This window comes from Limnospira indica PCC 8005, assembly GCF_000973065.1.
Lineage (GTDB): Bacteria > Cyanobacteriota > Cyanobacteriia > Cyanobacteriales > Microcoleaceae > Limnospira > Limnospira fusiformis.
Map to the genome: position 1 here is coordinate 4,350,475 of NZ_FO818640.1, position 57,671 is coordinate 4,408,145.

Sequence of the window (57,671 nt, forward strand, 5' to 3'; positions counted from 1 at the left end):
AATGGACAGGATTACATCCAGGACTAAATTCTAGTCGATGTAGGTCTGCTGGTAGGGACAGGAAAACGGGAGGCTAGGTAAAACCCACCCGCCTCCGTTGGATTCAGAGATTTTGGGGGTCTGATGCTACAGGTCGCCCCCACGAAACGCCAACAATACGATCACCACCGGGCCAGCAATCACAATCAGTGATAGCATTAGTAACTGGGCGATCAGTTCAAAATTGACATTGCTGAACAAGTTGGTAATAAAGTCCATTGTTCCTCCCAAAACTTCCCAAAGCGATGATATAAACCAAGGTCTAATCATATCAGGCGATCGCCCAATTATTTTAAGGAACGTTACAAAACTCAACAAGCGCGATGGTGAATTTGTGGCAAGCTGTCCCCAAAAGAGTTAAAATATCTGAAAACTGCTAACCCAAGAGAATCGTTCAGTATACTGCCGTGACCGAAAAAAACGCCTACAAAGACACGGTTAACCTGCCCAAAACCAAGTTTGATATGCGGGCTAATGCCGTCAAACGGGAACCAGAATTACAAAAATTTTGGGCGGATAACCAGATATACGATCGCCTCTGTGAAAACAATCCGGGCGATCGGTTTATAATTCATGATGGCCCGCCTTATGCCAATGGACAGCTACACATAGGCCACGCCCTGAATAAGATTCTCAAAGATATTATTAACCGCTACCAAACCCTACAGGGGCAAAAAGTCCGCTATGTGCCGGGTTGGGACTGTCACGGACTCCCGATTGAATTGAAAGTGCTGCAACAGATGAAGCAGTCAGAAAGGGAACAACTCACCCCGCTAACTTTGCGTGAGAAAGCGCGAGATTTTGCCCTGAAAACCGTTGAAGAACAAAAAACCCAATTTCAACGTTATGGGGTGTGGGGAGACTGGGAAAACCCCTATTTAACCCTAACTCCGGAATACGAAGCGGCTCAAATTGCTGTATTCGGTGTTATGGTTCTCAAGGGATACATTTATCGGGGTCTAAAACCAGTCCATTGGAGTCCGAGTTCCAAAACAGCCCTGGCGGAAGCAGAATTAGAATATCCCGAAGGTCACACTTCCCGCAGTATTTATGCGGCTTTCAGAATTACGAGTTTAGCGGAATCGGTGCGAGAGTTACTGAGTCCATATTTACCGGATTTAGGAGTAGCAATCTGGACGACTACGCCTTGGACGATTCCGGGAAATTTGGCAGTTGCTCTGAATCCAGAATTAACCTATGCGGTGGTAGAAACTCAAGGGGATTCAGAAAGTCCTATTGAGTTTAAGTATCTGTTGGTGGCTGCGGAATTGGTGGAAAGGTTATCAGCTACTTTTAACACTAATTTAACTGTGAAAGCTACGGTGAAAGGCGCACTGCTAGAAAATTGCACCTATAAACATCCTCTATTTGACCGTGAAAGTCCGATTTTAATTGGTGGTGATTATGTGACTACTGAATCGGGGACGGGTTTGGTTCATACAGCACCCGGTCACGGTCAGGAAGATTATATCGTAGGTCAGCGTTATGGTTTACCTATACTTTCGCCAGTAGATGAAAATGGTGATTTTACGGAGGAGGCGGGAGAGTTCGCGGGTTTAAATGTTCTCAAAGATGCTAATGGCGCGATTATTGAAGCGTTACAAGAGGCGGGTTCTTTGATTAAAGAGGAACCCTATCAACATAAATATCCCTATGATTGGCGGACGAAAAAACCGACAATTTTTAGGGCGACAGAACAATGGTTTGCATCGGTGGAAGGTTTCCGTGAACAGGCTTTAGAAGCTATTAAACAGGTGCAGTGGATTCCCTCACAGGGAGAAAATAGGATTACGCCAATGGTAAGCGATCGCAGTGATTGGTGTATTTCTCGTCAGCGCAGTTGGGGGGTTCCCATTCCAGTTTTTTATGAGGAAGAAACGGGGGAACCTCTGCTAAATGAGGAAACGATTAACCATGTAAAAGATATTATTGCTCAACACGGTACTGATGCTTGGTGGAAACTTTCGGTTGAGGAATTACTGCCGGAATCTTACGTTAATAATGGCAAGAAATACCGCAAGGGAACCGATACTATGGATGTCTGGTTTGATTCGGGTTCCTCTTGGGCGGCGGTGGCTAAACAGCGCCCAGAATTGGCTTATCCGGCTGATATTTATTTGGAAGGTTCTGATCAACATCGGGGTTGGTTTCAGTCTAGTTTATTAACCAGTGTGGCTAATCATGGGATTGCACCTTATAAAACTGTGCTAACTCATGGTTTTGTGCTGGATGAAAAGGGATATAAAATGAGTAAATCCCTGGGAAATGTGGTAGACCCGGCTGTGGTTATTAATGGGGGCAAAAATCAACAACAAGACCCCGCTTATGGTGCGGATATCCTGCGTTTGTGGGTGTCTTCGGTGGATTATTCGGCGGATGTACCTTTGGGTAAAAATATCCTGAAACAGATGTCGGATGTTTACCGCAAAATTAGAAATACGGCGCGGTTTTTGTTGGGGAATTTGCATGATTTTGACCCAGCAAAAGATGCGATCGCTTATGAGGATTTACCGGAGTTAGATCGGTATATGTTGCACCGCATGACGGAAGTGTTTGCGGAGGTGACAGACGCTTTTGAAACTTACCAGTTTTTCCGATTCTTTCAGGTGGTGCAAAATTTCTGTGTGGTGGATTTATCCAATTTCTATTTGGATATTGCGAAAGACCGACTATATATTAGCGCGGAAAATGGTTTCCGGCGGCGCAGTTGTCAGACTGTTTTGGCGATCGCCCTAGAAAATTTGGCGAAAGCGATCGCGCCTGTCCTTTGTCATACGGCAGAGGATATCTGGCAAAATCTACCATATTCTACGCCGTATTTATCAGTATTTGAATCTGGTTGGGTTCGGTTAGATGAAACCTGGAAAAAGCCTGAATTAGCAGAGTTTTGGGTGAAATTACGGGAGATTCGCGCCGAGGTTAATCAGGTGATGGAACAGGCGCGCAAAGATAAAATGGTGGGTTCTTCTCTGGATGCTAAAATCTTGCTATATGTGGCAGATGAAAAATTGCGTCAACAGTTAGCGGCAATGAATCCAAATCCGGCGGAATTTAAGCAGAATAACGGCGTTGATGCTTTGCGATATCTGTTGATTTGTTCTCAGGTTGAGTTACTGGAAAATCCAGATAAACTGGCAGATTTGCAGTATAAAAGTGAGTCGGAATTGATGGCGATCGCTGTGGTGAATGCTGAGGGCGAAAAATGCGATCGCTGTTGGAATTACTCTGTCCATGTCGGTGAGTCTTCAGAACATCCCACCATCTGCGAACGTTGTGTTTCGGCTTTAGCCGGAGAGTTTTAACCACAGACACCGGGTTTGTCCCAACCCGGTTTCTTGAGAAGAAATGGAGCGAGCGATCGCCGATTAATTAGCTAAATCAATCAACTCGCTGGATGCAAATAAACAGCCTCTTTTGATGCTAAACTGGGTCAGTTAGAAGGAGTCAAATTGCTATGAAACCCAAATTGACCCAAGCTGAGATAGAGGCGATCGCACTTCTAACTACTCCCGATCCTTTGGTCTATGATTGGAATATCCCACGAACAGCGATCGCGCTTATTACTGCCCAGTCCAGTGAATTTTAACCGCCCAATTATCACCTCAATGAAACAGGAGAGAAGATAACTTCTCTCCGCTATAACTATAAATTGATGTATAAGGTTAATTGGCTTGCTACTTTGTACCTGTCCGACTCATCCTGAAACCATAGACATAAATATCAGCAAATCCATAACGTTGTTCCTTTTCCCGCCATTTCGCTAGCCCAATTTCGCTTAAAAAATTGGCAAATTCATCAAATTGAGAATATATTTCTAGTGCGTTATTCTGCCATATTTGTTCCAGTTGTTCTCGGGAAGGTAAAGCAGGAACACCTTCTAATGAATCAAAAAATTTACATAGATCGGGATATTCCTGTTTAATGGCATCACAACGTTCCTCTGATGCCTTTTCTAAACCAATCTCCAGAGATTTTCCGCGAAGTAAGCGATCGTCAGTTGGAGACTTAACTGATGTTTGCCCTTTATAAGTTAACTCCTGCTCTCTTGCTCCTTGAAGTAAAGCACTTAAACTGCGGGGAAAGGCAGTGCCATTTAAGTCCGATAAACGTTCGTAAACCCATCGATAAACATATTTAGCTTTGTTGCCAGTTCGACGACGAATTCCCCACAATAAATCGAGGGCAAGATTTAAGTTGTCTTCACTAGCATTATCAATATTTTCCACAGGTGCAATGCGATCGACTAAATCTTTAAAATCTCCTGATTGCATAGCTTGACGAAGGGCTAATCGCAAAAAATCTATCCTTGTCCACCGCAGGAATAGATCGCGTCCATTAAAGTGACTTTTATTGTCAAAGTTTAAACGGTTCCATATATCTTCTCGCAGAAAAACTTTAAATCGAATAGACGTTAATCGACGCGCATCGCAAGCCTGAATCAGTTGGAATAAACCAGTTAAAGCGTGTTGTCTAACTCCATCTGTTTCTGGGAAGTCTTCATCTAAATCGTCATATAAAAGCCAAATTGTTTGATTTTTATGCCGTTGCTGTTCATTCAGAATATCCAAGGCATCTGACAAAAGAAGTCTTAAATTTGAATCCGTTGATAATTGAATTAATGCTTGAGTATGTTCAATCTGCCAGTTTTCTTTCGATAGTCTTTTTAAAATTTCGCGTAACGTTTCAAATTTAGATTTTTGATTTCCTTTTTCTGGTAGTCTCAACTTGTTGGATTGAAATAATCGCAGGATTAAGTACGATCGCCATAAAGCTTCCCAATTCCCATTCCTATCGGTTAAATTATTATGAATAATTTGAAATTCATTGCGGGTGGGGCGACTGTTTTCAAATCCACCATGGCCAGATAAAAAACTTACGGCATCTAATCGACCGCGAGCTAACTGTTTAGCCTTTGATTCATGTTTTAATAGAAGTAAGTAAAGTGCTGTTTTTCCAGTTCCTTTGCGACCTCGGATCAGACAAGTTGTTTCATCTAAGAACTTATCAAAATTAGCAGTTCTTTGAAACAGTTCAATCAGGTTAGATTTTGGATCGGCAGCATTTAAGGCAGGAAATTGGAGGCTTTCGATAATTTTCCAGCGTTCAGAAGTATCTTTACCGGGCAATATTTCTCCTAAGCGAAGTTGATTAGTATCTTCATCGATTAAGTTAGCAATTCGGTTGTAGTAATCTAATAATCCGGTTACAGGATAATCCTCAGCCAGAGCAATTGGTGGCAGATAAGGAACTACCAATGGTTCTGCTATTTCCGATTGAGTATCATCTGAGTCATACCCATTTTCACTCAATTCATCTTGAGCGATTTCCTGCTCAATGACTTGACGCAAAATCCCCCAAAGCTTTGTCACTTTAGCCATTCCCATATCGCTGATATCGGGAACGGGTGAGAAGACAAAATTCATTGACAGCTTGCCAAAAGAATTAAGTGATTTGAGGAGAAGATCGATCCCTTGCCGATTTTGCTCATTGGGAAACAAAAATATAATAGCTTCATCAGCCGCTTGTAGTAAAGATAAAGCCCCCCATTCATTGATTCCGGTGCGAGAATCCACTAAGATAACGTCTGGTTTTAGCTGTTCTTGAATTTCACGACTAAACATAGACCAGAGGGTTTCACCATTATCAAGAATCATAGTGGCTCTGAGATCATCAACTTTAGAAATATAATCAAGACTTAAAGATCCCGCCGGAACAATAAAGAGTCTTCCTGTAGCATCAGGTATTGTCACTTCGCCAAATATCTTGGTGATTAAAATATTAGGTTCTAACCCTTCAGGCAAATAAGAACGCTCATAAAAATAATCCACAATACCGAATTGAGGGAGTGGGTTTAAGCTAAAAGCTGTACTTAAACCGGGCGCTTCTAAATCTAAGTCAACAGCTACAACTTTACGACCGCGCATAGCCAAAATCCAAGCCACATGGGTTAATGCAGTTGTTCGACCGACTCCCCCCTTAAAGGAATAAAATGTGACTGTGCGAGGAATGCGGGGTTGAGGTTGAGGATATGGGGATTGATTTTGTGGATTTGCAGCCCACAATGCTAAATCTTGCCAAGTATTTATGGAACTTCCCTTTACAAGTGGTGGGGCTGACAAATTCAGGGATCGTGCTTCTTCTACTGCATATAAAGAAATAAAACCTGGGGATATATTAATCTGAAATTGACTCAGGATGCTCTGCAATTGCTCCTTTCGCTGCGACATCGATAAGCCTGTAAATTTATTACTGACAATCGTCAAATTCAGAAGTCCAGAAGTTGAAATATTAATGTCAGTCCATTCTTGCGAACTTTGCACATAGCTGTCCGTAATCTGCCGTTTCAGTAATAGTTGCCAGGTTTCTTCCATATCTACCTCTTTAAAGTTGAGTCAAAGTTGAGTTGCTTGCTTTTGTAGCCAATTTAGAAGACTCTTATATGAAGACAGCCAATCCTTATAGTCTTTGTCATTAGGCTCATTCCCATAATAACGCATCTCTATAAAATGTTGATTTGGGGTTTCAACTGTAGCCAGCCACCTCATTACCTGGGGAAATTTTTGAATCCGGCTGTACAGCCGATTATGCCGCTTTAATGCGTCGTGTAAACGATGTTGTGGATTAGTAATTGTATGACCAGGATCGTTAGAGTCGGTTTTCCATTCTCGGCTTGCACCTTTGGGTAATGAAGCGAATATCATCGATTTTAGCAGACATTCTATGGTAATGCCACCAAAATGCATTGCGGCTACTTTTCTGTTGAAATTAGATGAACAAAGTATTTCAGTATCCTTATGACGTTCTAAAAAGGCGGCTTGGTAATCTTCCATGTTGGCTGGATGCTTGGTTACAATGGTATATCTAGCATATATCTTGTATGGTTATAGCTTTTCTCATTAAGTAATCTGTCATTTTGGCCTGAGTCTGTAGAATTGGCTAACCTGCGGGAAGGGGTTCACCCTGCGGCAAGCGGCTTTGAGTCTACGGCAGGGGCGAAAGAAAGACGCGGGTAGAGAGGATCTCTCTTAAATTACTGAGGTCTTGCACCAATTGCAACAACAGCCCCGCGATCGCCCCTGTATGGGTCATTAAATATCAAAAGGGAGTCGCCAATTTAACTGTGCTGGCTTATTTGTAAGTTGACATGAGTTTTGGTATAATTAACAATCATGTTTTATTCCCCGACTAAATATGAAAATTGCTACCTGGAATTTGAATTCAATTCGGACTAGACAAGACCAAGTTTTGAGCTGGTTAAAAGGTCAGGATATTGATGTTTTGTGCCTACAGGAAACTAAGGTTATTGATCAAGATTTTCCGCGATCGCCTTTTGAAGAATTGGGCTATCATGTCTATATTTATGGTCAAAAAGCCTATAATGGGGTGGCAATTTTTAGTCGCCTAAATATCGAGTCTGTAATTATGGGATTTACTCCGATTTTGGGTGCTGACCAGGTGGGGGAATTGGACGACCAAAAACGGGTAATTGCTGGGGTGATTGATGATATCTGTATTGTCAATGTTTATATCCCGAATGGGTCGAGTGTGGGAAGTGATAAATATGAGTATAAGTTACAGTGGTTAAACCGATTACGGGATTATCTACAACAGATGTTAATCAAATATCCTCATCTGTGTATTTGTGGTGATTTTAATATTGCGCCTGAAGATCGGGATATTTATAATCCTCAAAACCGGGAAAATCATATTATGGCATCGGCGGCGGAACGTCAAGCCTTAGATGCGATCGCTAATTTGGGTTTAGCAGACGGCTTTCGTAAGTTTACCCAAGACGGCGGACATTTTACCTGGTGGGACTACCGCGCCGCCTCATTTACCCGCAACCGAGGCTGGAGAATTGATCACCATTATCTAAGTCCTGGACTCTATCAAAATGCGATCGCTTGTTACATTGACACTGAACCCAGAACCCAACCAAAACCGAGTGATCATGCACCCGTTATTTTAGAAATCGGAACTTAGTTTTCGGGTAAGTTAAAGTTAACATCTTCGTAAATGGCGGCAATTTGTTCGGTGAAATCCAGGCTAACAATATGAAAAGTAGTGTCGTCTGTATCCTCAGATAAACTATAACTATTAAATAGCCAACTGTCATCCTGGCGGCGAAAAATCTCTAAGCGAGGATGACGGGTATTAATTAATATATATTCCTGTAGGCTATCAAGACTTTGATAGTCCATAAATTTATCACCCCGATCAAATGCTTCTGTGGAGTCGGACAATACCTCAATGATAAGTTGAGGAAATTGTTTATAGGTGGGTGTATCTCTATCACGCTGGTCACAGGTTACGAGAATATCGGGATAGTAAAAACGCTCACTTTTGGCTTTTTGAATACGGACTTTCATATCTGATATATACACCCGACAACTAGAGCCTCTGAGATGATTACGAAGTGCGATCGCCATATTTAAAGCGATCGTAACATGGGTATCAGTTGCACCCGCCATAGCGTAGACTTCTCCATCAATATATTCATGCTTGACAGAACTTTGGGCTTCTAGTTCTAGGTAATCATCTGGGGATAAATTGACAAAATTGGGTGTAGCAATCATATTTCTCTTTATTGATTATTAAAGTTAACATCTTCGTAAATGGCGGCAATTTGTTCGGTGAAATCCAGGCTAACAATCTGAAAAGTAGTGTCGTCTGTATCCTCAGATAAACTATAACTATTAAATAGCCAACTGTCATCCTGACGGCGAAAAATCTCTAAGCGAGGATGACGGGTATTAATTAATATATATTCCTGTAGGCTATCAAGACTTTGATAGTCCATAAATTTATCACCCCTATCAAAGGCTTCTGTGGAGTCGGACAATACCTCAATGATAAGTTGAGGAAATTGTTTATAGGTGGGTGTATCTCTATCACGCTGGTCACAGGTTACGAGAATATCGGGATAGTAAAAACGCTCACTTTTGGCTTTTTGAATACGGACTTTCATATCTGATATATACACCCGACAACTAGAACCTCTGACCTGGGCGCGAAGTAGGGCAAATATATTTCCAGCAATAGTAACATGGGTATCAGTTGCACCCGCCATAGCGTAGACTTCCCCATCAATATATTCATGCTTGACAGAACTTTGCTCCTCTAGTTTTAGGTAATCATCTGGGGATACATTGGCAAAATTGGGTGTGGCAATCATTTGCTAACTCTCCAATAGTAATTAAGATTATATCATATTTTGAATGCAGACAAACATTGAGATTAATAAAAGTTTACGATTGTCTAAATTTTACCTAATAGCCAATAGGTGGTCATATTGCCTTTCCCCTTAACATTAATTGTGCCTCTGGGTTTAAATTTATAACGATATTTTAGGCGTTCATAGGTGATATCTGTAACTTGAATAGAGCCAGGTTTTCCTGATGATTCCATGCGGGAAGCAATGTTAACGGCATTTCCCCATAAATCATAGGAGAATTTTTTAATGCCAATTACTCCGGCTACTACGGATCCAGTATTAATACCAATCCTAATTTGAAAATGTTCGCAACCTGAAATATTACCCAAGATTTTACAAGTCTTAAAGTCATCCATAATTTGCTGCATTTCTAAAGCCATATCAGCGATCGCTTCTGCATGGTCATCCCGGGGAATTGGTAAGCCTCCCACTACCATATAAGCGTCACCAATAGTCTTGATTTTTTCTAAACTATACTTGTCGGCTAATTCATCAAATCGGGAAAACATCTGATTTAGCAATTCCACCAACTGAATGGGAGGAATGCGAGCAGATAAAGGAGTGAAGCCGACAATATCTGCAAATAAAATGGTCACATTTTCCATAGAGCAAGCAATGGTTTTTTGTTCATTCTTGAGTTGATCAGCAATAGCTTTTGGCAAGATATTTAATAATAGTTTTTCGGATTTATCTTTTTCATATCGGAGTTCAAACGTCCGCTCCTCTACCCGTTTTTCTAAGGCGGAAAAAGCATCTTGAACCTGTTGAGTCATCATGTTAAAAGACTTGGCTAAAATCCTGAGTTCTTTGATACCATTAGCATGAACTTTTTGCTGTAATTTGCCTTGAGCGATCGCCTGACTTGCGTCACTCAAATTGGAGATAGGAAGACTAATCCATCTAGCTATCATAATGCTAAAAATTGTAGGAAAGATTAAAGCCAAAATACACAGTAAAATTGTAGTGCGTTTGCTGGCATTAATAGTAGCCATAAAATCATCTTCGGGAACTACTAACACAATTAACCAGTCGAAGCCATGACCATTACTAAATGGTAAGATTTGCACGAATTGCCGTTCGCGTTTGATTTTAAAATCGAATTGTTTGGGTTGATTGATTGTGTGCAAGTTTAAATTTTTATTGATTAAATATTTGGCGGTTTCTCGGACTAATATATTTTCACTTTCTGTGGCTTGAATAATTTGGATCTGATCGCCAATTTTCCGGGTCATACTATCATCAGTAGAACTGGAAACTAATAAACCAGAACGCTCGATAATAAAGGCTTCTCCGGTTTTACCAATTCCTAAATTTTGCAAAAATCTCCGGAGTTCTTCAGATAATAAAATATCAGTTCCGCACACGCCAATAAAACGATTTCCCCAACCATCATAAGTAGATAAACTGGCGGTAATGGTGGGTAATTGTGTGGTAAAATCTAAATAAATATCACTCCATACGGACTTTCCTGTGGCTTGTGCGGCTCGATACCAGGGACGTTGACGAGGCTCATAGGGTCCAGCATCCCTAAGAAAATAAAGGCGATCGCCACGGACATCAATACCGTATAAGTGCATATTTCCATTGGTTTGATTATTCCTAATCATTAACTCAAAAAATGACCCGTCATCACTCCAACTCACACCGATAAAATTTCCGGTTTCTTCTTCGGCACAATAAACGGCATTAAGATAAGGTGAGTTTTTAATGTGCTGCAAAAAAACATTAATTCTTTCCCCACTATAAAAATCAATTTGACCCTGGGAAAAGCTATCGGTATTTAACTTATTGATTTGATGAGGTATTCTAATATATGCTTGTAATTGCTGGTCAATGCGAGCAGTTAATTCCTGGCGCAGTTGAAATGCTAAATCTCGCACGGCTGCTTCGCCATTGCGAAAAGAAAAATAACCGACCAAACCGACAGTTAATGCTACTTGTAGCAAAAACGGTACTACTAAAATAGTGCGGAGTGAAATGTTACTGAATATCCGCTTGAGTTGTCTCTGAAAACGGCGAAGATAGAAAGCCAACATGGAATTAACTACCTGACAACTTTTAGTTTCAACTGTCGTCAGTATACCTTGAAAACTGCGGTAACTGCTAAAATGGCTTTTGGATAGGGTCTGGTCATCGGGTAATTATGCTATCGTAAACTTGTTGGTATCAATACCCAGAATCATATAAGATTAATTTAGTGACCATTGGGATGTATTCCTACGACTTTAGTTAGAAGTTGTATAACCCCATGGTATTATGGTTTTTGGCTAGACATTAGCCAACTCTCGTGACCAGTTTACTATCAACCATAAAAATCAATCATTAGGAGATTAATAAAATGCGAATTTTAATCATGGGTGGCACTAGGTTTATCGGGGTTTATCTGACCAAAATTTTAGTCAGCCAGGGTCATGAAGTGGTATTATTTAATCGGGGAAATAAACCCAGTCCGGTAGACGGAATTAAACAAATTCATGGCGATCGCACTGATGCTAACCAATTAAAAGAAAAGCTATCCGGTGAAACCTTTGATGTCATTTTTGATAATAATGGTCGCCAATTAAGTGATACCCAACCCCTAGCCGATTTATTTAATGGTCAGGTGAAACATTTTGTTTATATGAGTTCAGCCGGAGTCTATCTCAAGTCTGATCAAATGCCTCATATTGAGGGAGATCCCACCGACCCCAAAAGTCGCCATTTAGGGAAATATGAAACGGAAACCTACTTGCAAAAAGTGGGTATTCCTTGGACATCAATCCGACCAACTTACATCTACGGACCACAAAATTATAACCCTTTAGAGTCCTGGTTTTTCGATCGCATTGTTGCTAAACGTCCCATTCCTATTCCTGGTAATGGAATGCACATCACCCAATTAGGTCATGTGGAAGACTTAGCTAATGCCATGGTAGCAGTATTAGGAAATCAAACGGCTATTGGTCAAGTGTATAATATCTCAGGCGATCGCTTTGTCACCTTTGATGGGTTAGCCAAAGCCTGTGCGATCGCTGCGGGTGAGTCCCCAGATGACCTGCAATTAATTCATTATGACCCCAAAAACTTTGATTTCGGGAAACGCAAAGCATTTCCCCTGCGAGTTCAGCATTTCTTCGCCGATGTTCACAAAGCCATAAATCAACTAAATTGGCAACCCAAATATGATCTAATTTCCGGATTAAAAGATTCCTGCCAAAACGATTATCTAGCTAATAGTAATCAAGGAGAGGTAGACTTTTCTACCGACGATGAAATCATCAAAGCCGCCGGGTAAATCCCATCAAAAAGGGGTAGTTATTAATTAATTACCCCCCAATTGTTTAATTATACCATTACATCGAATAATCGAACATGACCAACTTAGCAGGTAAAGTCGCCTTAGTTACAGGTGCATCCAGAGGATTAGGTAAAGGAATTGCCATTGGTTTAGGAGAAGCTGGCGCTACTGTTTATATCACAGGTCGCAGCCTATCGCAAGCCAATGATGCTGTAGGAGGCAGTTTAGAAGAGACTCGGTTAGAGGTGGAAAAAGCCGGGGGTAAATGTATCGCGATTGCGGTTGATCACGGTGATGATCAACAAGTGGAATTACTTTTTAATCACATTGATCAGGAACAACAGGGACAACTTGATTTATTGGTAAATAACGCATATAAGGGAGTGCGAACTTTAACAGAAATGCAGGGTAAACCCTTTTGGGAAAGCGAACCGCAAGTTTGGGATGAAGTTAATAATGTAGGCTTACGCAGTCATTATGTGGCGGCTGTTTTAGCAGCTAGAATGATGGTTAAACGTCGTCAAGGTTTAATCTGTACTATTTCATCTTGGGGGGGATTTTCCTATCTTTTTAGTGCCGTTTATGGGATTGGAAAATCTGCCTGCGATCGCTTGGCGGCGGATTTTGCGACTGAACTCCAACCCTATAATGTCGCTTCCGTTGCTGTTTGGCCAGGAATTGTTAACACAGAACATATGTCTAGGGTCGCCACGGAAATAGAAGCCTCCAATGTCGCCACAGATGATCCAGCAATCCGATCGCTTGTTGACCGCTATAATTGGGAAACACCCCTCTTGACCGGGAGAGTTATTGCAGCCTTAGCAGCCGATCCGAATATTATGCGTCGCAGTGGTCGCCTGCAAATTGTCGCCGAACGCGCTCAAGAGTATAATCTAGTAGATGAAAATGGTAATCGTCCAGTTTCTCTGCGATCGCTGCGTTTTTTACTACCCATGAAATGGCCGCAACTCCAAAAATCCGCATCACTAATTCCTAATGTAAATATTCCCTGGTCTGTGCTATTATCAACTATGCTCAAATCTCCGAAAATTTAACCATGACTCAACTAGAAAATGCCACAGTGGTTTTAACGGGTGCTACTGGCGGATTTGGTCAACAACTCACCCGCCAATTATTAGCAGCAGGTAGCCGTTTAATTTTAAGCGATCGCCATCAACCCACTCTCCACCAACAAGCACAACTAATTCAACAGGAGATTAAAAGCGGAGAAATCCTCGCCTGTTTCGAGGCTGATTTATCTAACCGTGAGGGATGCGAAATCTTATTTAATCAAGTCAAAAGCCTGGAAGTTCCCATCGATATTTTAATCAATAACGCCGGATTAGCCGTTTATGGTCGTCTGGACGAAACACCCCCGGAAAAATGGGAAACCCTCATGGAAGTAAACCTACTTGCACCCATGCGTTTAAGCAGTCTATTTGTAGGGGATATGATTAGCCGTCGCCAAGGTCATATCGTCAATATTTCCTCCGTGGCTGGTTGGAGTGGGAAAGCTGGTTTAACCCACTATTGCGCCAGTAAATTTGGCTTACGAGGCTTTAGTGAGGGACTCTTGGATGAGGTAAAATCCTACAATGTCAAAGTCACCGCCGTCTACCCATTTTTTAGTCGCACCCCCATTTTAGACGCTGAAAAATATGGAACCCTAGCCACTAACTATCAAGGTTTACCAGAGGCTTGGTTAACCGACCCTAAGCAGGTCATGAAAGCGACTTTGCGAGGCATTCAATCCAATCAACTCCATGTATTCCCAGACTCCCCGGCAAATTTAATTCATTTACTCAAACGCTATACTCCTTTTTTGTTAGATAAAATTTCGTTTTTGGCTGCTAAAAAACTTGTAAAAAATCCTAAAGTATGACTGCTCAAATCTTAGGAAATAACCCCAAAACTGCCGACAAATATCTAATCATCGGAGCCGGATTTGTCGGATTAGGTATTGCTGAAGGTTTAAAAACCGCGAAAATTCCCTATGATCAAGTAGATGCCAGTGATGATATTGGTGGTAATTGGTATCATGGTGTCTATGAAACTGCCCATATTATTTCCTCGAAGAAAATCACCCAATTCACTCATTTTCCGATGCCGAATGATTATCCTGATTTTCCTAGTGCCAAACAAATGTGGGACTACTTAAACCATTTTGCTGATGCTTTTAATCTGCGCCCCAACATTGAACTAAAACGCACCGTTACCCTAGTTAATCCTATCGCCAAAAATCTCTGGTTAGTCAGCTTTGATAATGGAGAAAAGCGAATTTATAAAGGGGTGATTATATGTAATGGTCATCATTGGTGCAAACGATTTCCCGAATTTCCCGGAACTTTTAACGGTGAAATGATACATTCTAAAGACTACAAAACACCCGACCAACTTAGAGGTAAACGAGTCTTAATAATTGGTGGTGGTAACTCCGCCTGTGACCTAGCCGCCGAAGCAGCTAGAGTCGGTCAAAAATCGGTGTTAAGCCTGCGGGAGTCTGTGTGGTTTATTCCCAAAACCTTTGCTGGTGTTCCTCTATCGGATTTAATTCGTTGGTGGATGCCTGAAGCCTTGCAAAGATTAATGTGTTATGGTATAATCAAGCTAAGTTTTGGCAGCCATGAAAACTATGGTTTGCCCAAACCAAAATATCGAATTTTCGATAAACATCCCACCCTAAATAATGAAGTACCCTACTATATCAAGCATGGAAAAATCACCCCCAAACCCGCCGTCAATAAATTAGACGGTTGGGATGTAGAATTTAGCGATCGCACCAGGGAAACCTTTGATTTAATAGTGTGTGGCACAGGCTATCATGTTTCCTATCCCTTTCTACCTCCCGAATTACAAAGAGTCAAGGGGGCGACTGTGCAGTGTTATGGGGGGGCATTTTTAGATGATTATCAAGGGCTATATTATATCGGATGGGGTCAAGCGCGAGGCGGTGTAGGTTCGTTGATTTCTGCTTATGCGCCCTTATTTACCCGATGTTTAAAACTACAAGAGGAAATCAAGATTCCCTTGGGTTTAGTCTTGAAGGAAATCGGACAGACTTTGCCGACCACTCACCTATCTGATCCACAGAAAGTTTTGAGGCAAATTCAACTATTTAACCTCTTGTTTAATTGGTTCACAAAAAAAGCCCACCAAATTGATCAACGTTATCCTAATTTTGAAAATCCCTTTCAAGCCTAGAAGCACCCATCAACGGCTCAGAGACAATTTCTCAACCCCAGGACTTCCTACAAGGCTATAACTGGTCTTATGGATGTAATTAGCCAACTTTCCAACAACCTAGGCTACAATCAAAGTATCTACCTTAGTTTTGAGTTGGATCAACAGATTATGGGTTTATTAGTCTCTATTTTGATGTCAGGTCACAAATAACCAAGCCTTTCCGGGTGGTTGGGTGCTAAGTTTATTTACTCATCCCAGTTGTTTCGTAGAAGCATCATCAACGCAAAACGCCGTCAATAACCCCCCCACAAAGGGATGAGGCTGACCACAGCCACAAACCTAAGTGAGTTTAGTTGACAGACCTGGGTGAAGCCTTCGAGAGACTTTCCGGGTCTACCTTGGGAGTAAGGGTTGAAGTTCTTACCTGGGAATGGGTCGCTAGTTCCTAACTGTCAAACCTTATGGTTAAAGATTTTTTGTCAAGCCAACCAGACTTACTCCAGGGAGTCTTGGGACAACGGAGGGGAATTACCCAGAAAGCAACAGGATTGTATGTTAGTAGGGGAAGTGATGGTTAGTATTACTTTAAACCAGTGGTTGGCGAGGGAGAAACAGCAGAACTGACTTTGCACAATACCCATGGCACTCAAATGGCTTTTGAATGATGCACTTTTGGGGGTCCCGCCCACTCTATATCAATTGCTGTTCCTATCCCTCCCCACCCACAAGGGGATGGGGTTTCTCGGAGGAAGATTATGAAATTGCACAAGAAGACATTGCTCATTATTGGCGCAGCACTAATTAGCCTAATTGTGGTGTTGTATACAACAGCATCCTGTATCCTGATTCAGAATTTCCGTAATCTGGAGATTGAGTCGGTGCATCAGGATGTAGTCCGGGTAATTAAAGCCTTAGAGGATGACCTGGCTAATTTAGATACGATCGCTCAAGATCAAGCCAAATGGGATGATACCTATGCCTTTATCAATCAACAAAATAGCCGATATGTGCGATCTAACCTAGCTAACACTATGTTTATGGATCTGAGGCTAAATCTCTTCATTCTGATAGATAGCCAAGGTCAAATCGTCTTCAGCAAAGGTTTCGACATCAACAGCCAAACAGAAACCCCTATTCCCGCCAGTCTCTCGCCTCACCTAAAATCGGTCAGTCTGTCATTTTCCAACCCCTCCCGGTCTTGTTTTGAGAAAGAAGAGGAAATCCCCTGTCCCACAATAGGGATCGTCATGTTACCAGAAGGCCCATTGCTGCTATCGGCCCGTCCCATCCTTACCAGTATTGCCCATGGACCAAGCCGGGGAACCCTAGTAGTGGGTCGCTATCTTGATCATAACGAAATAGATCGCCTGACTCAAATTACCCAACTTGCGGTGGAAATCAACCCTTGGACTCCCCTCAACCCCCAACAAACCCAACAAATCATCAATGCGGAAGACCCCATCAGAGTTCAACCCCTAGATACTTCGACTATCCTGGGGTCTATTCCCCTCCTAGACATTTATAATCGACCGATTCTCAACCTGGAAATCCAAAGCGATCGCCCCATTTTCCGCCAAGGTCGCACCAGCCTAATTTATCTCACATTTTCCCTATTTCTGATCGGCATAATTTTAAGTGCAATTACCATACTGGTATTTGAGAAACTGATTTTAGCCAGACTGTTAGACCTCACCCACAAAATTAATCAAATCGGCAAAAGTCGCGACCCATCCCTACGGCTGACAGTACCCCCAGGGGAAGATGAACTCACCGGGTTAGGACAAACCATTAATCAAATGTTAGAAGCCTTAGAACAAGCCAATATTCAAAGCCAGGATAGTGAAGAAAGATATCGGCTAATGGCGGAATATTCCACCGATTTAATTACTCATCACTCTCGCCGAGGTTTGATCCGCTACGCCTCCCCCGCCTGTTCGTTGCTATTAGGATATGAGCCGGAAAGTTTAATTGGTCAACACCCCAGTAAATTTTTTCACCCAGATGACCTTAACACACTCAGCAAGACATTAGAAATTGTTTTAAGTCAAAAAGTATCCTATACTCTAACCTATCGTATACGCCACAAAAACGGCGAATATATTTGGTTTGAAACCACCAGTCGCGCTATTTATCATCCCGAGACCGGGAGAGTGCAAGAAATTCTGGGTGTCTCCAGAGATATTAGCGATCGCAAACAGCGGGAACAGGAACTACAAGACAGCGAAGCCTCAATTAGGAGTCTTTATCAAATCACCTCATCTCGTCATTTAGACTGGCAAGAACAACTCCAGCAAATCCTCAAGTTGGGCTGTGATAAATTCCACTTAGAAGTCGGTATAATTAACCAGATATTGAACCTAGACACCCCCCAGCCTTCCGCCCAAATTATGGCAGGAATTGACCCTAATAATAGCTGGTCATTTGGGGATAATTTTGATTTAAATAATCCGTTGATTTTGGCGACATTAAAGGCTGAAAACCCCCTGATTTTTGAATCAGTGTTAGTCTCCGGATTCCCCTCTTATGCCGATGAAAATTGCTGGCAAATTGAGGCATATATGGCTATTCCTATTAAAGTCTATGGTCAGGTTTATGGAACTCTTTGTTTTTGGAGTCAAAACCCTTTAAATGAGCCATTTAGAGCCGTTGACCAAGAACTATTAAAACTCATGGCGCAGTGGATAGGTAGTGAAATAGAACGACAGCAAACCGCCCAAGAATTGAGTCAAGCCAGGGATGAGGCTCTCGCAGCCACTCGTGCCAAAAGTGAATTTTTAGCCACTATGAGCCATGAAATTAGGACTCCCATGAATGCAGTAATTGGGATGACCGGATTGTTATTAGATACTCCTTTAAGTCTAGTTCAACAGGATTTTGTCGAAACCATTCGCAGCAGTAGTGATGCCCTACTTTCTTTAATTAATGATATCCTAGATTTCTCCAAAATAGAATCAGGAAAATTAGACCTAGAAGCCTTCCCCTTTAGTTTACGCACTTGTCTTGAAGAATCCCTGGACTTATTGGCGACCAAAGCCGCGAGTAAATCCCTAGAATTGGGATATTTCATTGATGCTTATACCCCCAATGAAGTGGTGGGAGATATGGCAAGAGTTAGGCAAATTTTAGTGAATTTACTCAGCAACGCCGTTAAGTTTACCGCCCGGGGTGAAGTGTTGGTATCAGTGTCAGCAAAACCACTGTTTTCGGATTTAGAATTGACTGCCAAATCTATGTATTCTACCCACTATCAAATTGAGGTAGCAGTGTCGGATACAGGTATTGGTATTCCGGTCGATCGCATGAATCGTTTATTTAAGTCCTTTAGTCAGGTTGATGCTTCCACGAATCGACAATATGGCGGGACAGGATTAGGTCTAGCTATTAGTCAGCGACTGGCCGAAATGATGGGGGGTAAAATGTGGGTAGTCAGTGGTGATGCGATCGGTGGTCATCCCCCAGAAAATTGGCAGATAAATAAAGATACTCCCACACAGGGATCTACATTCTATTTTTCCATAGTAGTTCAGAGTAGCCAGAATTTATTACCACAGTGGAATCATGCTGATGAATTAGCCGGAAAACGACTATTAATTATTGACTCTCACCCCACCAATCGCCAAATTTTGACCAAGCAAGTTCAATGCTGGGGTTTAGTGGTAGAAGATACCGACAGCCCCACAGAAGCGATCGCCTGGTTAAAACAAGGTAAAACCTTTGATATCGCCATTGTGGAAATGGAAATCGCCAATTTGGACGGGTTCAATTTTGCCACCCAAGTCCGACAGACTTCAGCCGGGGTTGACCTCCCCTTAGTCATGTTAATTTCCGTCGCTCAACAAAATTTTAACCCCACCGATCATCGAGATTTTGTCGCCTTTCTGAATAAACCCATTAAACAATCACCCCTATACAATATTCTGATTAACGTCCTGTGTGGGGAACCTCTACAGATTAAAAATTGGAGTCGCAACCAAATGCGATCGCCCCAAGATATTCCCCTGTTAGCAGAAAAACTCCCCCTGCGGATTTTATTAGCCGAGGATCACCTAGTTAACCAAAAAGTCGCCCTACAAATCCTGCAAAGAATGGGATATAGGGCTGATGTCGCCGGGAATGGTTTAGAAGTTCTCGAAGCCCTAGAAAGACAGCCATACGATGTCATTTTAATGGATATGCAGATGCCCATTATGGATGGCTTAGAAGCAGCCCGACAGATTAAAAAACGCTATGATAACCAAGAAAAACCCTACTCCCCACGCCCGCGCATTATCGCCGTTACAGCCAATGCTATGGAAAGCGATCGCGCTGAATGTATAGCAGCCGGAATGGATGACTATATCAGTAAACCTATCCGTATGGAACAATTAGTTAAAGTTCTCCGTAACTGTCGCCCCATCACCTGCGATGCCATTGTACCTTCAACATATTTAAATACCACCACCGATGATAGCAAATCTTCCCCCATTCTTGACCCCACTGTTTTACAAGGACTGCGAGAGATAGAAGCCTTGGAAGAAGTCGCCGAAATGTACATCGAAAGCGCCCCGGAACTTCTGAACACTATTCAAATAGCCCTCCAACAAAATGATCCCACAGCCCTCAAACAGGCCGCCCATTCCCTGAAATCCATCAGTGGGACTTTAGGCGCTTTTGGTTTATCCGAATTATGTCTGCAATTAGAAATCATGGGCCGTCAAGGAGTAGATGCAGGTGTCCCCATTCCTCAACCATCGGCTGAATCAGTTTATACTCAGATTCAAGCCGAGTTAGAAAGAGTCAAGGAAGCCCTGACCAATGAAGCGAGCGCAAATTTGACCATTTAACCGGCTTTTTTGCGACTGCGTTTGTTGATTAAGCCACTCCAGGCGATAGTCAGATAGCAACTAGCCAGCAGTAAACTACCTAAGCCGACCCGGAGATTAGATTTGAAAGTCCCCAGTTGCGATCGCTTTTCTGCCTCTCGCCGACGGTTTTCAATTTCCTGTTTCAGTTCCTGGCCAATGGCATTGCTTTGGACTCCCAACGCTTCCGGGTTTTCCTGAAATTCTTGCAGGCGCGCTAATTGTGCTTCGGTAAGCTGTTGTTCTTGGATATAATCTTCTAAGCGCTGCTGATTGCCTAAGATAGCTAACATTTGGGTTTGTTGTTCTTGCAGGCGTTCTTCTAGCTGCATTTTGGCCGTCGCTGCATCCTGATTAATTTTCTCAATCGTTTCATTACTCGCTGCTATAGTAGTGCCAACGTGCAGGGGAATCAGCACTAAATACATCACCCCCAGAATGCCAGAAATCACATAAACCCAAAATTTGAGACTGTTAAACCCCTGTTTAGGCTTTTCTGGTGATAGACCAGCTACCTCCTGTAACCCGTATGCACAAAACATTAAGGCGATCGCCAACACCGGAATCACCCCTTGTTCTACCATCTGAGTAGTAAAATTCAGTTGCCACCTGAGATCCCCAAAATTCGTTGGCACAAACAGCAAAATATAGTTAATTAGGGCAAAAAAGAATAAAATTACCCCCGCCAGCCTCAAAAATCCAGCAGCCTGGGACGGGATTTGATTTGGAGTTGTTCCTTTCATAACACATCAAGTTCCGTATTTTTACTGAGACTGATACATTTACGCGACATTTATCCGGCTATTGCCTGACAATGCGACGATAGCACTATTACCCGTTAAGGTAACAGAGGCGGTATCCCGCAAAGCTTTTAGAAAGATTCCAAAAGCACCGTTCCAGTCCCTGGGTAGAGTGAACCCACACTCAGGACATCGGAACACTTTTGAGCCACCTAGCTGGGAATGCACATGACCACAGTGAGTACAGGTTTTGCTGGTGTATTCTTCCGTCACATCTATAGCATTAGTCAAGGTGGTTAGGACGCAGCTTTGAGAACGGAATCCATGGCATCATGGAGAGAATCAAACTGCTCAATGCAGTGGCGAATACGGGCTTTCAGCCACGACCAACATTTCTCTATCTTGTTGAGGTCTGGCGAATAAGGTGGTAGATAGAGTAAACGGCATTGAGCTGCCTCCACCAGTTCAGCAATCCGCCCCCCTTTATGAAACGTTGCATTGTCCAATACTAGAGTCTGACCTGGCTTCAATGTTGGAATTAAGATGAACTCCAACCACAACTCAAACACTGTCCGATTACAACAACCCTCAAAGCTAAAGGGAGCTAAGAGTTGTTGATGACACCATGCGGCTATCATACTTTACTTACCCTGCCCTGCCTCTTCCCTGATTTGAGTGCATGGAAGCGTTTTCCTTCCTCGCAGTAACCATAAGGGTAATCCGAGTCCTGACTATTCATGCCGGCTTCATCGAGGTAGACCACTTCTTGTGGCTCCATCTGTTCAATCTGAGCCATAAACTCCTCTCGCTGTTGCTTCCAACGTTCTTGGTAGCCGTAAGTTTTTTTTCTGGTGAAGCCAATTTTCTTCAAGGCTCTGGATATGGTGCGAGGAGAGATGTCGTCATCCCAAAGTTCAGCCATTTGAGCGGAGGTTTTGTGGCCATGCTCTTGGGCAAAAGCCTTGAATTTCTGCCAGTCGGTAATTTTGTGGTTATTGCCAGGTCGGTGATGAGGTTTAGGGTAGGGAGGAAGTCTCCGGTCTGTGCTTTTCTTTGCAGCCAGAGATTAATGGTGTTCCTGCCCTGCTGACATGGAAAACTTGACTGGCTTCTGTTTTGGGCATACCGTCTAGTTCAATGGCATCAATAACTTTTTGTCTGAGGTCGTAACTATAGGGGGCTGGCATTTTTGGTCTTCTTAGTCATCTCGTCCTCTCCATTATACGTCCTAAGTGTTCTGTCTTGTGCTATATATAGAAAACAAGCCCAGCCCTGAATCATTTGCCATAATGTGGTAAAAGTCAGCAATGAGCGGTCGCCTATGACAAACTTCAGAATTCCAGGCAGTTTGGTATTCACAACTGTCCAGACCCAGATGGTTTTTTTTGAACCCACAAAAGTCTGAAGCTCATCAATTTGAGCTATTTCAGGAATTTCATAGTTTTCCTCATCAATGTGGGTTTCTGCAACTCTAACCCAGTTAAGTATTGTGTTGTGAGAAATACCAGTGACTCTCTCAATGGCTCGAAATCCCATGCCATTGAGGGACATTTTCACACAAAGCTCTTTGACATCAGAACCTGAGAGGGTGACAAGAGAGCTAGACTGATTGCTGTACAAGGGATAGAGCATTTAGTCCTTGCCGAAAATTCTGAGCTTTATGAGGCTTGAGGGCCATCAATGCTAACATCTCTTCTTGCCAGAAAACTAGCGACTGGCTCCAAGCATAACCCGATAATCCGAGCCCAAAAATACTGTGATGGGGAAAATTATTAGGAGTTTTTTCGCTTCGACCGAGGTAAGCTACTAAGTGATTAGCTTCCCACTCATGACCTCCTAGTGTCGCCAGCCAATAAGCAAAAGTAATCAACAAAACCAAGGCTAAAAATCGGGTTGAATCCACCCGAGTAGATTCCATATTATAGCCCCCACTTTGACAATCTCTAAACATCATTTCGATACCCCACCGCGCTTGATAAAGTTGCTTAACCAGCTTGGGGTTATCAAGCGTAGTTAGTAAATACCAAGGTTTTTTTACCTTTTTTCCTCGGTGATTTTTTTGCCAATAAACTCCTAGGTTAAATCCATGAATAGGTGCAAATTTTTGCAAGGTTACATTTTTAAAAAAATGGGATTCGCCCGACTTAAATCCTTGAGTTTTTAAAGACTTACCTGGCTGGCATGAGGTAGCTACAAAAGCACTCTTTTTCTGACGAAATACAACATTTACACCCCTTACTCTGAGCCAGTCCGCGAGTTGAGCACTATGAAACTCACGGTCTCCTATCACTACAACCGGATAAGGTTTTAAAAGAGCCAAGCCAACACCGGCCCTAATACCCGTTTCTGTTCCCGGAAAGAGCTACTGCCTAACTTTGGGAGTAGCTCCCAATATATTGGTAAAGCATGATGTCCCCAAATTATCGTGACCATCAGGAGATTTCGGTCTCTCCATTGAGTGCGGTCGAGAGCAACCGCTACATAGTTTTTGGTTTTCAATCTGAATTTTGAGCGCTTTCTCCGTTGCTCTCTATTTAAATGTTTTTCTCTAAATTCAGATTTGAGAGCGGCCTTGATTATTGGGAACCACAGCAACTTAGCCGAAAGTTGGGGGAGTTTCAGAAATCGTTGGATATTTCGGAGGCGACTACTGTATTGAATGGGTTGTGGAAAAACGTTGGCGAGGGTTGATAATCTGACTTGCCGATAACTTTGAAGCATCAACACTAAGAGTTCTAACGTCTGTGCTTGACTCTCGCTCAAATTGATTCGTAATAGTTTTTGGTATAATGTCCTTAGCATTTTTTGTCAGGGTGGCTCCCAAGGCCACCCGCTTTTTGACGATATCTCCATTATCTCAAACAATTGCCCTGTCTGGGTTTGACCTCCGTTGTCACCCTCTCAGCATCAGAACTGTAACCTCCAGGACAGGGATTTTCTCGAAATTGGCGACCACATTCACGGCACAGGTAACTCTGTTTTCCCTGACGATGACCATTTTTGACTACTTTATGGCTTTGGCAATAAGGACAATCCATCTTGATTTATTTGAGAATATCATTTTCTATTATGCAACACCCGTGTGACGGTTAGTGTTGCCACCATCGTTGGCGGCGAGACCAACGGTGAGAAGGACAATGGCGCGACCACTGCCAGACGGTGTCGCGGACCAGTGAGCGGTGCTGGAATCCCAGCCCTGCGGCGTACCGTTTGCATTGTGGTTCTGAGCTGTGCCATTGAAAGCATCCCATATAGCCAGCAGGTCGGTGTAGTGCGGATTTTCACTGGTATCGCCGAGCAAACGGTTGCTGGCGTTGCCTATGGGCGTGCTTTGAGCGAAATACGAGCCAAGACCCCCCAGCATCTTCCTCCGCCGTGGTGACGCCGGGGATGTACACCTGATTATTAGCATCTGCAAACTGAAAATGGTTGTCAACGATTGGGATGCCGACGGTCGGCAATCGCAAGTCAACGCCGTTGAGGGTAAAGCTGCGGCTGTTGACATCCTCGGTCACGTTCGATGGCGCGCCCTTGCCCATAAAGGCCGCAAGGCCGGTGTCGCCAGAGAAAGTGACCGTGTCACCAGTCTCGTGGCTGCCATTGGCGTTGCGGTCCCACACGTAAAAAACCTGCCCGCCGTTGACGATGACCGGGCGAATAAGCTGCCCGGCTGCTTCGCAATTCCAATTATATCACAAGACAGGAAAGTTAGGACGTATAATGGAGAGGACGAGATGACTAAGAAGGCCCAAAATGCCAGCCCCCTATAGTTACGACCTCAGACAAAAAGTTATTGATGCCATTGAACTAGACGGTATGCCCAAAACAGAAGCCAGTCAAGTTTTCCATGTCAGCCGGAACACCATTAATCTCTGGCTGCAAAGAAAAGCACAGACCGGAGACTTCCTCCCTAAACCTAATCACCCACCTGGCAATAACCACAAAATTACCGACTGGCAGAAATTCAAGGCTTTTGCCCAAGAGCATGGCCACAAAACCTCCGCTCAAATGGCTGAACTTTGGGATGACGACATCTCTCCTCGCACCATATCCAGAGCCTTGAAGAAAATTGGCTTCACCAGAAAAAAAACTTACGGCTACCAAGAACGTTGGAAGCAACAGCGAGAGGAGTTTATGGCTCAGATTGAACAGATGGAGCCACAAGAAGTGGTCTACCTCGATGAAGCCGGCATGAATAGTCAGGACTCGGATTACCCTTATGGTTACTGCGAGGAAGGACAACGCTTCCATGCCCTCAAATCCGGGAAGAGGCAGGGCAGGGTGAGCTATATGGCCCCATGGTGTCATCAACAACTCTTAGCCCCCTTTAGCTTTGAGGGTTGTTGTAATCGGACAGTGTTTGAGTTGTGGTTGGAGTTCATCTTAATTCCAACACTGAAGCCAGGTCAGACTCTAGTGCTAGACAATGCAACGTTTCATAAAGGGGGACGGATTCCTGAGCTAGTGGAGGCGGCTCAATGCCGTTTGCTCTATCTACCACCTTATTCGCCAGACCTCAACAAGATAGAGAAATGTTGGTCGTGGTTGAAAGCCCGCATTCGCCATTGTATTGAGCAGTTTGATTCTCTCCATGATGCCATGGATTCCGTTCTCCAAGCTGCGTCCTAACCACCTTAACTAATGCTATAATTGTAAATAGATAAGTCCTAAAGACTGCGGCCAAACCCTGCTTCAAAAGCTTTCTGGCTCTGGCCGGATGAGTGGGACTTAACGGTTGCCCCAATGTGTCAACCACAAAAACGTAATTTTGGTAATTTGGCATTTAAGCTATCTCCCAGATGGGGTAATGTTTGCCTCGGTCATGTTATATCAAGTTCGCTTAATCGGTTATAATATCAGTGACCAATGCCAAACTTGCGTTATGCCCAGACGAATTAGTATAGCTCCCCACTTAAGTACCGAAGAACTTGGCCGGGCTGATCACCAAGCCCAAGAGGGCTTGGAAAGTCGCCAATATTAAATTATTTGGTTGTTGGCTAAGGGGAAGACCACGGAGGAAGTCCAAGAAATTACGGGCTACAGTCGCATCTGGATTTATGAATTGGTAAAGAGATACAGCCTTTACACAAAACACAAAGTACGGTATAATGTATGGCTATTGTATAAGTTATCACAACCAACTACCATGAGCCGTTACTCTTTAGATTTTCGGAAAAAGATAGTAGAAGCCTATGAAAAAGGAGACACTTCTATCCGAAAAGTAGCGAAACGCTTTTTGGTGAGTCCAGACACGGTAAGGCGACTGGTCAAACAGTATCGATTAACGGGAGACTTATCTCCTCGTAAGTGTGGCACTAAAAAGAAAAGCATTTGATCTCAGCATGAGGAAGCCGTGATAGATATTGTAGGAGCCCACCCCGACCTGACCTTATGGCAATATAGTGAGAAGCTCAGAGACAAGCTGGGCATAAATGTCAGTACGACCATGATAGATAGATTTTTAAAGCAGCACGATATAAGTCTCAAAAAAAAACATACAGGAGCGAAAAAGTAGTAACTGAAGAAGTACAGAAAGCGCGAGTAGATTATTGGTAAAGAATTAGAGATGTGGCTCCTGAAAAGCTTGTGTTTATTGATGAAAGTGGGTTATGGGTAGGGATGAGCAGACCGTTAGCCAGAGCGACGAAAGGGAAAAAAGTCTATGAACTGCGGAAATCCTATCGAGGTCAAAAAATGACAATAATTGGTGCAATTAAGCTCTCCGGAGTGGTAGCGACTCAAACATTAGAAGGGTCCATGAAAAAAGAGGATTTTCTCCAATTCATCAAGTTAGATTTATTGCCAAAATTAAAAAAAGGAGATGTAGTGGTAATGGATAACTGAAATTCTCATCATCGAGAAGAAGTCAAAGAAATGATAGAGTCAGTAGGAGCCAGGGTAGAATATCTGCCGGTGTATTCCCCTGAGTTTAACCCGATAGAGATGATGTGGTCACAGCTCAAAAGTTTAGTGTGCAAGTTCAGGACGGAGACCATGGAATTATTAGTGAGATTGGTAGAAGTGGCGGTAAGCCTTGTGGATTTACAGTGTTTGAATAACTGGTTTACCAAGTGTTGTTACTGTGCTTAATGATTAAGATAAAGGCTGTACAACCAATTGGGATTAAAAGGGCTGGGTGCGCGCCGAAAAGGAAATCCCGGACATCCACCGTTAATTGATGATGTGACTCAAGCTCAGTTATGGCAAGCCCTGCAAGGAACAGCGCCGGATGGGGGACTGTGGAACGGTCGCCAGGTGGCAGACTGGTTGACAGGAGTAACTGGACGAAAAATTAGCCGACAAAGGGGATGGGAGATTCTGCGACAAATGACATTTCGGCTTCGTGTACCGAGACCGGCTCACATCGAAAGTGACGAAGACGAGCAGCAAGCCTGGAAAAAAAAACTGGTAACGGAGTTAGAGGGACTTCGCCGGAGATACCCTGATGCACAGGTGCAATTGTGGAGCGAAAATGAACACCGTCTGGGACTCAAACCGGTGATGCGACGTATTTATGTAGCGGAAGATTGTCAACCACTCGCCCATATTAATTGGAAATTCGAGTGGTTATGGCTATATGGTTTTGTGAGACCGGAAACGGGAGAGACTTATTGGTGGATTATACCTTACGTCAATACAACTCTATTTAGTCGAGTGTTATATCAAGTTCGCTTAATCGGTTATAATATCAGTGACCAATGCCAAACTTGCGTTATGCCCAGACGAATTAGTATAGCTCCCCACTTAAGTACCGAAGAACTTGGCCGGGCTGATCACCAAGCCCAAGAGGGCTTGGAAAGTCGCCAATATCAAATTATTTGGTTGTTGGCTAAGGGGAAGACCACGGAGGAAGTCCAAGAAATTACGGGCTACAGTCGCATCTGGATTTATGAATTGGTAAAGAGATACAACCAATTGGGATTAAAAGGGCTGGGTGCGCGCCGAAAAGGAAATCCCGGACATCCACCGTTAATTGATGATGTGACTCAAGCTCAGTTATGGCAAGCCCTGCAAGGAACAGCGCCGGATGGGGGACTGTGGAACGGTCGCCAGGTGGCAGACTGGTTGACAGGAGTAACTGGACGAAAAATTAGCCGACAAAGGGGATGGGAGATTCTGCGACAAATGACATTTCGGCTTCGTGTACCGAGACCGGCTCACATCGAAAGTGACGAAGACGAGCAGCAAGCCTGGAAAAAAAAACTGGTAACGGAGTTAGAGGGACTTCGCCGGAGATACCCTGATGCACAGGTGCAATTGTGGAGCGAAAATGAACACCGTCTGGGACTCAAACCGGTGATGCGACGTATTTATGTAGCGGAAGATTGTCAACCACTCGCCCATATTAATTGGAAATTCGAGTGGTTATGGCTATATGGTTTTGTGAGACCGGAAACGGGAGAGACTTATTGGTGGATTATACCTTACGTCAATACAACTCTATTTAGTCGAGTGTTATATCAAGTTCGCTTAATCGGTTATAATATCAGTGACCAATGCCAAACTTGCGTTATGCCCAGACGAATTAGTATAGCTCCCCACTTAACTTAAGTACCGAAGAACTTGGCCGGGCTGATCACCAAGCCCAAGAGGGCTTGGAAAGTCGCCAATATCAAATTATTTGGTTGTTGGCTAAGGGGAAGACCACGGAGGAAGTCCAAGAAATTACGGGCTACAGTCGCATCTGGATTTATGAATTGGTAAAGAGATACAACCAATTGGGATTAAAAGGGCTGGGTGCGCGCCGAAAAGGAAATCCCGGACATCCACCGTTAATTGATGATGTGACTCAAGCTCAGTTATGGCAAGCCCTGCAAGGAACAGCGCCGGATGGGGGACTGTGGAACGGTCGCCAGGTGGCAGACTGGTTGACAGGAGTAACTGGACGAAAAATTAGCCGACAAAGGGGATGGGAGATTCTGCGACAAATGACATTTCGGCTTCGTGTACCGAGACCGGCTCACATCGAAAGTGACGAAGACGAGCAGCAAGCCTGGAAAAAAAAACTGGTAACGGAGTTAGAGGGACTTCGCCGGAGATACCCTGATGCACAGGTGCAATTGTGGAGCGAAGATGAACACCGTCTGGGACTCAAACCGGTGATGCGACGTATTTATGTAGCGGAAGATTGTCAACCACTCGCCCATATTAATTGGAAATTCGAGTGGTTATGGCTATATGGTTTTGTGAGACCGGAAACGGGAGAGACTTATTGGTGGATTATACCTTACGTCAATACAACTCTATTTAGTCGAGTGTTACAGGAGTTTGCTGCCGAATTTAAATTATAGCATTAGTCAAGGTTGTTAGGACGCAGCTTTGAGAACGGAATCCATGGCATCATGGAGAGAATCAAACTGCTCACGTGCAGTGGCGAATACGGGCTTTCAGCCACGACCAACATTTCTCTATCTTGTTGAGGTCTGGCGAATAAGGCGGAAGATAGAGTAAACGGCATTGAGCTGCCTCCACCAGTTCAGCAATCCGTCCCCCTTTATGAAACGTTGCATTGTCCAATACTAGAGTCTGACCTGGCTTCAATGTTGGAATTAAGATGAACTCCAACCACAACTCAAACACTGTCCGATTACAACAACCCTCAAAGCTAAAGGGAGCTAAGAGTTGTTGATGACACCATGCGGCTATCATACTTACCCTGCCCTGCCTCTTCCCTGATTTGAGTGCATGGAAGCGTTTTCCTTCCTCGCAGTAACCATAAGGGTAATCCGAGTCCTGACTATTCATGCCGGCTTCATCGAGGTAGACCACTTCTTCCGGCTTCATCTGTTCAATCTGAGCCATAACATAAACTCCTCTCGCTGTTGCTCATCACGTTCTTGGTAGCCGTAAGTTTTTTTTTCTGGTGAAGCCAATTTTCTTCAAGGCTCTGGATATGGTGCGAGGAGAGATGTCGTCATCCCAAAGTTCAGCCATTTGAGCTGCTGTTTTGTCGCCATGCTCTTGGGCAAAAGCCTTGAATTTTTGCCAGTCGGTAATTTTGTGGTTATTGCCAGGTCGGTGATGAGGTTTAGGGAGGAAGTCTCCGGTCTGTGCTTTTCTTTGCAGCCAGAGATTAATGGTGTTCCTGCTGACATGGAAAACTTGACTGGCTTCTGTTTTGGGCATACCGTCTAGTTCAATGGCATCAATAACTTTTTGTCTGAGGTCGTAACTATAGGGGGCTGGCATTTTTGGTCTTCTTAGTCATCTCGTCCTCTCCATTATACGTCCTAAGTGTTCTGTCTTGTGCTATAGGTCCAAATCAACACATTATGTTAGTGGTTGATCAAGCCGGATGGCATATCAGTAAGAATCTGAAAGTACCCGAAGGACTGCATTTAATGTTTCTACCGTCCCATTCCCCGGAACTACAACCAGCAGAAAGACTGTGGCCTCTGGTAGATGAACCCATTGCCAATCGTTCATTTGAGAATCTTGATCAGCTAGAGGAACTCTTGTGTGCTCGCTGCCGAAGTTTGTGGAAACAGCGCGAATTAATTCGAGGCTTGACCAGTTTTCATTGGTGGCCTCAAACCGAGACTTTACTATAATTGATTATCCGGACTTGATATTACAGGAGTTTGCTGCCGAATTTAAATTAGGTCCAAATCAACACATTATGTTAGTGGTTGATCAAGCCGGATGGCATATCAGTAAGAATCTGAAAGTACCCGAAGGACTGCATTTAATGTTTCTACCGTCCCATTCCCCGGAACTACAACCAGCAGAAAGACTGTGGCCTCTGGTAGATGAACCCATTGCCAATCGTTCATTTGAGAATCTTGATCAGCTAGAGGAACTCTTGTGTGCTCGCTGCCGAAGTTTGTGGAAACAGCGCGAATTAATTCGAGGCTTGACCAGTTTTCATTGGTGGCCTCAAACCGAGACTTTACTATAATTGATTATCCGGACTTGATATTAAAGGGGCTTTTTACGTCTAGCTCACTCGAGATTGCCAATCCACTCATCTCGTTCCTTAAAGATAGACGACAGAGCCACAGGCTGGCGTTCACCTGTGGGTGTCATCACCCCCTTAACGTAGGTCTAATCCTGGACCTGCATCTTACATCTCCTTTGAGGAGTAATTTCCGGCTCCTGCCAGAAATTACCGGATTTTATGCAAGAGACACTTCTACACCACCAGCAATTCTCATTATGGAAATTTTGCCCCAGCTTATTGAGAATCATCTCAAGAGCTATTCTTGAAAGCCCCATTCTTTCGTTCAAGATTGGGCATCATCGGGCATTTTGGACAGGATGCGGGTCAAAATGAGAATTGCTGTCTACACCACCCCAGACATTGATTTTCCGTCAAATATGCTGTAAAATCTAGCAGGCTATGTGTTGAGCTTCTGCCTCTAACAAACTCAACAATCTTTGGTCGCCTCGTTCCCGGGCTGCTTTCTGTCTCCGTTCCAGAAGACGGCACAAATTAGCCGAATGTACTTTAGCTAATTCTTCAGGAGCGATCGCACAGGTATCCCCACTCGTCGCCGGGGGTGGCTCAGGTTTAGCATCACTTGTCGCTACAGCCACCATCATAGTGTTTTGGTCTCTAGGTTCACCCACAGAGTAGGAAACAGCCCTATATTTCAGGTTTCCGTGGGGTTGGGGGACAGGAATATGGCGAGGGTAATGGAAATGGCAATCTTGGCCCCTATATTTTCCACAAACCTCTGATTCTACCACATCCATTGGTTGAAATTCATGGTTATAGTTAACGCCACGATAGGCTAGTTTCATATCTGTTTCTCCGAAAGGGTAATTTTTAAAGTCTACTTGGTTATTCTGTATTGTATTCATTGTTACATTTTTTCCGGGTGATCCCCAATATTTTACAAAACTTTACATCTTTCCCATAACAGTCCCAGCAACCATTCTACCTAGGCCACTCACTGAACCTTCCCCCCGGCTACCCCACACAACCTGATTCCGCCCCGATTATGTAAATTTTTGTTACAAAAGTTAAGAAATATTACAAAAAATTTTTTGAGGGGGTGGGTTGCATTAGGGGTTCACCCGTGCTATTATTTTGTTATGGTCGAAAGGGAAGTCGCCTTCCCCAACTCCAATTCAAAACCGTGCTTGATACTTTCACATCACACGGCTCCTGATGTGGACACCCTATTGTCAATAGGAACAGGGTTACAACCCCCTGCTTTGTGACTTCAACTTTGGGAGCTATATACAACACGTAGTCTCATGGATTGGATTTCTCCATTACTCTCGCTTTCGTCATAACACTCCTACTTATCGCAGTCTCTATATCCACACCGTGACTAGTGGGCATATCCCAACCATTACAGTTAGGCATTGGCTTTCAGTCACATCCTTTCCCCTTAAAGGGTTAGGGGTCGAGAGTGAAGTCACCTTCACCCTCTCCCATTCAGAACCGTGCTTGATAGTTTCCCATCACACGGCTCCTGGTGTGGATACCCTATTTGTCAAAGGAGCAGAATCAAGAGACCTGCTTTCTACTTCGATGTTCAGAGCTATATGCACCACGTAGTCTTTAAACTCGTCCTCGCCATTATACTCTTACTGACCGCAGTATCTATATCCACACCGTGACCTGTGGGCATATCCCAACCATGACAATTGGGCTTTAGCTTCTGGTCACATCCTTCACCCTCTAAGCATGCGCTTACATTTTTCACTACTGCCTTGTGAATAGCATTACTCACTGGTTTATAGGCAGAGCATTAGAGGGGTTACAACGTTCCGATTATATGGGCATTCCATCGTTAGATTTGTCCTCTCCGCCGGGGTACTTTTAAAGGTCTGTATAGGTAGTCGGACGAACCCCCTACTTTTCCCCTTGCCCTTTTGAGCGCAGCGTGTCAACCTATTTCGCTGCTAGTGTATTACGATGGTTCAAGTCGGACATTCGGTCTTCCTAATCATAGATGGTTGGCAGTGGTCGCGTCTTGGTAGTAGGTTCTACCTCACGCCTTCCGTTCCCCGCTTCAATCCTGGAGTTATGATTTCCAAAACTGGGGGTGGCTATCGCCGTTACTCTCTACTCCCTGATTTCTCAGTTCGTTTATGACCTTGAGTTCCCTGCCTTGCTTAGTTCCCTAAGCGTCGGGACATATAACCAGTTATGAGGATGGTCAGGAGAGGTCTCCTTATATCCAGATTCGGAGCTGGAATCCTCACCGGGTAGTTATTTCGGGCATTTCAGCCCTATTTCATACCCGAACGTCTCGCACCATACGCTTACACTTTTCACTACTCAATAGACACAACACTACTGAGAGCCTAACAGGGGTTTAAACGTTCCGTTTATATGGGCATTCCATCTTTAGATTTGTTCTATCCACCGGGGTACTTAAAAAGGTCTGTGTAGGTAGTAAATACAAACTCCTACTTTTCCCCTTACCCTTTTGGGCGCAGCGTATCAAACCTATTTCGCTGCTTATTTATAACGATGGTTCAAGCCGAACATTCGGTTTCCCTAATCATGGATGGTTGGCAGTGGTCGCATCTGGTAGTAGGTTCTACTTCACGCCTTCCGTTCCCCGCTTCAATCCTGGGTTTGTGATTCCCAAAACTGGGGGTGGCTATCGCCTTTACTCTTTCCCATAATCGCCCCAAGTGGATTTTACTCCTCCTAAGTTCACCTGGACGGTAAATTTGGCGATTTCTTAAAATGGGATTGACCTTGAGTTTCCTGCCTTGCTCGTTTTCAGCCCGAGCGTTGGAACATATAAACAGTTAAGGGGTAACTGGGTTGAATCAGTTTATTCCCCTCTAGGAGGTTATTTCGAGCATTGCAGCCCTATTTCACTCCTAAACGTCTCGCACATATAATTGAAATATTTGCTATTATTTAAAAATTAGATAAACTTTAATTATAAAACTGTTAAATTAAACGATACCATTAATTCTTGGCAGTTGTCAACCCCCGGCGGCAATTTGGCCGAACATTTTTGTAAAATTGACGAAAACATCAACTGTGTCCCCAAACATAAAGCTATAATGGTGGTAGACGGGTCAAAATGGGTCTGGGAATGTCAAAGTACCGTACCATCGAGATTAATCTTAGACCCCCATAAAAGGCGACAATCAAACCCTATAGAAACGAGATATAACTAAAGCTCATTTCCAAGGAAAGTCGAATTATGAATAACCACAGTATCAATGGTAAATCCCATTTTCCTAGTTTAGTGCAGACTAGACTATACCTATTACAGTAGGTTTAGTTTACTGGTGGTAAGTGCCGCATTCTATCCCCAAGGGTTGGCTACAGCACAAGAACAACCAGGCTGTTTTGCTCGGACAAGATCAGGTCGGTCGGTTGATTAATCTGAATCAAATTTGTAATTTTCCCGAAGTTGTGACCCCCCCCAGTGGTACTGCTGTCCTTCCCGGTGCAGCCGCCGGAGTTTACCAAGCACCCATTATTCGGCGACACCAAGGCATCCCAGTCGTATTGGCTACTTTTAATGATAGCCAACCGTTTCCAATGATGATTGATACGGGGGCCAGTGGAACTGTCATCACGCCGCTGATGGCGGAGGTATTGGGTGTGGTTCGGACGGGGCGAGGTTTGGCGAATACCCCCAGCGAGCAAAATGTTGAATTTGACCTGGGTGAAATTATCTCTATTGAAGTTGGCGGCGCAATGGCTAGTAATTTGACAGTGGCGATCGCACCTGCTTTAGAAGTAGGATTGTTAGGGCAGGACTTTTTTGGTCAGTATGATGTGACTATTAGAGAAGATGTGATCGAGTTTCGGACGAGGGGATAATCCCTAAGCTGCCATTCCCACCCCCCCACCTACACCTACAGATTTTTTAGTGGGTAATAAAGAGCGATCGCACGATTTAAACCTAGTTGAACACATCGACTATCTTTAGATGCGGTTCATGTCCTGGCTGTTACATCCGGGAAATCTCGCTAAACATTACCCTCACCCTAAATCAGAATCCCTGGGGGGGAGAGACCAGCGACAGGTAAGCCATGATTACTGCAAGGACGGCTATACCGAAATGACTCAAAAAATCCCTGAGCAAGTCGGCGATAAAATGACCGCAGAAATTCCTTTCCGGCGTTTTGGTGAACCATTAGATATCGCCGGGACTGTGGCTTTTTGAATGTCTCCTTTTCCTAGTCGTTATGTCAACACAAAGGTATTGCGCCGTCGTGGGATTTATATCAAGTCCGGATAATCAATTATAGTAAAGTCTCGGTTTGAGGCCACCAATGAAAACTGGTCAAGCCTCGAATTAATTCGCGCTGTTTCCACAAACTTCGGCAGCGAGCACACAAGAGTTCCTCTAGCTGATCAAGATTCTCAAATGAACGATTGGCAATGGGTTCATCTACCAGAGGCCACAGTCTTTCTGCTGGTTGTAGTTCCGGGGAATGGGACGGTAGAAACATTAAATGCAGTCCTTCGGGTACTTTCAGATTCTTACTGATATGCCATGCCATCCGGCTTGATCAACCACTAACATAATGTGTTGATTTGGACCTAATTTAAATTCGGCAGCAAACTCCTGTAACACTCGACTAAATAGAGTTGTATTGACGTAAGGTATAATCCACCAATAAGTCTCTCCCGTTTCCGGTCTCACAAAACCATATAGCCATAACCACTCGAATTTCCAATTAATATGGGCGAGTGGTTGACAATCTTCCGCTACATAAATACGTCGCATCACCGGTTTGAGTCCCAGACGGTGTTCATCTTCGCTCCACAATTGCACCTGTGCATCAGGGTATCTCCGGCGAAGTCCCTCTAACTCCGTTACCAGTTTTTTTTTCCAGGCTTGCTGCTCGTCTTCGTCACTTTCGATGTGAGCCGGTCTCGGTACACGAAGCCGAAATGTCATTTGTCGCAGAATCTCCCATCCCCTTTGTCGGCTAATTTTTCGTCCAGTTACTCCTGTCAACCAGTCTGCCACCTGGCGACCGTTCCACAGTCCCCCATCCGGCGCTGTTCCTTGCAGGGCTTGCCATAACTGAGCTTGAGTCACATCATCAATTAACGGTGGATGTCCGGGATTTCCTTTTCGGCGCGCACCCAGCCCTTTTAATCCCAATTGGTTGTATCTCTTTACCAATTCATAAATCCAGATGCGACTGTAGCCCGTAATTTCTTGGACTTCCTCCGTGGTCTTCCCCTTAGCCAACAACCAAATAATTTGATATTGGCGACTTTCCAAGCCCTCTTGGGCTTGGTGATCAGCCCGGCCAAGTTCTTCGGTACTTAAGTGGGGAGCTATACTAATTCGTCTGGGCATAACGCAAGTTTGGCATTGGTCACTGATATTATAACCGATTAAGCGAACTTGATATTACTGGTTATTTCATTCCTTACCTACTGCTAAATTAGGGCGTGTTTATTAGTAAGATTTCCGTTTTTAACCTACATTCCGCAGGTTGACAGGGAATAAAAGATATGGTGCTAGTCTAGGCTAGAAAGGGTTCCTTCGAGCGGTAGGCTCTGGCGATGCAGATTAAAAATTTAGACCATCTGGGTTTAGTGGCTGGAGTGATTGACGAACTTGGCCTGGTCGAGTTGACGGATAAGCGGATTGAACCTCATAGCTTGGAGCATGTGAGTGCCGGACAAGTGGTTAAAGCCATGATTTTGAACGCCCTAGGCTTTCTCAGTGCACCGTTGTATTTATTCAGCGAGTTTTTTGAGAGTAAAGCGGTGTCTCATCTGCTCGGGGAAGGGGTAGAGGCTCGTCACTTGAATGACGACCGCTTAGGTCGAGTGTTGGATGAACTCTACGCAGAAGGGACGACATCATTTTTTCTCCAGGTGGCGCTCCAGGCTGTGGAACGATTTGGAATTGATATTCAACAGCGTCATCTCGATGCCACCTCGATCTCAGTAGAAGGGAAGTATCAGCGGTGCTCGAAGGGGAAATCCGAGGTAGGACTTGAGTCAGCTCCCCCCGGTGAGACATCAGCAGAACCCAGCCCAATTCGGCTGTGTCGAGGCTATTCCCGAGACCATCGTCCAGATTTGAAACAGTTTTTGATGACTCTAGTCTGTGCCGCCGACGGTGGCGTGCCGCTATGGTTGCAGTTGGCCAGTGGCAATGAACAGGACACTCAGCAGTTTGCAGAGGTGCTCAAGGCGTTTGGTGACCAATGGACTAGCGACGGTATCGTTGTGATGGATGCCGCCTTTTACACAGCAGCCAATCTGCAGCAGATGGAGACCACGGGGTGGCTATCACGGGTGCCGCTGACCCTAAAAGCGGCTCAAGAGCTGGTGCACAGCGATGTCACCCGACTGACTGAAGTCCCCTGCAACTCCAAGGATTACCGGATGTGGGAGATTGAGCAGACCTATGCCGGAGTGCGCCAGCGCTGGCGCCTCGTCGAAAGCCAAACCCGCAAAGCCAATGCCGACCTCTGGCAACCCGAATTAGAGAAGCTCGAACACCGCCTCAACCGCCAATTGAAAAAGCTGACCCAGCGGGTCTTTGCTTGCAAACCCGATGCCCTCGAGGCCTTGATGCAGTTTCAAGATGGACTCGAGGTGCATCAGCTCACTCAGGTCTCCCTGGAGACGGTGCGGGCCAAGCGACCCCCCGGTCGTCCCGCCAAATCCGCCGAACCCACCCCAGTTCAGGGCTATCGGCTCCAGGCCACGTTACAGCAGACCGCCACGGCGGAAGACCGCTTTAGCCGTCAGCGTAGTCGCTTTATTCTAGCCACCAATCAACTGGAGCAATCCCTCTGGCCGGCTCAGACCTGCTTGAGCGAATATAAAGGGCAACAGACCGTCGAGAGAGGCTTTCGCTTCCTCAAAGACCCCCTCTTCTTTGCCAGTAGCGTCTTTGTCAAAAAGCCGCAGCGGGTCGAGGCCTTAGCTCTCATCATGGCCCTAACCCTTATGGTGTATACCCTCGCCGAACGCCAACTGCGACAGGCGCTAGATACTCAGAAGCAAACGGTGCGCGACCAACGCCAACAACCCACCGCTAAACCGACCTTTCGCTGGATTATGCAGAAGTTTCAAGGAATCCACTGGGTTAATCTCGATGGGCAAAGGCAGATTAGCAATCTCAATGATGAACGGCGATTGATTATTCACCTCTTCGGTCCACCCGTTGAGCGCTATTACTACGCATCCGGTTAATTACCTATCAACCTGCGGAATGTAGGTTTTTAAAAACCTCCACTATCACCCCCCTTACATTACGGAAAATAGTTAAGTTTTACTAATCATTCCGTGGAAATGGTTTTAATTTTCCCAAGTATGTTAAGAATTCATACATTTTTATTGATAATTTCTCGTAAACACTTGACGAGATTATAGGGGTTCTGCTTTCATCATATAAATCGCACCCAAGGGCTTGCTATGTCTACACGCAAAAAAGTTGGCTGTAACCCCTATTTTATGGCAGTTAAAAATATTCTCTGGTCAAGTTTTTAATCTCACGAATCACGAGTTTTTCGCCTTTGGCCACTGCTCGAACTTGCCACCCCTTGACAAAATAACTTTTTTATGCTGACGGGGTGATTAAGTCTTTCCACCCCTCAGAGGAGTTAAAAGAGTTGTGGGGGGAGTCCGGGGAGGGTCAAGAAAAATGGGGTTATTGACCGCGACGTTCCTTTTCTCGGCGGCGGCGATCGCGCCAATCAGCAAAAGTCAAATAGGCGACACCACCGGTTACCAGAAGCAACAGAGCGATCGCCATGAGAAACAGAATATTAACCGTAGTAAACTCCATGAGTGCTGTATCTTCCCCTAAATGGCTGGCAGTTCATCCAAAATGGTAAACTAAACCGAACATGGTTAATCGCCAAATTCCCTAGAGAGACTTTTTCCTTATCGACAGGAAGCCCCTGGTTAGTCAGGCGTTGAAACTTCAGCCCCTTACCTATTTCTATATGATACCAAGCCAAGCCCATAAAAAACCGTAAAGGATAAGGTCCACTACCACCAGTATCATCAGGGTTAGACTCCATAGGAACCCAGCCAAAGCCAGGAATATAGAACTCCAGCCAAACATGATTATACTCTGGTTCTAGGGGAACGCCCCGGCGATCAGCAAAAGCCGGACATTTGTAGCGTCCCACCGTCCGACAGGGTATTTCATTTAGCCGTCCCAAAGCCAGCAATACCCCCACATACTCACCGCAGGACCCTATCCCCCGGTCTAGTACCACGTCTGGGGTTTCAATTTTAGCGGTAAGGCTGTAGTCAAGGCGATCGTAAACATAATTCCGAACACTTAATAATTTCCGCAGAATATTAGTTTCTGTCCCCACGGCTTCTTCAGCGGCTTGACGGACTATGGATGATTCCATAGCGAGGTTATCATTATCTACTAGATATTTATCCTTAAATTCCTGAGTTAATGGCTGGATTTTTTCCACATCTAAAGGATGGATTTGATATTTAATTCCTCGGACTTCTAATAATGCTTTCCAGCCAAAGATACGTCTTTCGGCGGAGTTGAGGGGTTTAAACTTAAAAACGGCTACCCTTTCTCCGGCTTCTATTTCCTCGGTGAAGGGAGTCCCAATATAGGAAATTTCCCGAACTTTTTGGCGATCAGTCTCGGAGGGTAGGGCGATACGCCATTCTACATCTTCTAGGTAAATCTCTTCTAAAGGTTCGATTTCCTCTACATAGGACATCTCAATCAGATATCCGTTAGATGTGGCATATCTTTGGGACTCATTGTAGTGAAAATAGAGGGGATGAATAAAAGTGCGATCGCGTTTAGCTAGTTGATATTGTTCATAGGAGTTAGGGTCATCTCGGATAAATAATTCATCTCCCGCATAGGCGACATATAGCACTTCTTCTCCGGTTTCCGGGTCAGTATAGAACCCCAAACCCGTGGGATACTCAAAGGGAGTTAACACATTAAACTTAGTTTCCCCGGTACCACGTTCGAGACAATAAACGGTTTGTTCGAGGCGATCGCATACCCACAATTCCTCATCTCGCACCGTCAAATTTTCGACCCCAATTCCGGGAGCATAAAACCGGGTAATTTCCCGACCGCTAATGAGACTATAAACAAAAATGCACCCCCCCTGTTGAGAACTAATATAAAGGGTAGAGTTCCAAACGGCAATCCCATCAAGATTATAGGGGAGAGTTACCAAAGGTTCCGGTTTCAGACTAGCGATATTCTCACCGACCAAAGCCTCTCGACAAACATAAACCGTATTGTAGCGAGTAAACCATAAATCATTAGACCACACCGCCAAACCCGTTACATCAGCAAACTCAGAAGTCTGATAAGGATTCACCACCGTAGCATTATCAGTTTCCGGGTCTATCCTCAACAAGAACCCCCGCAAGGAATCGATCGCCAAACAATTTTTGCCAACAAAAGTGATAGCATAGAGCGAGGAAACCCCCATGGGTCTGATAGTTCTGTGCCGATAATTGCTAGTTGTTCCAACATTCGTTAAATTGAGATTCATGCTAACTTTGACACTCCCACTTTCCAAATACAACAATTTTTGACAGTCAATTACGGAAACATTGGATACAATTTAGCTATCTTGATAACCTGTATGTTAACGAGTTTTTGAGTTGAATCCTATGGTTAAGACAACCCCTACTATTTTGTGGACAACTCTGTTGGGTGCGCTGTGTACCCAAACCATTGTCTGGGGTAGCCTAGTGCGACCAGCGATCGCCTACCCATCCAACGGAGATGTAATCATTCAAAATCAACCATCTCCATGGTTAATAGCCTTCGACCCACCCCAGCGGGGAGTTCCCGGAAGACGGTACGGGGGAGGAACCAGAGGGGAGGTATGTGCTGACTATGCAAGCCTCATCAGTCTAATTCCCGTTTCCACGATGGGTTTGACCGCCCATGAGAAACCCCAATTGTTCTTTTATCTCCCGGTAGCTAGTCGGGATACCCTCATTAAGTTACTTGTGACTAAGTTACCAGATTCAGAGTCTCCCGAAACAGAAGAAATAGTGATTTATAGGACCGAATTTCAACTGGATATGGAAAATCCTGGCATTGTGGGCATAGATCTGGCGGATCTCGATGGCTTTCCGGGTTTGGAAGTGAACCAATATTATCACTGGTACCTGACAATTTTATGTGATCCGGACAATGAATCGGTGAACCAAATTGTGGATGGTTGGATCAAAAGGATCGACTTAGACTCTGATCAGATTCTGACATTAGAAGGACTCAATGGGAGCGATCGCCTAAAATTTTATACAGAAAAGACCCTTTGGTATGATATGGTCGCCGCCTTTTCGGAATTACTTTCAGATAATCGAAGAGATACTCAAGTCCAGCAGGCTTGGCTAGAATTGTTAAGATCGGAGAATCTCGAGCAAGCAGGTCGTAACCAGGTGCGTCTGTATGAACAACCTTTTATTCCGGGTAGTGGCGGGTTACGCAATCAACTCCGTTCTGACTAAGTATCCCCACCAACCCCCCCGTCAATCAAGTAAGCGAGAAATTAACCTGCTGGTAGTGCCACTAGCTGGGGCTACACTTGAAGCCCCCCCATAACCCCTATGAGTTTACATATTCGATTGATAGGTTGTCAAATGACTACCGTTGGGTTGATTCTGTTTTCCCCCCTCGTTTCAGCCCAGGCTTTATTTTCCCCTAACTGTAATTCCGCAGAGTGTTTAGGACTTTCTCAAAGTTTCCCCCTACCACCCCAAAGCGACCCTAACCGCGATCGCTTTTTACAACCCCTCCCGTCACCCCCCCAAATACCACCCAACGGGGAACCGGAAATAGAAACACCACCCCCCTCGTCCCCGCCAATTCCCGGTGATGATACTCCCTTCCCCATTAGTGAAATTCAAATAATTGGCAGTAGTATTCTATCGACTGAGGAAATTAATGCGATCGCCTCTACCGTATCAAACCAGACCATCACCCTCAACCAACTGCAAAATATAGCCGATCAGATTACAGAAATCTATCTGAGACGGGGTTATATGACTTCCCGGGCTGTGGTTCCCCAACAGACTATCACAGATGGGGTCGTGGAAATTCTGGTCATAGAGGGAAGTTTAGAAAAAATCGAGGTCGAAGGAACCCGCCGCCTTAATCCTAACTACATTATCAGTCGGGTGAATTTGGGCGCAAAAACTCCCCTAAATACCCTACAACTGGAAAATCAACTGCGACTATTGCGACTTAATCCCCTATTTGACTCTGTAGAGGCTAGTCTGCGTCCAGGAGGTGGCGAGGGACAGAGTATTTTAGTGGTCCGAGTCACAGAAGCTAATCCCATACAGCTTAGTTTTAGCTTAGATAACTATTCCCCCCCCAGTATTGGTAGCCAACGTTTGGGGGTTAATTTTAGTCACCTGAACCTCACGGGAAGGGGTGATTTCCTCTTGGTTTCCTATAAAACTACTCGCCTAATTACTGGGGGGGAGTCGGATATCTTAGATTTTATCTACTCTATCCCGGTTAATGCCATGGATGGTACGATTCAACTGCGGATTCCTCCTTATCGCAATCGGGTGATTACCGAAGAGTTTGCAGACCTCAATATTCAGGGGAACTCTCAGCTTTACGAAATTAGCTATCGTCAGCCTTTGGTGAGGACTCCCTGGGAGGAGTTCGCTTTATCTGCGGGGTTGAGTTATCAGGAAAGTCAAACTTTGGTGGATAATCAGGGGTTGCGCTTTGGCTTTGGTCCAGATGATGATGGTGTGACCCGTCTGGTGGTTCTCAAGTTGGGACAAGACTATATCCGACGCGATCGCCTGGGAGTTTGGGCTTTGCGATCGCAGTTTAGTTTAGGCTTGGGGATATTAAATGCTACTAATACCAAATTTCTGCCCAATAGCGATTTTGTCAGTTGGCTAGGACAGATACAACGGCTACAGCGTATCGGTGACAATCACCTTTTGATTCTTCAGGGAGATCTACAGTTAGCCGCTAACCCCCTATTTCCCTCTCAACAGTTTGTTATCGGTGGCGCGCAGTCTTTGCGTGGCTACCGTCAGAATGTCCGCGCCGGGGATAATGGCTTTCGATTCTCTATTGAGGACAGAATTACCCTTAAACGCGATCGCTTGAATTTACCTACTTTACAGTTAGCACCTTTTCTCGATATGGGCCAGGTTTGGAATCATCCCAACAACCCTAATAGTTTACCCAGTCAGACCTTTTTGGTGGGAGGGGGTCTGGGGTTACTATGGGAACCTATCCCTCATCTGAATATCCGTTTAGATTATGGTTTCCCCCTCATACAACTTCGCGATCGTGGCGACAATCTTCAGGATCATGGCATCTACTTCAATCTAGTTTATACCCTTAACTAGGTAATCCTTACCTATGTCCCCTCAACCCTGATTATTCTACCCCTCTGACCCAACCGAAAAAATTAATAACTTTTTACAAATGCTACCCGCTGATTTATGTCTACCCTCACTCAACCATCATCATTGCCGGGTAATGGTGGGTCAGAAGTCAATTATCCCGTTTTCCCATCATCATTGCCGGGTCATGGTGGGTCAGAAATCAATCCTCCTGTTTCCCATCATCATTGCCGGGTAATGGTGGGTCAGAAGTCAATTATCCCGTTTCCCATCATAACTATCCCTATCTGACGCACCCTACTAATTTGTTTATTGTAACTCTTTTTATATAAAAAAGGCATAAATTTTGATAAAAGTTCATAAATCAACTTGAGCTTTGATGAGAGACCATAAAAAATTGATATATAACTCATAGACTGCCATACTCTGTTTTTCGAGCATAAATGAATTTATAGCCTCTTTCCATTTGGGGAAAATTCATCAATAATGGCAATCAAGAGGGACAGCGATGCTATGGGGTGAGACAAAAACCGTACTACCCGAAATAGCGATCGCCACCCCGACAAAACCAAAGATAAAAAACTTGGGATGCTGAGTTAGTCCCAACTACTCAGCCCCATTATGGAAAAACCACGCCGCAGGAGAAAAAATCGTGAAACTCGCAGTATATGGGAAAGGTGGAATTGGCAAATCAACAACCAGTTGCAATATTTCCGTGGCCCTAGCCAAACGGGGTAAAAAAGTCCTGCAAATTGGCTGCGATCCCAAACACGACAGCACATTTACCCTCACCGGGTTCCTAATTCCTACCATTATTGATACCTTGCAGGAAAAAGACTATCACTATGAGGATATATGGCCCGAAGATGTCATCTATAAAGGCTATGGCGGCGTTGATTGTGTAGAAGCAGGTGGTCCCCCGGCTGGTGCTGGCTGTGGTGGCTATGTAGTGGGAGAAACCGTTAAACTTCTCAAAGAACTAAATGCCTTTGATGAATACGATGTCATCCTGTTTGATGTTCTTGGGGACGTGGTTTGTGGTGGTTTCGCCGCCCCCCTAAATTATGCTGACTATTGCATGATTGTCACCGACAATGGCTTTGATGCCTTATTTGCGGCTAATCGCATCTCCGCTTCTGTGCGGGAAAAATCTCGGACTCACCCCCTGCGGTTAGCGGGTTTAATCGGGAACCGGACTTCTAAGCGGGATCTGATTGATAAATATGTTGAGTCGGTCCCTATGCCAGTTTTGGAGGTATTGCCGCTAATTGAAGATATCCGAGTATCTCGGGTCAAAGGAAAAACCCTGTTTGAGATGGCGGAAACTGACCCATCTCTAAGTTATGTCTGCGATTACTATCTTAATATTGCTGATCAAATCCTGTCTCAGCCGGAGGGTGTAGTTCCCAAAGATGCGCCAGATCGGGAATTGTTCTCTCTTCTGTCTGATTTTTACCTCAATCCAACCAAGCCTTCTGTTCAAACTCAGGAGGATGAGCTAGACCTGATGATGGTTTAATAAGTCTAGCTACTCAGGATAAGGAATAAGAGGTTATGGCTTTCTTCCAGGAGTTTACTACTGCCCTGAAACAAAAATGGTTAGACTACTATCAGGCTAATCGTGAATGGTTGGTTTTACAAATGGACATTAGTTCCATTCCCACCCCGGATGGAGGTAGAAGGCCATCCTCAGCCCTAATCTTGGGGACTATCAACGCCTTGGACCCAGAAGCGGCTCTGTTGATGTTCCCCTTTTCCAAACTTAATCCTGATCCAGAAAAGTTGATTGAGGTTCTGGGTTTACATTTTGACCCAGATCATGAGCTGGCTGGGATTTCTGGTTCTTCACCTGATCAGCCTCCGGTTCCTCAAGAACCTGTAAAGGCCGCGCCCGGATACCATCCTCCCCAATCTATAATACTTGAACCAGAGCAAGAGGAAGAATTAGTTAGCGATGACTTAGATGATGCTAAGGGAGAATTAGACCTCCTTGATGGTGCTGGAGACGACTTAGCTACCGATGGTTTAGACCTCGATGATACTGGGGATGATTTAGCTACCGATGACATGGATTTAGGTCTCGGTGATGATGCTACCGATGACTTAGCTACCGATGACATGGATTTAGGTCTCGGTGATGATGCTACCGATGACTTAGCTACCGATGACATGGATTTAGGTCTCGGTGATGATGCTACCGATGACTTAGCTACCGATGACATGGATTTAGGTCTCGGTGATGATGCTACCGATGACTTAGCTACCGATGACATGGATTTAGGTCTCGGTGATGCTGGGGATGACTTAGCCACCGATGACATGGATTTAGGTCTCGGTGATGCTGGGGATGACTTAGCCACCGATGACATGGATTTAGGTCTCGGTGATGCTGGGGATGACTTAGCCACCGATGACATGGATTTAGGTCTCGGTGATGCTGGGGATGACTTAGCCACCGATGACATGGATTTAGGTCTCGGTGATGCTGGGGATGACTTAGCCACCGATGACATGGATTTAGGTTTAGACCTAGATGATGCTGGGGATGACTTAGCCACCGATGACATGGATTTAGGTTTAGACCTAGATGATGCTGGGGATGACTTAGCCACCGATGACATGGATTTAGGTTTAGACCTAGATGATGCTGGGGATGACTTAGCCACCGATGACATGGATTTAGGTTTAGACCTAGATGATGCTGGGGATGATCTAGCTACGGATGATTTAGATTTAGAGGAAAGTAATCCATTTAAAGATGATTCCTCAGATGATATCGGAGAGCTAGATCTTAGCCTAGATGGAGATGATGATTTAGGAGACTTTGGTAGTTCCTCTGATGATGATTTAGATATAGGAGACTTGAATGATGACGACAGCGATTTAGGCGATTTAGGAGACTTAGGAGACTTAGGAGATTTAGAGGAAATCAGTTTAGAAGAGCTAGGAGAGGTAACGACTGGAGATACAGATAAGTTTGATTTAGATCTGGACAGCCTGACCGAATCAAATGATGATGATATCTCAATATCAGACTTTAAATAAGTCAATCATTCCTTAACATCTAACAGGCTGGTGTACTCATTATGATTTTGGAAGTTAGTAGCCAAAGTCAACAGTTGATTATGTCTAAATTTCTGCCAGGTTGTCATCTCATAAATGGCTGGGTGTCAACAGCTTAAAAAATGACACGAAAACTGGCTTAATTATAAGGAGAAATATATGACTGTTGCTCAACCTGAAGCACTTAACTTTGAATGTGAAACTGGTAATTATCACACCTTTTGTCCGATTAGTTGTGTGGCATGGTTGTACCAGAAAATTGAGGATAGTTTCTTTTTAGTAATTGGTACAAAAACCTGCGGCTATTTCTTGCAAAATGCGATGGGGGTGATGATTTTTGCAGAACCTCGTTATGCAATGGCTGAGTTAGAAGAAGGGGATATTTCGGCTCAACTTAATGATTATGATGAATTAAAGCGACTGTGTTTGCAAATTAAACGCGATCGCAATCCTAGTGTAATTGTATGGATTGGAACCTGTACGACTGAAATCATTAAAATGGATTTGGAGGGGTTGGCTCCGAAATTAGAGGGTGAAATTGGGATTCCTATTGTGGTGGCGAGAGCCAATGGTTTAGATTATGCTTTTACCCAGGGAGAAGATACGGTTCTAGCCGCGATGGCTAATCGCTGTCCGAAAGAACCTGAAAAAGATGCGACTACGGGGACTTCAGGCGATCGCAATGCGATTCAGAAATTACTGAGTTTTGGCAAAAAAAATGAGGATGTGACTAAGGAAGAGTCAGAATATGTAGACCATCCCCCCTTAGTGTTATTTGGTTCTCTCCCCGACCCGGTAGTAACTAATCTCAGTTTGGAGTTGAAAAAACAGGGGATTAAGGTATCTGGATGGCTTCCCGCGAAGCGTTATACGGAACTTCCGGTTTTAGAAGAAGGTTATTATGTATCGGGAGTGAATCCGTTTCTCTCGCGTACCGCAACTACTTTAATGCGTCGTCGTAAGTGTAAATTGATTGGCGCACCGTTCCCCATTGGACCTGATGGAACACGAGCTTGGATTGAAAAAATTTGCTCTGTATTCGGTATTGAACCCCAGGGATTAGATGAACGAGAAGCTCAAATTTGGGCGAATTTAGAGGATTATCTTGAGTTGATCCGGGGTAAGTCGGTGTTCTTTATGGGGGATAATTTGTTAGAAATTTCCCTAGCACGTTTCCTGATTCGCTGTGGGATGACTTGCTCGGAAATTGGCATTCCTTATATGGATAAGCGCTATCAAAAGGCGGAGTTAGACCTACTGGAAAAAACCTGTCAGGAAATGGGGGTTCCGGCTCCGAAAATTATGGAAAAGCCGGATAATTATAATCAGATTCAACGGATTTATGAACTTCAGCCAGATCTGGTAATTACGGGTATGGCTCATGCGAATCCTTTGGAGGCGCGCGGTATTAATACTAAGTGGTCGGTTGAGTTTACTTTTGCTCAAATTCATGGGTTTACTAATGCTCGTGATATTCTGGAGTTGGTGACTCGTCCCCTCCGTCGTAACAATAACCTGAAAGATTTGGGTTGGAGTAATTTGGTTAAGGAAGCTAAGGTCTAATCAATTACTTGTGTGGGAAAGGAGAGCGATCGCTTTTGGTCGCTCTCTTGGCGTGGGATGAGGATTTTTGAGAAATTATCCAGCAGATATTGACTATGAAAACTATTGTTAATTATCATGTGATTGACCCTAAGAATATTGGGGATTTGTTCTCGTCCCCAGTCAATTACTTTGAGTTTCCGGGTTATGAGGTTATTAAGCGAGATATTCGGACTCTGGATAATTCCCCAGCACCAGAAGACCCGGAAAGTTTGTTAAATCATCATGCGATCGTTGGTGGTGGTGGGTTAATGTTTGACCGCTTTTTGCACAATTTCCAACGTTTACAAGCTGGTAAAAATGGTAATAGTTTGATTTTATGGGGAGCCGGACAGCAGGTTTATAAAATTAAAAATTCTGGTGATAATTCCTCATCTTATCATGGTAGTGATTTTGACTATAAGCCTTATTTAAAAGATTTTAATCTCATGGGAATTAGAGACTATAACCAAGGCTATGATTGGGTTCCCTGTGTGAGCTGCATGGATAAAGTTTTTGATAAGGACTACTCGATACAACATGATTTTGTAGTATTTTCGCACAAAAAGTTTCAAATTAAAATTGATTCATTTCCTCGGATGACTAATGAAGATAAGAACTTTGAGGAAATTATTAGTTTTTTGGCTTCAGGGGAAACTATTTTAACCAGTTCTTTCCACGGAGCCTATTGGGGAACACTGCTAGGACGTAAGGTTTTAGCGTTCCCATTTACCAGTAAATTTTTGACCCTAAAACACCCAGTTGCTATGTATCCAGGGATTCATTGGAAGCAACCAAAACGGGAGATTCAAATCTTGGGAAAAACTCTATATCAGCGATTTGATGAAAGTAAATTTTTGTGCGGTACGGATAATTGGCGATCGCATCTTAAAAACTGCCAATCTTATCCCGAAAGTTTGCCAGAATGTCGCGATCGCAATAATTGGTTTGATCAGCAAGTCATGAATCACCTAAGTACAGTATAATCTAAATTCATGCAATTTTGCCCTTTTGCCCAAAGTTATGCACTCCGACTACCTAAAACGAATCCTCACCGCCCGGGTCTACGATGTCGCCCAGGAAACCCCCCTAGAATTAGCCCCCAGACTATCCGAAAGGTTAAATAATCAAGTCCTCCTCAAGCGAGAAGATATGCAGTCTGTGTTCTCATTTAAACTGCGGGGAGCCTATAATAAAATAGCCCAATTAACCCCGGAAAGCCTCGCCCAGGGAGTAATAGCCGCCTCAGCGGGAAATCACGCCCAGGGGGTAGCTTTGGGAGCCAGTCGCCTAGGAAGTAGGGCAATTATTGTGATGCCAACTACTACCCCAGATGTGAAAGTACAGGCGGTTAAAGCTAGAGGCGGGGAGGTAGTTTTATATGGAGAAACCTTTGATGATGCCTATGCTTACGCGCGCCAATTAGAAGTCGAAAAAAACCTAACTTTTATTCATCCCTTCGATGACCCAGACGTGATTGCTGGACAGGGAACTATTGCTATGGAAATATTAAGGCAATATCAACAGCCTATTGATGCTATTTTTGTGGCTATAGGAGGCGGCGGTTTGATTTCTGGTATTGCTGCTTATGTGAAACGACTGCGACCAGAAATTAAAATTATTGGGGTGGAACCTGTTGACGCTGATGCTATGTCTCAATCTTTGAAAGCTGGACATAGGGTGAAATTATCCGAGGTGGGATTATTTGCTGATGGGGTGGCGGTGCGACAGGTGGGAGAAGAAACTTTTCGCCTCTGTCAAACTTATGTAGATGATATTATTTTAGTGGGAACTGATGATATTTGTGCGGCGATTAAGGATGTGTTTGAGGATACTAGATCAATTTTAGAACCCGCTGGTGCATTAGCGATCGCTGGCATGAAAGCCTATGTCGAACGGGAACAGATGCACAATCGTACATTAATTGCTGTAGCCTGTGGCGCAAATATGAACTTTGACCGTCTGCAATTTGTGGCAGAAAGGGCCGAATTGGGAGAACGGCGCGAGGCGATTTTTGCCGTCACAATTCCTGAACAACCGGGAAGTTTACGCAAGTTTTGTAACTGCTTAGGAAAACGTAATCTCACTGAATTTAACTATCGCATTGCCGACGAAAAAGAAGCCCATATTTTTGTCGGTGTTCAAATTAAAAACCGGGAAGATGCCCAAAAGTTAACGGAAACCTTTGCAGAACATGATTTAATCGCCATGGATTTAACAGATGATGAATTAACTAAAATGCACTTGCGCCACATGGTAGGCGGTCGTTCTCCTCTGGCTCATGATGAGTTATTATATCGTTTCGAGTTTCCCGAACGTCCAGGCGCATTAATGAAGTTTGTCGAGTCTATGAGTCACACTTGGAATATTAGTTTATTCCACTATCGCAACAATGGTTCAGACTACGGCCGTATTGTGGTCGGAATGCAAGTTCCCCCCCAGGAAATGCAGAAATGGCAAGAGTTTTTAGACACCCTCGGATATCGCTATTGGGATGAAAATCAAAATCCTGCCTATAAGCTATTTTTGGGTTAAGGATAATTGATAATTGTCCATTAACCATTGTCTCTGATTAACTGTTCGGGAATTTCGGCAAATTTAGCAACAGTTTTAGGAATGTTATCCCAATCAAAATCCTCAAGTTGCTGTTTGAGGGTTTCCACATAATCGAGTAAAACTGTAGATTGATGTTCCTCTGCTAACATCTCTAGATTTTGCATAAATTGCTTAATCTCTCTGGCTACTAAAGTTTCTTGTAAATGGGGTAAATTCACTTCTACTTCCTGACGCAATTTAGCGGCTAATTCTGTTAATCTCACGGGTTTTAAGGAGACTTTCTCTGAGGGCTGTTCATCTATTTTGTCGGTTAATTCAGCATGATTTAGGAACTTCTTGAGTTCAGCCACAATCTGTGATTTGGTCACTGGCTTTGATAAAAAACCATCGCACAATTGCCGCAAATCTTGTTCATTACGATGTTGGGGAGATGCGGTTAATAGGACAATGGGAATATGGCTAGTGAGTTCGTTGTGTTTGAGAAACTGGGTGGCTTCTCGTCCATCCATACGAGGCATCCGTAAGTCCATAAAAATAATATCTGGCTGATAAATTTGGGCTAACCTAATGGCTTCTTCTCCATCTTTGGCGCTGAGAATTTTATGATATGTATTGGCGAAATATTCGGCTAGTAAATCCCGATGAGAACGGACATCATCAGCCACTAAAATAGTAGCAGGTTCAAATGGTTGTAAATTCTCATCAAGGGCTATTAGAGGCGATAATATTGTGGTTTCTGTGGCTATTTTGACATCGGGTAAATCAACGGTAAATGTGCTTCCCTGGTCGCGTTCGCTTTCCAGATGAATTGAACCACCTAGGAGATGGACTAACCTTTCTGTAATAGTTAAACCTAAACCTGTCCCTCCGTATTTGCGGTTACTTTGACCTTCGCTTTGGGTAAATGAGTCAAAAATCTTGTGTTGGTCTTCGCGAGAAATACCAATACCTGTGTCAGTAATGGCAATTTTGAGGTCAATAGAATTATAGGGATGATTGGGTTTGAGTTGTGAACAAGATGCTGTGATTCTCACTGACCCAAATTCGGTGAATTTTATGGAATTTCCGACAATATTAAATAGAATTTGTCGCAGCCTGACTTCATCGGTCATAATACTATAGGGTAGTTTGGGGTCTACCTCAACTTCTAGGTTTAGGTTTTTTTCGCTGGCTTTTTGTTCAAAAATATGCTCGATTTCATTAATTACGGTGCGGATATTAACGGGTTCATAGTGTAATTGTAATTTACCAGCTTCGATTTTCGATAGGTCTAAAATGTCATTTATTAATGCTAATAAAGTGCGACCACTAGAGGCGATCGCCTTAATATAAGAAGTGGCTTTAGGGTCGGTAATTGTAGATTGTAATAAATCAGTAAAGCCTAAAACTGCATTCATGGGTGTCCGAATTTCATGGCTCATATTAGCTAAAAATTCGCTTTTAGCACGGTTAGCCGCTTTGGCTTCCTGAGTCATCTTTTTAAGTTTAATGTTTTTATAAGTTAATTCTTGGCGTTGCTCCTTTTCTTGAGAGAGTAGTTGTGCGTGAGCGATCGCAATTCCTAATTGGCGTGCTACAGCTTCTAGTAGTTCTATTTCATCAAGAGTCCAGACTCGGTTATGGTCGCATTGATGCAGGCTAATAATACCATTAGGTTGACCATGATAGAAAGTGGCGATCGCTAACATGGATTTCAGATTGTCTGACTCCTTAAAATATTCCTTGGTCTGCAACAAAGGAGAGGTTAAATGAATTTCTGATAGCTTAATTAAGCAATCACTTTTATGGGATGAAATCGCCCTCTCTTGCTCAACCAAGTATTCAATATAAGGGTCATTATCAAAGGTTACTGATTCCTTTAAATCCCCAAGTAAATTACATGGATGCTGAGAATATTTGGCTACCAAATTCCCATGGGGAAAAGGATATTTTTGGTAAGTATGAATTAGACAACAGTTGACTTTAAAGGCTTTGCCAATTTCTGCGACGGCGGTTGTAAAAATTTCTTGAACATCTAAACTCTGACGAATATTGTCGGTAATTTTCTGGATAATTAGGGTTTTTAGTAGTTGGTTATGCAGAGTATTTTCAATTCTTTTACGATGGGTAATATCTTCCGCAATACCAGTATATCGATAAATATTGCCCTGGCTGTCTCGCACCGGAAAAGCATGACAATTAATCCAACGAATTGAGCCATTTGGTCTCACAATTCGGTAAGTTTGATTAAAAGGAATACCTAGACTAATTTGCTTATTTAAAGCCTCAGCCATACCGTCACGGTCTTCTGGGTGAACAGACATTAACCAGGAACTAGGATTTTTATATAAACTATCTCGACTTTGTTGCCAAATTTCCTCATAGGCTGGAGACACATAAATCATTTCTCCGGTAGCGCTATTAATAAAGAAGACTTGATGGATATTTTCTGCTAACTGACGAAACTTTTCTTCACTCTCTTTTAAAGCTAGTTCGTTTTTTTTGCGATCGCTAATATCCGTTTTAGTCCCGATCACCCGCAGCGGTTTTCCGTCGAGGCTGCGATACATCACCCGACCCCGATCAAGAATCCATTTATAATGACCATCTTTGCACTTAATACGATGTTCACTAATATATTGCTCCGTTTCACCATTTAGGTGCTTATGTAATATATCGAAAACTTGCAGTTTATCATCAGGATGTATTAGTTTTTCCCACTCCTCAAGATTGTCGCTAATTTCCTCAGCCCTAAAACCTAGAATTTCTTTCCAACGTCGAGAGAAATAAACCTGATTGGTTTCTACATTCCAATCCCAAACGCCATCACCATTTCCCTCTAAAGCAAATTGCCAACGTTGTTCACTTTCTTGTAAGGCAATTTCGGCTTTTTTGCGGTTGGTAATATCCCTCGCTGCTGCATAAATGCGATCGCCTACAGGAGTCGATCGCCACTCTATCCAACGATAAGAACCATCCTTAGCCTGATAGCGATTCACAAAATTAAGCACGGAATTTTGTTGGCATAAATTTGATATGTGGTCGAGGCTAGGTTGAACATCATCAGGATGCACAAATTCTATAAACAATCGACCCTCTAACTCTTCTAGCGGATACCCTAAGCTGATTTCCCACTGTTGATTTAATCGCAAAAATCGTCCTTCTACATCAGCAATACAAAGCAAATCCAGAGCAATAGAAAAAAATCTATCTAATTCTTCGGTTTTCTGGTGTAAAGCCAGTTCGGTATTTTGGCGATCCGTTATGTCAAAAATAGCGCCATCAATACCGATTAAGTTTCCCTGAGTATCAAACTTACCCCTCCCCTTTTCATAAACCCAATGAATACTACCATCCCTATGAATAACCCGGTATTCTACAATAAATGATTCCTGTGCATATAAAGCCGGTAAAATCTTGGCTGTGACAGTTTTTTGGTCATCAGGATGAATGATCTCATTATAGGAGATAACTCGATTGTTGATGATTTCATCAGGTCGATAACCGCAAATATCTTCAATGGCATTGCTGATAAATTTCATCGTCCAAAACTCGTCACAAGCACAGCGATAAATAGCACCCGGAAGATTAGCAAGTAAAGCACGAAATGAGACTTCCGAATATTGAGGATTGAGTGTATTGGAGTTGAAAGTTTGTGCTTTTTCTACCAGGGTGGCTTGTTGAATCGCGATCGCCAAATTTACAGATATCATATTCAGCAGATCTATTTCCTCTGGTAGCCAGTTCCGGCTATGGCTACATTGATGAACAATCAAATATCCCCAAATATCCCCACTCACCCAAATAGGGACTCTCAAACTAGCCCGCACTTGCAGCCGAGCCATAAATTCTATATAATCATCTCCTAGATGGGTCTGATAAATATCAGCTATCGCCATTACTTCGTCGATCAATTCATGATACTTCCAGAATATTTCCGCGATATCTTCCTGACTGATTACAGTGCGAATATCACTAAAAGATGCTGCCCTTATGTGGACGATACCATCAGCTTCTAACGGACAAATCAAAGTGCGATCGCTTTGCAACAACTCAGATAATTCCGTGACTACCGTATCAAAAATCGTGTTTAAATTAGCGAAATTAACCATCTGGTTAGCTATTTTGAAAAGCAAGTTTTCTCTAGGAGTCGCCGTAGTAAGTTCCCGTGAGTGTGCTAAAATCTGTGCATTCATTTGATTGATCCCCTGTCTGAATCATCTTAGGACAAATTAACTCGGAAAATTAACAGTGTAGAGTTATATTCCCGCCCCCGTATCAAATACTGTTGACTGAACCCCTAAAAATTATCAACGCCTATAATTCCATTTTGCCAGATTTGCCAACGAAATATCTACCCCCCAAATAAACTATGGTAAAATCTCCGCCTAGTGGGTTGAACCTGGTCTATGGGGTCTATGGGGACAGGACCACAATTCTGGTACAATTGCTGATCCAGTTCAAAACCCCGCTTTCTATTGTCTAAAATAGAGTTTTAAGTTAAGTTCACAGCAGCAATCATGGATAAGCAGCGAATTCTCTCAGGAGTACAACCAACGGGAAACCTACACCTAGGTAACTATCTGGGCGCGATCCGCAACTGGGTAGAAGGTCAGAAACAGTATGATAACTTTTTCTGTGTGGTAGACCTACACGCGATCACCGTTCCCCACAACCCCGCGACTCTGGCGGCGGATACCTACACGATCGCAGCCCTTTATTTAGCCTGTGGTATCGACCCAGAAGATTCAACTATTTTTGTACAGTCCCATATTTCCGCCCACAGTGAGTTAACCTGGCTTCTCAACTGTCTGACCCCCATTAACTGGCTGCAAGATATGATCCAGTTTAAGGAAAAAGCCGTTAAACAGGGGGAAAATGTCAGTACGGGTTTATTGGATTATCCCGTATTGATGGCTGCCGACATTTTGCTTTATGATGCCGATCGCGTTCCGGTTGGGGAAGACCAAAAACAACATTTGGAACTGACACGGGATATTGCTGGCAGATTTAACCATTTATTCGGTCAACCAGATCAGGAAATTCTCAAAATTCCCCAACCTCTCATTCGCACAGAAGGCGCACGGGTGATGAGTTTAACCGACGGGACTAGGAAAATGTCTAAGTCTGACCCCTCCGAGTTAAGCCGGATTAATTTGTTAGACCCCCCAGATGCGATCGTTAAGAAAATTAAACGCTGCAAAACTGACTCGGTGCGAGGGTTAGCTTTTGATGTTCCAGACCGCCCCGAATGTCATAATCTGCTGAGTCTATATGCTTTGCTCTCTAACCAAACTAAAGCACAAGTGGCGGCTGAATGTGCAGATATGGGGTGGGGACAGTTTAAACCCCTGCTGACGGAAACGGCGATCGCCGCCCTCAAGCCTATTCAGGAACGCTACAAGGAAGTTATGAGCGATCGTGGTTATTTAGAGTCCATATTGCGTACAGGTCGCCAACAAGCCGAGGCTGTAGCCAATCAAACTTTAAGCCGCGTTAAAGATGCCCTAGGTTATTCCAAACCTTTGTAATCTCCCTGAATTTACCTTTAATTTTTACATCTAAAACCGCCATAATGAACCGATTTAGGACTGCTTGTTTGAACCCCAAAGAATTTGTGATCACCGCCGAAGTAGCACCCCCAAAAGGCGGCGATCCCACTCACATGATCGAGATGGCGCGGGGTCTAAAAAATCGCGTCCATGGGGTTAATATTACTGATGGCAGTCGGGCTGTTTTAGGGATGAGTTCCCTAGCTTCCTGCGTCATTCTCCAACATCATGGCATTGAACCGATTTTACAAGTCGCTTGTCGCGATCGCAATCGGATTGGTTTACAAGCAGACCTCCTGGGAGCGCACGCCCTAGGAATTAGGAATATTCTCGCCCTCACAGGTGATCCAGTCAAAGCCGGAGATCATGTTAATGCTAAACCAGTTTTTGATTTTGAATCCGTGCGCCTATTACAAGCTATTAATAAGCTAAATAATGGCATGGATTGGAATGATAAAAAGCTGCCCCATGGTCGGACAGACCTATTTCCCGGAGCCGCAGTAGACCCCCAATCTCCCAGTTTTTCCGGGTTACAAAGTCGTTTTTATCGCAAATTAAAAGCCGGGGCTTGTTTCTTTCAAAGTCAATTAATCACGGATTTTGAAAGGCTCTATAAATTCATGAATCAAGTCGCTTCTGATACGGATAAACCGATTTTGGCGGGAATTTTCCTCCTGAAATCCGCGAAAAATGCCCTTTTTATTAACAAATATGTTCCCGGTGTTAACATCCCCGACCACATTATCCACCGTTTAGAAAAATCATCACATCCCCTGGAAGAAGGCATTAAAATTGCGGCGGAACAAGTACAAATTGCACGTCAAATTTGCCGAGGTGTTCACCTTATGGCGGTTAAACGAGAAGACCTCATCCCGAAAATATTAGATGCAGCCAATATCCCCCCATTACCATAATAGCGGAGGGTAGAACCATGGAGTTTTTGATATGATGGGATACAGCCAACTCCAGGAGAAGCCACCGCGCGTCTACACCCCTTTCCCCCTGGGGGAGGGGCTTCAGAATGTACTTGATGGCTAGAGAAGGCGAAGCTGTTACCAAAACTGGTGAAGGTGATTTGAATCAGGTCTGACTAACCGAGTAGATGAAGTTGGCATTTGGGCGCAATAATTCAATCAAATGGTAAAGCAACTCAAGGATTTATTCAATACATTATCATAGCCCTCAGAACTGAGAAATTATCCCAAGCCAATCAAGAGATTCTTAGCTTCAATGTGACCAAAATCTAACTTTTGCCATAATTCCCCCCAAATTACCATGAGCGACAATATAACCGAGGTGCGATCGCCTGATATTTCCATCCATCCCCCCACCGCTTTTGTAGCCGCTAATTTAAGGCGGATTCTACCAGATTGGCACTCTGATGA

At 43.9% G+C, this 57,671-nt stretch carries 36 protein-coding genes and 14 pseudogenes (2 of these 50 only partly in view); 30 read left to right on the top strand and 20 right to left on the bottom strand.

Annotated elements, in window-relative coordinates:
- A protein-coding gene (locus XZ46_RS18940) for a DUF4346 domain-containing protein (protein ID WP_008052689.1) crosses the window boundary here: on the top strand, positions 1-27 show its end. Its footprint begins 378 nt before the window's first position; only the last 27 of its 405 coding nucleotides appear in the window; its start codon lies off the left edge, out of view; the stop codon is at positions 25-27.
- Between the two features lie 99 nt (positions 28-126).
- Here the strand turns inward: XZ46_RS18940 and psb30 are convergent, their stop codons facing one another.
- Entirely contained in the window at positions 127-309 is a 183-nt protein-coding gene (psb30, locus tag XZ46_RS18945) for a photosystem II reaction center protein Ycf12/Psb30 (protein ID WP_431619720.1), read from the bottom strand.
- 137 nt (positions 310-446) lie between these two features.
- On the opposite strand from psb30, the gene ileS reads away from it, so the two are divergent.
- Positions 447-3,341: an isoleucine--tRNA ligase gene (gene ileS, locus XZ46_RS18950; RefSeq protein ID WP_008052690.1), complete on the top strand. Its 2,895-nt coding sequence runs from the start codon at positions 447-449 to the stop codon at positions 3,339-3,341.
- A gap of 152 nt (positions 3,342-3,493) precedes the next feature.
- Positions 3,494-3,625: a hypothetical protein gene (locus XZ46_RS37625; RefSeq protein ID WP_257720171.1), complete on the top strand. Its 132-nt coding sequence runs from the start codon at positions 3,494-3,496 to the stop codon at positions 3,623-3,625.
- A gap of 88 nt (positions 3,626-3,713) precedes the next feature.
- Here XZ46_RS37625 and XZ46_RS18955 read toward each other — a convergent pair whose 3' ends face one another.
- Both XZ46_RS18955 and XZ46_RS18960 read right to left on the bottom strand, forming a co-directional pair.
- The gene (locus XZ46_RS18955) at positions 3,714-6,410 is read right to left on the bottom strand and encodes a ParA family protein (RefSeq protein ID WP_008052691.1); all 2,697 of its coding nucleotides are present in this window, start codon (positions 6,408-6,410) and stop codon (positions 3,714-3,716) included.
- Positions 6,411-6,431: 21 nt separating this feature from the next.
- Positions 6,432-6,869 carry a hypothetical protein gene (locus tag XZ46_RS18960; protein ID WP_006668393.1) on the bottom strand — a complete coding sequence of 146 codons (438 nt, stop codon included), beginning with the start codon at positions 6,867-6,869 and terminating at the stop codon, positions 6,432-6,434.
- Positions 6,870-7,230: 361 nt separating this feature from the next.
- Here XZ46_RS18960 and xth point away from each other — a divergent pair, with 361 nt between their 5' ends.
- Positions 7,231-8,022, top strand: a complete 792-nt coding sequence (gene xth / locus XZ46_RS18965) for an exodeoxyribonuclease III (RefSeq protein ID WP_008052694.1) — start codon at positions 7,231-7,233, stop codon at positions 8,020-8,022.
- Here xth and XZ46_RS18970 read toward each other — a convergent pair.
- From XZ46_RS18970 to XZ46_RS18980, 3 genes are all read right to left on the bottom strand, one after another.
- A complete protein-coding gene (locus XZ46_RS18970; protein ID WP_008052696.1) occupies positions 8,019-8,615 on the bottom strand; it encodes a Uma2 family endonuclease in 597 nt (198 codons plus the stop codon). The two genes, xth and XZ46_RS18970, sit on opposite strands and share 4 nt — an antisense overlap.
- Before the next feature lie 8 nt (positions 8,616-8,623).
- Positions 8,624-9,214 (bottom strand): Uma2 family endonuclease, encoded by a 591-nt coding sequence (locus XZ46_RS18975; RefSeq protein WP_008052697.1) that lies wholly within the window; start codon positions 9,212-9,214, stop codon positions 8,624-8,626.
- 83 nt (positions 9,215-9,297) lie between these two features.
- Complete coding sequence (locus tag XZ46_RS18980) at positions 9,298-11,289, bottom strand: adenylate/guanylate cyclase domain-containing protein (protein ID WP_008052698.1); 1,992 nt, start codon at positions 11,287-11,289, stop codon at positions 9,298-9,300.
- 302 nt (positions 11,290-11,591) lie between these two features.
- Between XZ46_RS18980 and XZ46_RS18985 the strand changes: the two genes are divergently transcribed.
- From XZ46_RS18985 to XZ46_RS19010, 5 genes are all read left to right on the top strand, one after another.
- Entirely contained in the window at positions 11,592-12,527 is a 936-nt protein-coding gene (locus XZ46_RS18985; protein ID WP_008052699.1) for an NAD-dependent epimerase/dehydratase family protein, read from the top strand.
- A gap of 77 nt (positions 12,528-12,604) precedes the next feature.
- Positions 12,605-13,585, top strand: coding sequence for an SDR family NAD(P)-dependent oxidoreductase (locus XZ46_RS18990; protein ID WP_008052700.1), 981 nt, complete (start codon positions 12,605-12,607; stop codon positions 13,583-13,585).
- Between the two features lie 2 nt (positions 13,586-13,587).
- A complete protein-coding gene (locus tag XZ46_RS18995; RefSeq protein ID WP_008052701.1) occupies positions 13,588-14,412 on the top strand; it encodes an SDR family NAD(P)-dependent oxidoreductase in 825 nt (274 codons plus the stop codon).
- Positions 14,409-15,731, top strand: a complete 1,323-nt coding sequence (locus tag XZ46_RS19000) for a flavin-containing monooxygenase (protein WP_006624217.1) — start codon at positions 14,409-14,411, stop codon at positions 15,729-15,731. The genes XZ46_RS18995 and XZ46_RS19000 overlap by 4 nt, the downstream gene beginning before the upstream one ends.
- A gap of 737 nt (positions 15,732-16,468) precedes the next feature.
- Entirely contained in the window at positions 16,469-20,536 is a 4,068-nt protein-coding gene (locus tag XZ46_RS19010; protein WP_008052702.1) for a CHASE4 domain-containing protein, read from the top strand.
- Here XZ46_RS19010 and XZ46_RS19015 read toward each other — a convergent pair.
- From XZ46_RS19015 to XZ46_RS35065, 7 genes and pseudogenes are all read right to left on the bottom strand, one after another.
- The gene (locus XZ46_RS19015; RefSeq protein ID WP_006624210.1) at positions 20,533-21,297 is read right to left on the bottom strand and encodes an HpsJ family protein; all 765 of its coding nucleotides are present in this window, start codon (positions 21,295-21,297) and stop codon (positions 20,533-20,535) included. The genes XZ46_RS19010 and XZ46_RS19015 overlap by 4 nt on opposite strands.
- 39 nt (positions 21,298-21,336) lie before the next feature.
- Positions 21,337-21,588 (bottom strand): annotated as a pseudogene (locus XZ46_RS30270) (zinc ribbon domain-containing protein); the annotation flags it as partial.
- A 2-nt stretch (positions 21,589-21,590) separates the two neighbouring features.
- Positions 21,591-22,481 (bottom strand): annotated as a pseudogene (locus XZ46_RS32965) (IS630 family transposase).
- A 61-nt stretch (positions 22,482-22,542) separates the two neighbouring features.
- A pseudogene (locus XZ46_RS32970) lies at positions 22,543-22,872 on the bottom strand (IS1-like element ISArma2 family transposase); the annotation flags it as partial.
- A gap of 22 nt (positions 22,873-22,894) precedes the next feature.
- A pseudogene (locus XZ46_RS19030) lies at positions 22,895-24,096 on the bottom strand (IS4-like element ISAtsp5 family transposase).
- 80 nt (positions 24,097-24,176) lie between these two features.
- A pseudogene (locus XZ46_RS34585) lies at positions 24,177-24,332 on the bottom strand (IS1/IS1595 family N-terminal zinc-binding domain-containing protein); the annotation flags it as partial.
- 243 nt (positions 24,333-24,575) lie between these two features.
- Positions 24,576-24,914: a hypothetical protein gene (locus XZ46_RS35065; protein ID WP_162198543.1), complete on the bottom strand. Its 339-nt coding sequence runs from the start codon at positions 24,912-24,914 to the stop codon at positions 24,576-24,578.
- A gap of 133 nt (positions 24,915-25,047) precedes the next feature.
- Here XZ46_RS35065 and XZ46_RS19045 point away from each other — a divergent pair, with 133 nt between their 5' ends.
- On the top strand, positions 25,048-25,923 hold the full coding sequence (locus XZ46_RS19045) for an IS630 family transposase (protein ID WP_006668381.1): 876 nt from the start codon (positions 25,048-25,050) through the stop codon (positions 25,921-25,923).
- Here XZ46_RS19045 and XZ46_RS36915 read toward each other — a convergent pair.
- Entirely contained in the window at positions 25,811-26,077 is a 267-nt protein-coding gene (locus XZ46_RS36915) for an RRXRR domain-containing protein (RefSeq protein ID WP_006668380.1), read from the bottom strand. The genes XZ46_RS19045 and XZ46_RS36915 overlap by 113 nt on opposite strands.
- Positions 26,078-26,176: 99 nt before the next feature.
- Here XZ46_RS36915 and XZ46_RS34590 point away from each other — a divergent pair.
- The 5 pseudogenes from XZ46_RS34590 to XZ46_RS32990 form a co-directional block, all read left to right on the top strand.
- A pseudogene (locus tag XZ46_RS34590) lies at positions 26,177-26,374 on the top strand (helix-turn-helix domain-containing protein); the annotation flags it as partial.
- Positions 26,375-26,440: 66 nt separating this feature from the next.
- Positions 26,441-27,384: pseudogene (locus XZ46_RS32980) on the top strand (IS630 family transposase).
- Positions 27,385-27,402: 18 nt separating this feature from the next.
- Positions 27,403-27,960, top strand: a pseudogene (locus XZ46_RS38405) (IS630 family transposase); the annotation flags it as partial.
- 48 nt (positions 27,961-28,008) lie between these two features.
- Positions 28,009-28,758, top strand: a pseudogene (locus XZ46_RS38410) (IS630-like element ISAtsp4 family transposase); the annotation flags it as partial.
- Between the two features lie 48 nt (positions 28,759-28,806).
- Positions 28,807-29,582: pseudogene (locus tag XZ46_RS32990) on the top strand (IS630-like element ISAtsp4 family transposase); the annotation flags it as partial.
- Between the two features lie 18 nt (positions 29,583-29,600).
- Here the strand turns inward: XZ46_RS32990 and XZ46_RS32995 are convergent.
- Positions 29,601-30,483, bottom strand: a pseudogene (locus XZ46_RS32995) (IS630-like element ISAtsp1 family transposase).
- Positions 30,484-30,545: 62 nt separating this feature from the next.
- Here XZ46_RS32995 and XZ46_RS19085 point away from each other — a divergent pair.
- Together XZ46_RS19085 and XZ46_RS19090 are read left to right on the top strand one after the other, a co-directional pair.
- A pseudogene (locus tag XZ46_RS19085) lies at positions 30,546-30,845 on the top strand (transposase); the annotation flags it as partial.
- A 17-nt stretch (positions 30,846-30,862) separates the two neighbouring features.
- Positions 30,863-31,192 (top strand): annotated as a pseudogene (locus XZ46_RS19090) (transposase); the annotation flags it as partial.
- A gap of 431 nt (positions 31,193-31,623) precedes the next feature.
- Here XZ46_RS19090 and XZ46_RS19095 read toward each other — a convergent pair.
- Positions 31,624-32,037: a DUF4278 domain-containing protein gene (locus XZ46_RS19095; RefSeq protein WP_006616915.1), complete on the bottom strand. Its 414-nt coding sequence runs from the start codon at positions 32,035-32,037 to the stop codon at positions 31,624-31,626.
- A 2,476-nt stretch (positions 32,038-34,513) separates the two neighbouring features.
- Between XZ46_RS19095 and XZ46_RS19100 the strand changes: the two genes are divergently transcribed.
- Together XZ46_RS19100 and XZ46_RS19105 are read left to right on the top strand one after the other, a co-directional pair.
- Positions 34,514-35,047 carry a retropepsin-like aspartic protease family protein gene (locus XZ46_RS19100; protein ID WP_228116373.1) on the top strand — a complete coding sequence of 178 codons (534 nt, stop codon included), beginning with the start codon at positions 34,514-34,516 and terminating at the stop codon, positions 35,045-35,047.
- 118 nt (positions 35,048-35,165) lie between these two features.
- Positions 35,166-35,393 (top strand): short-chain dehydrogenase/reductase SDR, encoded by a 228-nt coding sequence (locus XZ46_RS19105; protein ID WP_228116374.1) that lies wholly within the window; start codon positions 35,166-35,168, stop codon positions 35,391-35,393.
- Positions 35,394-35,472: 79 nt separating this feature from the next.
- Here XZ46_RS19105 and XZ46_RS19110 read toward each other — a convergent pair.
- Positions 35,473-36,545 (bottom strand): annotated as a pseudogene (locus XZ46_RS19110) (IS630-like element ISAtsp4 family transposase).
- Positions 36,546-36,754: 209 nt separating this feature from the next.
- Between XZ46_RS19110 and XZ46_RS19115 the strand changes: the two are divergent.
- On the top strand, positions 36,755-38,404 hold the full coding sequence (locus XZ46_RS19115; RefSeq protein ID WP_048895175.1) for an IS1634-like element ISAtsp2 family transposase: 1,650 nt from the start codon (positions 36,755-36,757) through the stop codon (positions 38,402-38,404).
- Between the two features lie 457 nt (positions 38,405-38,861).
- On the opposite strand, the gene XZ46_RS35505 is transcribed toward XZ46_RS19115, so the two are convergent.
- The gene (locus XZ46_RS35505; protein WP_006624191.1) at positions 38,862-38,999 is read right to left on the bottom strand and encodes a hypothetical protein; all 138 of its coding nucleotides are present in this window, start codon (positions 38,997-38,999) and stop codon (positions 38,862-38,864) included.
- The gene (locus tag XZ46_RS19120; RefSeq protein WP_438829469.1) at positions 38,980-40,650 is read right to left on the bottom strand and encodes a transglutaminase domain-containing protein; all 1,671 of its coding nucleotides are present in this window, start codon (positions 40,648-40,650) and stop codon (positions 38,980-38,982) included. The genes XZ46_RS35505 and XZ46_RS19120 overlap by 20 nt, the downstream gene beginning before the upstream one ends.
- Before the next feature lie 184 nt (positions 40,651-40,834).
- On the opposite strand from XZ46_RS19120, the gene XZ46_RS19125 reads away from it, so the two are divergent.
- The 7 genes from XZ46_RS19125 to ilvA all read left to right on the top strand — a co-directional run bounded on the left by XZ46_RS19125 (position 40,835) and on the right by ilvA (position 50,734).
- Entirely contained in the window at positions 40,835-41,683 is an 849-nt protein-coding gene (locus XZ46_RS19125) for a DUF928 domain-containing protein (RefSeq protein ID WP_008052782.1), read from the top strand.
- A gap of 99 nt (positions 41,684-41,782) precedes the next feature.
- Positions 41,783-43,558, top strand: a complete 1,776-nt coding sequence (locus tag XZ46_RS19130) for a ShlB/FhaC/HecB family hemolysin secretion/activation protein (protein WP_006624182.1) — start codon at positions 41,783-41,785, stop codon at positions 43,556-43,558.
- Positions 43,559-44,207: 649 nt separating this feature from the next.
- On the top strand, positions 44,208-45,074 hold the full coding sequence (gene bchL, locus XZ46_RS19135) for a ferredoxin:protochlorophyllide reductase (ATP-dependent) iron-sulfur ATP-binding protein (RefSeq protein WP_006616040.1): 867 nt from the start codon (positions 44,208-44,210) through the stop codon (positions 45,072-45,074).
- Positions 45,075-45,109: 35 nt separating this feature from the next.
- Positions 45,110-46,600, top strand: a complete 1,491-nt coding sequence (locus XZ46_RS34605) for a DUF5331 domain-containing protein (protein ID WP_008052788.1) — start codon at positions 45,110-45,112, stop codon at positions 46,598-46,600.
- 177 nt (positions 46,601-46,777) lie between these two features.
- On the top strand, positions 46,778-48,181 hold the full coding sequence (locus XZ46_RS19145; RefSeq protein WP_006624176.1) for a ferredoxin:protochlorophyllide reductase (ATP-dependent) subunit N: 1,404 nt from the start codon (positions 46,778-46,780) through the stop codon (positions 48,179-48,181).
- A gap of 95 nt (positions 48,182-48,276) precedes the next feature.
- Positions 48,277-49,185, top strand: coding sequence for a polysaccharide pyruvyl transferase family protein (locus XZ46_RS19150; protein ID WP_006624175.1), 909 nt, complete (start codon positions 48,277-48,279; stop codon positions 49,183-49,185).
- A 37-nt stretch (positions 49,186-49,222) separates the two neighbouring features.
- Positions 49,223-50,734 (top strand): threonine ammonia-lyase, biosynthetic, encoded by a 1,512-nt coding sequence (ilvA, locus tag XZ46_RS19155; RefSeq protein WP_048895176.1) that lies wholly within the window; start codon positions 49,223-49,225, stop codon positions 50,732-50,734.
- Positions 50,735-50,754: 20 nt separating this feature from the next.
- Here ilvA and XZ46_RS19160 read toward each other — a convergent pair whose 3' ends face one another.
- Positions 50,755-54,930: a PAS domain-containing protein gene (locus XZ46_RS19160; protein ID WP_008052791.1), complete on the bottom strand. Its 4,176-nt coding sequence runs from the start codon at positions 54,928-54,930 to the stop codon at positions 50,755-50,757.
- A 324-nt stretch (positions 54,931-55,254) separates the two neighbouring features.
- Here XZ46_RS19160 and trpS point away from each other — a divergent pair, with 324 nt between their 5' ends.
- From trpS to XZ46_RS19175, 3 genes are all read left to right on the top strand, one after another.
- Positions 55,255-56,265: a tryptophan--tRNA ligase gene (gene trpS, locus XZ46_RS19165; protein WP_006624172.1), complete on the top strand. Its 1,011-nt coding sequence runs from the start codon at positions 55,255-55,257 to the stop codon at positions 56,263-56,265.
- A gap of 44 nt (positions 56,266-56,309) precedes the next feature.
- On the top strand, positions 56,310-57,200 hold the full coding sequence (locus XZ46_RS19170) for a methylenetetrahydrofolate reductase (RefSeq protein WP_006624171.1): 891 nt from the start codon (positions 56,310-56,312) through the stop codon (positions 57,198-57,200).
- Between the two features lie 361 nt (positions 57,201-57,561).
- A protein-coding gene (locus tag XZ46_RS19175; RefSeq protein ID WP_228116375.1) for a methylmalonic aciduria and homocystinuria type D protein crosses the window boundary here: on the top strand, positions 57,562-57,671 show its 5' portion. The gene runs 229 nt beyond the window's last position; 110 of the gene's 339 nt are visible here — the first part of the coding sequence; the start codon lies at positions 57,562-57,564; its stop codon lies beyond the right edge, outside the window.

What these genes read in the sequence shown, in the direction of transcription:
- psb30 (WP_431619720.1), bottom strand. Translation starts at nt 309, where the DNA reads ATGATTAGACCTTGGTTTATATCATCGCTTTGGGAAGTTTTGGGAGGA.
- XZ46_RS37625 (WP_257720171.1), top strand. Translation starts at nt 3,494, where the DNA reads ATGAAACCCAAATTGACCCAAGCTGAGATAGAGGCGATCGCACTTCTA.
- XZ46_RS18955 (WP_008052691.1), bottom strand. Translation starts at nt 6,410, where the DNA reads ATGGAAGAAACCTGGCAACTATTACTGAAACGGCAGATTACGGACAGC.
- XZ46_RS18960 (WP_006668393.1), bottom strand. Translation starts at nt 6,869, where the DNA reads ATGGAAGATTACCAAGCCGCCTTTTTAGAACGTCATAAGGATACTGAA.
- xth (WP_008052694.1), top strand. Translation starts at nt 7,231, where the DNA reads ATGAAAATTGCTACCTGGAATTTGAATTCAATTCGGACTAGACAAGAC.
- XZ46_RS18970 (WP_008052696.1), bottom strand. Translation starts at nt 8,615, where the DNA reads ATGATTGCTACACCCAATTTTGTCAATTTATCCCCAGATGATTACCTA.
- XZ46_RS18975 (WP_008052697.1), bottom strand. Translation starts at nt 9,214, where the DNA reads ATGATTGCCACACCCAATTTTGCCAATGTATCCCCAGATGATTACCTA.
- XZ46_RS18980 (WP_008052698.1), bottom strand. Translation starts at nt 11,289, where the DNA reads ATGTTGGCTTTCTATCTTCGCCGTTTTCAGAGACAACTCAAGCGGATA.
- XZ46_RS18985 (WP_008052699.1), top strand. Translation starts at nt 11,592, where the DNA reads ATGCGAATTTTAATCATGGGTGGCACTAGGTTTATCGGGGTTTATCTG.
- XZ46_RS18990 (WP_008052700.1), top strand. Translation starts at nt 12,605, where the DNA reads ATGACCAACTTAGCAGGTAAAGTCGCCTTAGTTACAGGTGCATCCAGA.
- XZ46_RS18995 (WP_008052701.1), top strand. Translation starts at nt 13,588, where the DNA reads ATGACTCAACTAGAAAATGCCACAGTGGTTTTAACGGGTGCTACTGGC.
- XZ46_RS19000 (WP_006624217.1), top strand. Translation starts at nt 14,409, where the DNA reads ATGACTGCTCAAATCTTAGGAAATAACCCCAAAACTGCCGACAAATAT.
- XZ46_RS19010 (WP_008052702.1), top strand. Translation starts at nt 16,469, where the DNA reads ATGAAATTGCACAAGAAGACATTGCTCATTATTGGCGCAGCACTAATT.
- XZ46_RS19015 (WP_006624210.1), bottom strand. Translation starts at nt 21,297, where the DNA reads ATGAAAGGAACAACTCCAAATCAAATCCCGTCCCAGGCTGCTGGATTT.
- XZ46_RS19045 (WP_006668381.1), top strand. Translation starts at nt 25,048, where the DNA reads ATGCCAGCCCCCTATAGTTACGACCTCAGACAAAAAGTTATTGATGCC.
- XZ46_RS36915 (WP_006668380.1), bottom strand. Translation starts at nt 26,077, where the DNA reads ATGCCAAATTACCAAAATTACGTTTTTGTGGTTGACACATTGGGGCAA.
- XZ46_RS19095 (WP_006616915.1), bottom strand. Translation starts at nt 32,037, where the DNA reads ATGAAACTAGCCTATCGTGGCGTTAACTATAACCATGAATTTCAACCA.
- XZ46_RS19105 (WP_228116374.1), top strand. Translation starts at nt 35,166, where the DNA reads ATGTCCTGGCTGTTACATCCGGGAAATCTCGCTAAACATTACCCTCAC.
- XZ46_RS19115 (WP_048895175.1), top strand. Translation starts at nt 36,755, where the DNA reads ATGCAGATTAAAAATTTAGACCATCTGGGTTTAGTGGCTGGAGTGATT.
- XZ46_RS35505 (WP_006624191.1), bottom strand. Translation starts at nt 38,999, where the DNA reads ATGGAGTTTACTACGGTTAATATTCTGTTTCTCATGGCGATCGCTCTG.
- XZ46_RS19120 (WP_438829469.1), bottom strand. Translation starts at nt 40,650, where the DNA reads ATGGGGGTTTCCTCGCTCTATGCTATCACTTTTGTTGGCAAAAATTGT.
- XZ46_RS19125 (WP_008052782.1), top strand. Translation starts at nt 40,835, where the DNA reads ATGGTTAAGACAACCCCTACTATTTTGTGGACAACTCTGTTGGGTGCG.
- XZ46_RS19130 (WP_006624182.1), top strand. Translation starts at nt 41,783, where the DNA reads ATGAGTTTACATATTCGATTGATAGGTTGTCAAATGACTACCGTTGGG.
- XZ46_RS34605 (WP_008052788.1), top strand. Translation starts at nt 45,110, where the DNA reads ATGGCTTTCTTCCAGGAGTTTACTACTGCCCTGAAACAAAAATGGTTA.
- XZ46_RS19145 (WP_006624176.1), top strand. Translation starts at nt 46,778, where the DNA reads ATGACTGTTGCTCAACCTGAAGCACTTAACTTTGAATGTGAAACTGGT.
- XZ46_RS19150 (WP_006624175.1), top strand. Translation starts at nt 48,277, where the DNA reads ATGAAAACTATTGTTAATTATCATGTGATTGACCCTAAGAATATTGGG.
- ilvA (WP_048895176.1), top strand. Translation starts at nt 49,223, where the DNA reads ATGCACTCCGACTACCTAAAACGAATCCTCACCGCCCGGGTCTACGAT.
- XZ46_RS19160 (WP_008052791.1), bottom strand. Translation starts at nt 54,930, where the DNA reads ATGAATGCACAGATTTTAGCACACTCACGGGAACTTACTACGGCGACT.
- trpS (WP_006624172.1), top strand. Translation starts at nt 55,255, where the DNA reads ATGGATAAGCAGCGAATTCTCTCAGGAGTACAACCAACGGGAAACCTA.
- XZ46_RS19170 (WP_006624171.1), top strand. Translation starts at nt 56,310, where the DNA reads ATGAACCGATTTAGGACTGCTTGTTTGAACCCCAAAGAATTTGTGATC.